Below are 55961 nucleotides of genomic sequence, written 5' to 3'. Positions count from 1 at the left end.
CCGAGCGTCGGGGCCCGGGCCGGTACGAGAGCCACCTCGACCAAGGCGCGGCCACCTTCCTGGGTAGACCCGACCCCGAGGGGCTGGCCGGCCTGTTCGCCCTCGAACCGGCCGACCTGGACCCGGACCTGCCCCCGGAGGTGGTCTCCACGGGCCTGCGGTACCTGGTGCTCCCCGTACGCGGCGACGCGCTGGCCCGCGCCCGCGTCGTCGAGGCTCTCGACGCGCCCCTGGCCCGTATCGGCGCCGAGTTCGCCTACCTGCTGGACGCCGCGGCCATGGAGGGCAGGCACTGGAGCAACGACGGGCTCCTGGAGGACGTCGCCACCGGGAGCGGAGCGGGCTGCGCCGCCGCCTATCTGCGTAGCCACGGCCGGATCGGCGCCGGGGAGCGGAGCCCGCTGCGTCAGGGCCGCTTCACCGGGCGCCCCAGCACGATGACCGTCAGCGCGGACGGCCACGGCCGGGACATCCGCCCGGTACGCGTCGGAGGCGGTGTCGCGCTCGTCGGGGAGGGACATCTGCGCGAGCTCCCGGCGTCCTGAGGCCCCGCGGCGGCTTAGAGCTCACCGCGCGATCGGGGGCACCCGGACCTACGCTGATGGTGTTGCCCGGGTCCCTCGGACGGCAGGAGACCATGCCGTGAAGCCAACCCACCTCCGGCTACGCCGGGCCTGCGTGGCTGCCGCCGCGACAGGAGCGCTCATCGCCCCGGCGGCCGCGGGCTCCGCGGCGGGGGCGTCCGCTCCCGAACGATCCACCTCCGGCTACGCGGCCGCGGCCGCGGCCCCCACCCCTCCCCCGTCCTCGGACACCGATACCGGCTTCACGCCGCTCACACCCGCGGTCGCGGCGCAACTCGACGCCGCCGTGCGTCGGGTCATGCGCGAGGCACGGGTACCGGGTGTGACGGTCGGCCTCTGGGCCCCCGGCAAGGGAAGCTACCTGCGGTCCTTCGGCGTGGCGGACAAGGCGACCGGCGCGCCGATGACTCCCGACCTCCACGTGCGCATCGGCAGTGAGACCAAGACGTTCACCGTCACCGCTCTCCTCCAGCTCGTCGACCAGGGCGAGGCGGGCCTGGACGACCCCATCGGCAGGTACGTCGCAGGGGTTCCCAACGGTGACCGGATCACCCTGCGGCAACTGGCGGGCATGCGCAGCGGGCTCTTCAACTACAGCCTGGACGAAGGCTTCGTCAAGAAGTTCGAGGCCGATCCGGAACAGTCCTTCACCCCGCAGCAGTTGCTCGACGTCTCCTTCGCGCACCCCGTGCAGTTCGAGCCGGGCGCGGAGTTCGACTACAGCAACACCAATCTGATCCTGCTCGGCCTGGTCGTGGAGAAGATCACCGGCAGGCCGCTCCACGAGGTGATCACCAAGGACGTCCTGGGACCGGCCGGGCTGCGCAGCACGGTGTTCCCCACGAGTCCGGCCCTGCCGACGCCCTACGCGCACGGCTACACCGACCAGACGGCCTCGGGCGAGGTCGAGGACGCGACCGGCTGGAACCCGTCCTGGGCCTGGGCCGCCGGAGAGATGGCCTCCGACGTCCAGGACCTGCGCAGCTGGGCCCGCACCCTCGCCACCGGCACGTTGTTGAAGCCCGCGACGCAGGCCGAACGCCTGAAGACCACCCCGATGAACATCCCGGGTGCGGGCTACGGACTCGGCATCTTCGACGTCCAGGGCTGGATCGGCCACAACGGCTCGATCCCGGGCTACGAGGTGCTGCCCGTCTACCTGCCGTCGGCACAGGCGACGATGGTCATCGTCCTGAACACCGACAGCCTGTACAAGGGGCAGGAGCCCAGCACGCTGTTCGGCGAGGCGGTGACCTCCATCGTCACCCCCGATCACGTGTATCCCGGACACAAACCGGTGGTGCCCAAGTCAGGTTGACGGCGAGGAGCAGCCGTGAGCGTGGTCATCGGTACGTGGAACCTGGAGAACCTGTGCCGCCCACTGCCCCCGGGCGGCCCACCCTCGAACCGCTGCGCCGCCAAGGACGAGGCCACCTACCAGGCGAAGCTGGAGACCTTGGCGGCCACCATCGACCACCTCGCACCGGATCTCCTCGGCGTCCAGGAGGTGGGCAGCCGTGAGGCGTTGGCCGATCTGGTCGACCGGCTCGACGGCGACTGGCACATCGCGCTCTCCACGCACCCCGACCGCCGCGGCATCCGGGTGGGGTTCCTCAGCCGCCGGCCGCTCACCGTGGTCGAGGACCGGACCGCCTTCCCGGACCACCTCCCGCCCGTCCGGGTCGAGGACGACGGAACCATGATCAGGAGGATGGGTCGTGGCGGCCTGGTCGTCCGTTGGAGTCCCGCGCCCGGCCACACCATGGGAGTGGCCGTCTGTCATCTCAAGTCGAAGCTGCTGACCTTCCCCGGCAACCGGCACAGTACGGACGACGAGCAACTGCGGGCCCGCTACGCCGCGTACGCCCTGTACCGCCGGGCCGCGGAGGCCGTCACCATGCGCTTCGTGGCCGACCAGCTGTTGCAGGGCGACGGCCGCAGGCACGAGGTGATCGTGATGGGTGACCTCAACGACGAGTTCAAGGCCGCCACGACACAGATCCTGTACGGGCCGCCCGGCTCGCAGATCGGTACCGGTGGCTTCCCGGACACCGACCTCGGCGATCCGCGCCGCCTGTGGAACCTCGCGCCACGCATCCTGGAACAGGGCGGTTTCTCCCGCGTCTTCGACGGCCAGAAGGAGCTCATCGACCACATCCTGGTGAGCCAGGCCCTGTTGCCCCGTCTGGAACGGGTCTTCACCGGCCCGGAGCGGCTGCCGACGGTGGACGGCGCGCACCCGGCCGCACCGCACGACAGCCCCTCCGACCACGCCCCGGTCCTGGCGGCGCTCGCCTACTGACCGGCTCCGCTTTCCTCGGCGGTTCCCGGTCGGCCCGCCCCTCGCGCGCGCCGACCGGAAAGGCCGGTACAGCAAGGGGAGGCTGATGGTCCTTCAGCACCGACCCACGACCTGAATCGGCCGGAATCGGCCGGGAGGAATTCCGGTCGGCCGACCGATTTCACGCCGGTGGACATTCCGGAAACAGCCGGTGAAACACAGCCGCCCGGCCGCCACCGGGCCCCGGATCGGCCGTGTTCAAAGGATGCCCGGGTCAACCGAGTCGTCCGACAGATGAGTTACTACCCAGAACACATGGAAGGTCGCTCAGAGTTCGGGTAGCTTTCTGTCACGTCGCCGCCACACCCGGGGCACAGGGCCCCATGGGACTAGCGGCACAAAGGACCCGACCCCTGTTGACGACAGCAACCGAAGTCTTCACAGTCCGGCCGTACACCCCGCATTGCCAGGTGATCAGCACCGAAGGCGATCATGCCGTCATAGGTATTTCCCCGGGGAACAGCTACTTCTCGGCCCAACGTGTCAATGACCTTGCCCACTGGGGCCTGCGCAATTTCGAGCAGGTCGATCTCATCTACACCGACATGCACGTGGCAGAGATGTACGAGGCTCTCGGCTACGGCGAGGACGAAGCACGACGCAAGGCGGTGAAGAACCTGCGCGGCGTTCGCGCCAAGGTCAACAACGCCGCCGCGGAGGCCGATCCCACCGGCGTCCGCCTGCGTGCCCGCCCGATGTCATCCCTCACCGACATTCCCGCCTACCGGGCGCTCCACCGTCACCTGACGAACCTGCTGGACACCGACCCGGAGTTCCGCAAGACCAGCAACTCACTGGTCGACGCGTTCCTCTCGTCCAAGGTCCTGAACGGGAAGGCCGCGACCACGCGGCAGCGTGACGTGTGCCTGGAGTACGTCTGCGCAGAAATGCCGCTCTTCCTCGACACGCCGGCCATTCTCGGCGTGCCGTCCTCCCTCAATTGCTACCACCAGCTCCTGCCCATGGCGGAACTGCTCTACTCACGCGGCTCGGGCCTGCGCGCTTCGCGCAACCAGGGTCACGCCATCATCACCCCCGCCGAAGGAGCTTCCGATGTCCACTGACACCCTGCTCGACTTCCCCTTCTCAGCGCGCGGCGACCAGCTCCCGCCCGAGATCGAGGAACTGCGCAGCGAGCCGGTGAAGCGGGTTCGCACGATAGCCGGCGACGAAGCCTGGCTCGTCTCCTCCTATCCGCTGGCCAAGCAGGTCCTCGAAGACCCCCGGTTCAGCCTGAAGGACACCTCGGCACCCGGTGTGCCTCGCCAGTACGCGCTGACGATCCCGCCCGAGGTCGTCAACAACATGGGCAACATCACCGGCGCGGGACTGCGCAAGGCCGTGCTCAAGGCGATCAACCCCAAGACCGACGGGCTCACCGACTGGATGCGCGCCCAGGCCACCGACCTGGTCGACAGCCTCCTGAGCCACGGGGCGCCGGTCGACCTGCGCGGCCAGTTCACCAACCCGTACGCCGAGAACCTGCACTGCCGCATCCTCGGCGTTCCCGAGTCCGACGCGCCGCGTCTCGCGGCCAGCCTCGACATCGCGTTCATGAACTCCGCCTGCCCGGTGACCGGCGCCAAGCTCAACTGGGACCGCGACATCGCCTACATGGTGGAGCGGCTCGACGACCCCACCACCACCGGCCTGATCGCCGAGCTCGCCGCGCTGCGCAACGACCCCGACTACGACCACCTGACGGACGAGATGCTCGCCACCGTGGGCGTCACGCTGTTCGGCGCGGGGGTCATCTCCACCATGGGCTTCCTGACCATGGCGATCGTCTCCCTCCTCCAGAACCCCGAGATGTGGGAGCGACTGCGCAAGGAGCCGGAGAAGATCCCGGCCGCGGTGGACGAACTCCTGCGCATCAACCTGTCGATCGCCGACGGCCTGCCCCGGCTCGCCCTGGAGGACGTCACCCTCGGCGACGTCGAGGTGAAGAAGGGCGAGCTCATGCTCGTCCTGGTCGAGGCGGCCAACACCGACCCCGATGTGTACCCCGACCCGCACGTCGCGGACATCGACCGGCCGAACGCCGGCACGCACCTCTCCTTCGGCGGCGGACAGCACTACTGCCCGGCCACCGCTCTCGGCAAGCGGCACACCGAGATCGCCATCGAGGTGCTCCTGGAGAAGATGCCCAACCTCGCCCTCGCCGTGCCGGTCGACCAGCTCGTATGGCGTACCCGCTTCATGAAGCGCATCCCGGAGCGCCTGCCCGTGCTCTGGTGAATCGAGTCGGCGCGCGGGACGACGCGCCTGCCCGATGACGGCCCCGGCCGGGGGAATTCGGCCGGGGCCGTCGCCCTGCCCTCCGACCCTGCCCTCGCAACGGCCCGCGCCCGGGACGGGGCCGCCCGCCCGCGCGCCGTAGCGGGACCTACGTGAGGAACTCCGCGGTGGTCGCCACGAATCGGTCGGCGTCGTCGAGCCAGGGGTAGTGACCCGCGCCCGGCTGTACGACGAGCGTGGCGTGGGGAAGCAGTCCGGCGAACTCGGCCACCGACCGTGGGGGGCTGTTCAGGTCGAACTCCCCCGCGAGCAGCAGCACAGGGTTTTGCCAGATGGCGAGCGCGGCGCGGGTGGCCTCCGGGTCGAAGGCGCCCTCGGCCGCGAAGAGGGCGACGGCTTCCTCGTTGTCCGGCCGGGCCGCTGCCTGGTGCCGCCGCGCCGCGGCGTCCCAACGTCCGTGGAAGAAGGGGCTGATGGCGTCCCGGTCGCTACCGGTGCCGATGCCCTCGGTGATCGCCTCCAGTGCGGTGTACGCCTCGGGGTACCAGGGCTCGCCCTTCCGTAGCCGTGCGAGCTCGCGTCGGCTCTCCCCGGTGATCTCCACGCCGACAGCCCGGGTGCCGGGGGTGATCAGGGCGAGCCTGCGGACCCGGTCGGGGTACCGGGCCACGTACCGCGCGGCGAGGTTCGCGCCGGCCGAGTGGGCGAGCAGGTCGATCCGGGCGAGGCCGAGGTGCTCGCGCAAGGCCTCGACGTCCTCGACGAGGCGGTCGCAGCGGTAGGAGGTGGTGTCCTCGGGGACCGCGGACCGGCCGGTGCCTCGCAGGTCCAAGGCGATCAGCCGGCGATGCACGGACAGACCGCCGAGGTCGCCGAGGTAGGCGGAGTCCGCCGGGCCTCCGGGGACGCAGACGAGTGGCTCGCCGCTTCCTTGGATGCGGTAGGCGAGCCGGGTTCCGTCAGGTGCGGTGAAAGTGGGCATGCCGCGGATCCTGCCAGTCATAACCTGGTTGTACAACCAGGTTATGAAGGCGGCGCGCCTCGGTGTATAACCGAGTTGTGGCAGATCGAGAGAGTGACCCAGGGACACCCGGAACCCTGACCGAGGAACAGGCCGTGCGGATGCTCGCCGGTATGAACGAGGTCATCCGCGCGGGCGAGGAGATGCGGCAGCTGCGCGCCGAGATGATCAAGTTGTTCGCCGGCTTCGGCTGGACGCAGGGCACGATCGCCCGGATCGCGGACATGAGCCAGCCGGCCGTCTCCAAGCAGGTGGCGAAGTACGCGGGCGAGGACTGCGCACCGCCGATGCGGCTCGCCCTCGACCAGTACGACACCCCCTGGCTCGAAGGGCGCCTGTGGGGGCTCGCGGAGGCGGTCGTCGAGGTCGTCGACACCTCACGCTGCGCCCGCCGCGTCGACGACCTCGCCCGGGGCCGGTGGCGCTTCACGCCCCGCACGGTGGACGAGCTGCGGCGCCTCCTCGAGGACGACCTGTCACGCCATCACGCGGAACTGCCCGCCGGCTTCCGGGCGGCGTACGACGAGATCAGCCGCGCTCTCGACGTCCCGCCCAAGGCGACGACCGGCACCCCGGCGCCGGCCACGGCCTCGGCCTCGGTCCGCCGCACCCTCGCCCACCAGCTGCAGCGCGACCGGCTCCGGGACGAGCACTGATCGGCCTGATCCTGGACCGATTCCGGCCCCTTCCGGGATCCGGCGCCGAAGGGCCGCCGTGAACTGCTGAAGTGGGTACCGCCAGCACGCCGATCCTGACAAGGGGAAGATCCTCATGCGCAGTCGAGTCCGCGGCACCCTCGCCACCAGCTTCGTCGGTACCACGGCGGCCCTCGTCGCCCTGCTCGTCCCCGGCACCGCCCACGCCGCCCCGGCGAAGCTCAGCCATGCCTCGGCCGTGAGCAAGCTGAACGCGACAGGCGGTATCGGCCTGTCCTCCAGCGGCGGCTGCAGCAACCGGAACAACAGCACGTGCACCTCGCTGGAGCAGGTCAACGCCGCCACCATCAGCGACGTCAGCGTCCTGCGCAACGCGAGCCACTGCGCGCTCACCATCACGGGCGGCACCGAGGTGGGGCACGCCTCGGGCACCTACAGCCACTGGAACGGCTACAAGATCGACTTCAGTCCGACCAGCTGTGTCAGTTCGTACGTCACCGGCAGCTTCACCCGCATCGCCGACCGCGGTGACGGCGCCGCCCGCTACCGGTCCGCCGCGGGCAACGTCTACGCCCGAGAGGGCAACCACTGGGACGTCACCTTCTGCGGCGGCAGCGCGGCCTGCACCGCCTCGGCCAGTTCCTGAGCGCCGTACGACCGCCGAACGGCAGGGCCGGGTCCGGCGCACACCCGCCGGGCCCGGCCGGGCCTCACCCTCGGACCTCCCCCAGCACCTCCCTGATCACGTGCCGGGCGTTGGTCGCCATCGTCGGATTCGTCGTGCGGTAGTAGGGCAGCGCGATCAGTGCCTGGGAGAGCATCCGCCCCCGGCCGCGGCGCCAGGTCACGTCGTCCACGTCGAGCTCCGCGCGGAAGACCGCCCGCGCATCGGCCGGCAACAGGTTCCACGCGGGGAAGAGATCGCAGGCCGGATCCCCCACCCCCATGCACCCGAAGTCGATGACCGCACTCAGCCGGCCCCCGGACACCAGCAGGTTGCCCGGCGTCAGATCGGCGTGCAGCCACACCGGGGGTCCCTCCGGTTCCGGGGCCCGCACCGCCTCCTCCCATACGGCGGCCACCCCATCGCAGTCGACGCCCTCCTCCGGGATCTGACGCAGTTGCTCGATCGCGGCCCGGGTCGGCGCGTCGAGCAGGGCGAGCGACCCGCCTCGGTAGGCCTTCGGTGCCCCCGACAGGGTCAGGCTCCTCAGCGCCGCCACGAAGCCGGCCAGGTCGCGGGCCAGTGCCACGGGCTGGCACAGGGCCCCTGCCTCGGGGTTCTCCCCCGCCAGCCACCGCAGGACCGACCACGACCAGGGGTATCCCTCGGCGGGCTCCCCGGCCCCGAGGACCTCCGGGACGGGCGTGGGCAGTCGGCGTGCCAGGCGCGGCAGCCACTCCCGCTCCATCGCCACGTCCTCGGCGCCGCCGGCCAGCATCGGCAGCCGCACGACCATGTCGTCACCCAGCCGGTACATCACATTGACCGTGCCGCCCGACGGCAGCCGCGTCACGCTCAGATCGGCCCACCGGGGGAACTGCCCGGCGATCAGCCGGCGTACGAGGTCCTCGTCGACGGGGTGCGCCCCGGCGTGCATCTGTGCAGTGGTCATGGACCACCATCCGATCTCCGACGGTCCACCAGGTCAAACCCTTTTCCCGACGCACCCGCGCGGCGCCGTTGCCCGATCGGGGTCGTGATCGTTTGGGTGGCTGACAGGACATGCGGGGCAGTCATCCACGGACGGGGCGAGTGGTCGGGGTGCGCATCACGAGAAGGACCCTTCTGCGGGCGGCTTCGACCGGCGCCCTCGCGCCGCTGCTCGGTCGCGCGCACCAGGCGTGGGCCGCGCCCGGTGGAGTCGCCCGGACCGACGCGGCCGAGGACCTGGTCAGGCTGCGCTTCACCCGGGCGACCAACGGCGCGGCCACCGCCACCGCCTCCGGGGACCGGGTCGTCGCCGAGGTGCAGGGCGTCCTCTGGTCACTGCCGCCGGACGGTTCCGCCGCGACGCCGCTGACCCCGCCCGACCTCGAACCCGGCCGTCCGGTGTTCTCCCCCGACGGCAGCCAGGTGGCGATGAGCGCCTACCGCGGCGGCGGCTTCCACATCTGGGTCATGAACGCGGACGGCTCCGGCCTGCGCCCGCTCACCGACGGCCCGTTCGACCACCGCGCACCCGCCTGGTCACCCGACGGCCGCAGCCTCGCCTTCTGTTCCGAGCGCGGCGGCGATCCGGTGGCCGGAAGTCCGTACCGGATCTGGGTCGTCACCGTCACCGGCGGCCGCCCGCGCCGGCTGACGGGACTGCCCGGGCAGGACGGTCCCGGCCAGGACGGCGCGTGGGAGGACTTCGACCCGGTCTGGTCGCCGGACGGCTCACGCGTGCTGTTCGTACGCGGTACGCCCGCCGGGGAAACCCTGACCGCCCGGACCATCGCCTCCGTGGCCGCGGACCCCGCCGCCACCGACCCGGTCCGGGTCGAGCACAGCGTCACCGACGGCAGGTTGCTGGCTCCCGCCCTTTCCCCGGCCGGACGCACCGCCTGGCTGTCCGCGGCTCCCGGCCCCCGCAAGGCCGAGAACCTCTCCCTCGTCGTCGACGGCCGGCCGGTCCCCCTCGACGGCGACCTCGCGCCCGCTCCCCCGCGCTGGATGGGCGACGACCGGCTGCTGATCACCCTCGACGGCCGGTTCCGGGTGATCCGCCCGCACGGGGGCGAGGGCGCGGGCGGCGCCGATGTCCGCGAGATCCCCCTCGACGCCACCCTCGAAGTGCCCCGCCCCCGCTATCGGGTCAAGGAGTACGTCCTGGAGGCCGACCGGAGTCTCCCCGTCCGGGGCATCCACCTGCCCGCCCTCTCCCCCGACGGCCGCAGCGTCGCCTTCGCCGCGCTGAACGCGCTGTGGGTCGTCCCCGTCACCGGCGGCGCACCCCGCAAGGTCCTCCAGGCCCCCGTCACGGCATACGTCCAGGGTCCGGTGTGGAGCCCGGACGGCCGTGCGCTGGTCTACACCGACGACCGCGACGGCCTGAACACCGTGCGCCGCCGGGAACTCGACACAGGCCGGGAGAGCGTCCTCGCCGCGGGCGGCCGCGTCTACGGGGTGCTGTCGCCGGACGGCACCCGGCTCGCCGCCCTCGACCTCGCCGGCCGACTCCTCGTCCGCGACCTCGCGACCGGGACCGAGACCCCCCTGGTCGCGGCCCTCGGCGGCGGCGGTCTGCCCGGCCCGCCCAGTTGGTCGCCCGACGGCCGCCACCTCGCCCTGTGCGACCGCAACCGGCTCAGCCGGCGCTTCCGCGAGGGCTACAACCTCATCCGGATCGTCGACACCGACACCGGGGCGGCCCACCTGCACGCGCTCGCCCCGCACACCTCGCTCGCGGACCGCTACGCGTCCGGCCCGGTCTGGTCGCCCGACGGCCGCTTCCTGGCCTGCGTCGCCGAGTCGGCCCTCTGGCTGCTTCCCGTAGCCCCCGACGGCGCCCCGACCGGGCCGGCCCGCCGCCTGACCGACGAGCCCGCCGACCATCCTTCGTGGTCCGGCGATTCCCGCACCCTGCTCCACCAGTCCGGTGCGCGGCTCCGCCTGCTCTCCCTCGACGGCGCGGGCGTACCGATCGGGGCGCCCCGGACCGTTCCCGTCTCCCTGAACTACCGGCGCCCCACCCCCGTGGGCACCGTCGTGCACGCGGGACTGCTGTGGGACGCCACCGGCTCCCCACCCCGCGCCGACGTCGACATCCTGATCGGCGGCGGCCGGATCACCGCCGTCGAACCGCACCGGTCGGGCCGCCGCGCCACCCGCACCGTGGACGCCTCCGACGGCACGGTCCTGCCGGGCCTGTGGGACTCCCACGTCCATCCGTACCCCTACACCTACGGGGCACGGCAGGGCGCGCTGCACCTCGCGTACGGGGTCACCACCGTGGTCTCGCTCGGCGGCTCCGCCTATGAACAGGCCCGGCTCCGCGAGGACATCCGGGCCGGACTGCTCGCCGCTCCCCGCATGCTGGCGGGCGGGGAGCTCCTCGACGGCTCGCGGGTCGCCTACAGCATGGGGCGCGCGCATCGCACGCCGGCGGGGTTCGCCCGCTCGCTGGCCCGGGCCGCGGCGCTGGACTGGGACTTCGTCAAGACGTACGTGCGGGCGCCGTACCCGTACATGGCCGAGGCGGCCCGGTTCGCGCACGAGCGGCTCGGGGTCCTGGCCGGCTCCCACCTGTGCGCCCCCGGTATCCGGTCCGGGCAGGACCTGACCACGCATCTGGTGGCGACCGAGCGTGCCGAGTACGGGCACGGCGCGACCCCGCGGGGGCACACGTACCAGGACACCCTGGAGGTCTACACGCACGGTGGTTTCGACCTGATCGCCACTCCCTTCACGGCCCTCCCGTCGATCGGCGCCGACCCGGCGCTCGCCGACGACGTCCGGGTGACGTCCCTGATGCCGCCGTGGGACGTGGCGGCCGTGCGGGCCGCGGCGGCCACGCCGCCGAGTGCGGAGCAGAGCCTCGCCCTGGAACGGGAGGTCGGTGTCTACCGGAGTGTCATCGCGGGCGGCGGGCGCGTGGCGCTCGGCACCGACGCGCCACTCACCCCGGTCGGCCTCCATCTCCATCTGGCCCTGCGGGCCCTGCACCGGTACGGCTTGTCGCCGGCGGAGGCGCTGACGACGGTGACGCTGACCCCGGCCCGGATGTTCGGCGTCGCGGACCGGCTCGGCACGGTCGAGCCCGGCCGGATCGCCGACCTCACCCTGATCGGGGGCCACCCCTTCACCGACTTCGACGACCTGGTCCGCGTCCGGGGAACCGTCCGCGGCGGGACGCTCCACGAACGGGGCGCCCTGGAACGGTCCTTCACCCCACCGGCCGCGGAGCATCAGGACTGGCGAACGGTCCTGGACCAGATGCTGCGCGACGGCTGCTGCACCCCGCCCCACCAGGCCGGGCACTGATCGACGGGACGGGTGGCCGTGACCGCACGCTCGCACCGGCCTGTCGATAATCCTTTGCCGAGGAGCCGATGGGCCGGCTAGATTCTCCGAGCCGGCCGATGCCGTTCGGGACCGGCACCGTCGACGAGGAGGTGTGGAGCACATGCGCAGGAGTGCCCGGCAGTTGAGTCCGCGTACCGCCCCTGGCCACTTCCTCACGACGGAGACACCTTGTCGTCTCGCATCACCCCACTGACCGACCCCGCGCACGGCCCGAACAGCCGGCGTCTTGCATGGCTGGCGTCCGACGCCGATTCCGTCCCTCTCGGAACCGCCTTTCTGCGCCTGTTCAACAGTCCCGCACAGGAGCACCTGGCCGAGCTGACCCTCCAGGTCCATCCGGCGGAGCGACGCCGGCACGTCGGCTCGCGGCTCCTCGACGCCGCCGTGGCCGCTGCCCGGGCCGATGCCCGGCGCTGCGTCATCGCGCAGGCCGAGGCCGGCTCTCCAGGCGACCGATTCCTGCCGACGCGCGGTTTCAGGAAGGTCCTCACCATGAGGTTCACGCGCTTGGCGCTTGCCGACGTGGACACCACCGCCCTCGCCCGTATCGTCGAGCATCCGCATGCCGGCTACCGGCTGATGTCGTGGGAGGGGACCGTGCCCGACGGCCTCGCCGAGACGTTCGCCGACTCGCGTCGCGCCATGGACGACATGCCCATGGACGACACCGACTACGGCACGGTGACCTGGGACGTGGACCGTGTCCGCGCCGCGGCGAAGGCGGTCGAACAGCGTGGCGACCACTTGCACACCGTCGTCGCCGTCGCCACCTGCGACGACTCGGTCGCCGGGTTCACCGAGCTGGTCGTCCCCGGCGACGGCACAGGTGATGGCCAGCACTACGGCACCGGCGTGTTGCCCGAGCACCGTGGGCACGGCCTCGCCCGATGGATGAAGGCCGAGTCGATCCGACACGCGCACGGGCGCCACCCAGGCCTCGGCGGCCTCGTGACCGACACCGCCGACAGCAACACGCACATGAGACAGGTCAACGACAGTCTCGGCTACACGCCCACGCACACGACACACCAGTACCAACTCGACCTCTAGCGGCGGACGGACGGGCCGGACCGAACATCACATCGTCCGGCCCGTCCGTCGGGCCGTGCTGTCGGTGGTGGTGACTACGCTCGCCGCTGGAGCGGGTGCGCGCCGGTCCGCGGGCCGCCGCGGGCGTCCTGCTGGACGCGGACGGGGCCCGCCGGGACGGTGCATGGGCCTACACGTACACGGACGGCGAGTTCGGGCCCCCGGGGATCAGGATCCTGATCCCGTGGCGGGCGGCCTCCGGCCGGTGGGGACGGCGCAGCTGGACTTCTCCCGCGACGAGCGGCTGCCCGAAGCACCCGTGTGGACGGCAGTGCCACGCGGCGACGGCGGGGTCACGGTGGTCCGGACGGCGAGCCTCGGGCTTTCGCCGGCCTGGAAGCTGCGCTGGCTGGTGGCGGACGCCGCGACCGAGGACGGTCCACGGTGCAAGGACCTGTACGACGCCGTGCTGCCGGCCGAGGCGGGCCGGGAGCGGATCCTCCCGGCGCCGCCGCGCCTGGCCGGCGTACGGGTGGACGAGCGGGCGTGGCAGCGCTTCCGCGCGACCCACCCCGGGATGCGTGGGTCGGCCGCCGCCTGCCCGCCCGGCTCCGCACCGCACTCGCCCCGTGCGCCGCGGCCTGAGCCCGCTCAGGCTTCGGCGGCGGCGGTCCGCAGGTCCTCGTCGAGCCGGACGAACGAGCGGTCCCGGTGACACGCGCAGGCCGGCAGACCCGCCCGGCCGACGTCCCCGCTCCAGGCTGCCTCGCCCCGCGGTCGGTGGGCGCGATGTCCACCACCGTCCCGGCCTCCGCGGGCAGTGCGGTGGTCCGGACCGTGCCGTGCACGGGGCTCCGGGCGTCGCCGTCGCGGCCCAGGGCCGTCCCCGGAACTCGCCTCGAAGGCCGCACCGGAGCGTCCGGCCGGCTGTGATCAGGGCTGGTCGTACCAGGCGAAGGCGGCGATCCGCCAACCGTCCTCGGTGCGGACGAACTGGATGGTCTTGGTCCCGGCCCCCTCGAAGGGCTTGCCGTCCAGGGTCCCGGACTTGCGGTACTCCCCGAAGCGCGAAGCGATGTCGCCCACGATCTCGGTCCGTTCGGAGGTCTCCCACTCGGAGAACTCGACGAGGCGCCCGCCGGCGGCGAGCAGCCGTCGGCGCGGCTCGATGAACTCGTCCACGGTGTAGACCGTGAACTGCGGGCCGGTCATGGTGATCACTCCGCCCGGCAGGACCAGCCGCCGGATCCGGTCCAGATCGGCGGTCTTGCCACCACGGTTGTCGAAGGCGCCGAAGAACTCGGCGGTCACCACGTCTATTTGGGCCTTGGACGACATGGCGCGACAGTAACACCGGGGCCCTCCACGGCGTGCCGCCGCAGACGTCGCTTTCGTAGGTCGCCTGCTCGGATCAGGCCGCGAGCGCTGTTGTGATCACCAGGGGCGGGGCGGCCCGCTCGGCCGACCACGCGCGGCCGGTGAAGAGGTCCGGGTCGGCCACGGTCCGGGCCTCGTCGACGGTGGGACGGTGCTGGACGACGTCCCGGAATCCCGCGCGTTCCAACAGCGGCGGGAGGGATCCGGCGGGCCACGCGTGGTTGCGTACGTCCTGCCAGGAGCCGTCGGTGCGCCGCAGCCGTACGGTCAGCTCGTCGCCCGGCGCGTACACCTCGCCCGGGTCGCCGATCCGCAGCGAGGCGTACTCCCTGCCGCCGCGGTCGGGATCGGTGGCCAGCAGGACGAACGGTGCGCCCGGCCGCAGAAGTCGGCGGATCTCGGTGAACACCCCGAGCACGGCCGCCTCGGTCGGCAGCGAGGCCAGTACGTGGTTGCACATCACCGCGTCCGCACAGGCGTCCGGCAGGTCGGTCACGCGGCCGTCCTCGACCAGGTGGTACTCGGCCACGGCGGTCGCCGAGCCGCGGGCCAGTGCCAACATCTCCGGGGAGGTGTCCACCCCCAGCACCCGCACGCCGAGCCGCCTGGCCGCCTCGTCGGCGACCTTGCCCGGACCGCATCCGTAGTCCACGAGGACCTCGCCGGCGCGGATGCGGCGGGCGAGGGCCCGGAAGACGAACGGATAGCCGAGCAGCCGGTCCGTGGCCGCGTCCACCGCCGCGAACGCCTGCGCGCCTTCCCGCCCGGACCAGGCGCCGCCGTCCTCGACGCCACCCTGCCCGCGTCCTTCCGACCTGTCGCTCACCACCCCACTATCGACCCACCGCGGTCGTACGGCGGTGGAACGACACGGGGCTCCTGCTCGTGTACGGCCGCCGGGCCGGCCGGGAGCGTCCGCGGGTGATGCCGGTGGGTGAACGCCGTGCTAGAGGTCGATCCAGTAGCGTCGCTTGGGCCCGATCAGGGTGTCGCGGACGTCCTCCAGCAGACCGCCGTTGGCCTCGATGGTGCGGGCCGACGCCTCGTTGTCCGGGTCGCAGGTCAGCAGGACCCGGTCCATGCCCAGGACGCGCGCCTCGTGCAGGACCGCCCCGAGGGCCCAGGTGGCAAGGCCCCGGCGACGTGCCGAGGGCCTGACGCTGTAGCCGATGTGGCCGCCCGCGTCGAGGAGGAAGCCGTTCAGGTAGTGCCGCAGGTCGATCGCGCCCAGGTACGTGTCGCCCTCGGCGATCCACCAGTACGTCGCGTGGACCCGGCCGTGGTCGAGCGGCAGGGTGCGGTCCGAGCAGCGGCGCAGTCGCTCCACCCAGGCCGCGAAGCCCTCCGGGGTGTCCACCTCGTCGTCGAAGCCGAGCCCACCGCTGTCCAGCTGGGCGTCGAGTCCCCCTTCCTGCTGCGCGGCGAGCCAGGAAGTGTGCAGGTGGGGGCTGGGGGTTATGAGCTCGGGCATACCTCGGACGATAACAGTCGACCGGAGGGGTCAGCCGTCTTCGGCGGGAGGGAGAACCGTGCCCGGGCGACCGTGGTGCGCCGGACGGAAGACGGACGGAAGCCGGGCGAAAGCCGGACGGAAGCCGGAGCCTAGGCGGAGCCGGTCGGGAGGGTGCGGGCGCGGGCGATGACCAGGGCGACGTCGTCGTGGTCGTCCGTGCGGCGCAGGGAGTCCAGGAGCCGGTCGCAGGTCTCCTCCAGGGGACGTCCGGTGTCGGCGAGCAGGGTCAGCAGGAGGTCGAGACGTTCGTCGATGGGCTGGTCGCGGGTCTCGACCAGACCGTCGGTGTAGAGGACGAGCTGGTCTCCGGGGTCCATGGCGATGGCCGTGGACTCGAAGGGGATGCCGCCCACGCCGAGGGGTGCGCCGGTGGGCAGGTCCAGGAGCCTGGGCCGGTGGCCGGCGCGGATGAGGACGGGGGGCAGGTGTCCGGCGAGGGCGACCCGGCACTCGGCGGCGTGCGGGTCGTAGACGACGTAGACGCACGTGGCGATGGTCTCCTCCAGTGCGGCGGTGGTGTGGTCCAGCTGGTGGAGCACCTGGGGCGGGTCGAGCGCGAGCTCGGCGAGGGTGCGGGTGGCCGTACGCAGCTGCCCCATGCTGGCGGCGGCGTTGATGCCGCTGCCCATGACGTCCCCGACCACGAGGACGGTGGTGTCCTCCGGTCCCGCGATGGCGTCGAACCAGTCGCCGCCGATCTCGCTGCTGGCCGCGGCCGGCCGGTAGCGGTAGGCCACCTCCAGGCCGGGGGTGGGCGGCGGGTGGTGGGGCAGGAGGTGGTGCTGGAGGGCGAGGGCGGTGTGGTGCGCGTTGCGGTACCAGCGGGCGTTGTCGATGCACACGGCGGCGCGGGCGGCCAGTTCACCGGCCAGCACGATGTCGTCGTCGTTGAACGGCAGCGGGTTGCGGGTGCGTTTGAGGTCGAGGGCGCCCAGCACCTCGCCGCGGGCGATGAGCGGCACGGCCAGGTAGGAGCGCAGCCCGGCGCGGCTCAGGAGGTCGGCGGCGGTGCTGTCGCGGGCTATGCGCGAGATGTCCTGGGCCTGTACGTGGGCGACGAGGACCGGGTGGCCGGTGGTCACGGACTGGGTGACCAGCCGGTCCGCGGCGTAGCGGGCGATGTCGCCGGGCGGGTCGGCGGCGCGGACGGCGTCGCTGGGGTAGGCGGCCGCGAGGGCCAGGGCGCGGAACACCGCGGGCTCGTGGGCGGAGGACCGCAGGGTCGGCCGACCTTCGAGGACGGAGTCGAGGATGTCGACGGCAGCGATGTCGGCGAGCTCGGGTACGACGACGTCGGCGAGCTCGCGGGCGGTCTGGTCGAGGTCGAGGGTGGTGCCGATGCGGACGGTGGCGTCCGCGATGAGGGCGAGACGGCGGCGGCTACGGGCGATCTCGATGGCCGCCCGGTGACTCTGGGTGACGTCCACCACCGAGGTGGCGAGGCCCAGGACCCGGCCGGTGGCGTCCTCCAGCCGGTAGTACGACACCGACCAGGCGTGTTCGGTGCGGTCTCCGCCGTGGGTACGGCCGGCGGTGAACTGTTCGAGCAGGGGCGTGCCGGTGGCCAGGACCTGGCGCATCGCCGATTCGGCGGCCTCCGCGTCGTCGAGGAAGGACAGGGCCTCGCGGACGCCCCGGCCGATGTGCTGTTCGGCGGGCAGTCCGTTGATCCGCTCCAGGGTCGGGTTCACGAGCACGTACCGCAGCTCGGTGTCCAGGACGGCGAGGCCGATCGGGGACTGGGCCACCAGGCGCGCGGACAGGGCCAGGTCGCGCTCCAGCTGGCGCAGCCGGGTCCGGTCGGTCGCGATGCCCAGCGCGTACATGTCGCCGTGCTCGTCGAGCAGCCGCATGTTGCGGAACTCCACCAGGCGCGTGGTGCCGTCCCTGCGGCGTACCGGGAAGGCGCCCGCCCAGTCGCCCGCGCCGCCCATGACACGGGCGAACAGCTCCGTGACCAGGCCCACGTGCTCCTTGGCGGCCAGCAGCCGGGCGGCGGGTTGCCCCAGCGCTTCCGCGGCCGTCCAGCCGAACAGCTGCTCGGCCTGTGGGCTCCACAGGGCGACCCGTCCTTCGGAGTCGAGGACGACCGCTGCGACGTTCAGGACGTCAAGCAGTCCGCTCGGTGGGGTGACCCCGGCAATGAGGGGTCTGAGCCCACCGGTCCCCGAACCGTCGATCGCTCCCATCGGCGACGCTCCTTCCGGCATCGTCGGCCCGACGCCGCCCGACGCCGCCCGCACCGGGGCGGGCCGAGGCGTACGGCTTCCTCTCATCGTGCCCCCGAACCCGCCCGGCAGCGTCCGGAAGGTCGCGCAGGGACCCCCACGAGCCCGCCACGTCCGCGAAACGCGTTCGCGCACACGGAACGGCGGACCGCGCAACCCCGACCTTCGGCGGGGTCCGGAGCAGCCGTCCGACCGGGGCGGCCGGACCCCCGGCCTTCCTACGGTCGCCCCATGGAATCGAACACCCGATACGGATGGACCCGACGGCTGCCGCTCGCCGCTGCGACGGCCGGGGCGGGCGCGGCGGCCGTCACCTGGGCGGCGCCCGGCGGCGCGCCGGGCACCGACACGTCGTGCGGGGCGCCTCGGCGACGGCCTACCGGTCGCTCGCCGGGAGCGTGGCACACGACTTACCGGCCTGGGCCGGGACGGCGCTGGAGGCGGCGAGCGAAGGCACCCTGCTGCTCCTGGGCCTGCTACTGCTCCTGGCGGGCCTGTCCGCCCTGCGGCGCCGTGACGTACCGGGCCTGGCCGGGGTGGCCCTGGCGGCCGCCGGAACCGTGGTCGCCTACGCGCTCAGCGAGGCGGTGAAACTCCTGGTCGACGAGGAACGGCCCTGCCGGGCCGTGGCAGGGGCTCTGGCGGTCGCACCGTGTCCCGCTCCGGGCGACTGGTCGTTCCCGAGCAATCACGCCACCCTCGCCGCCGCGCCGGCGGTCGGGGTGACCCTCGTACGCCCCCGGGGCGCGGCCCTGGCACTGCCGGTGGCGGCGGCCGCGGCCCTGCTGCGGGTCCTGGTGGGCGTGCACTATCCGCACGACGTCCTGGCGGGCGCGGCGGACGGCGGCGGTGGCGGTGCGGCGCAGTCGGCGGCGCGCGCTGCGGTGCTCCGGGGGCAGTACGCCGGCCGGGCGGGCCGGGCCGGTGGGGCGCGGCGGGGCCGCGCCGGGCCGGTGCGGGAGCTCGGCGCGAACGGCGAAGCCGTCGCCGTCGGGGCCCGCGGTGAAGGTGCCGCCGGCCAGCCGGACGCGTTCGTCCAGGCCGATGAGCCCGAGCCGGCGGGTCTCGCCGAGGGCGCCGGGAGCGTCCGGTCTCGGGGCGGAGGGCGCCTGGCGGACCGGCCCGTTGGTCACGGCGACCTCGGTCCGGCCTGCCGTATACGCCGCACACGCCGAGTCCACCGGCTCCGTCGCATCCACGGGCTCCGGCGCCTCCGACGCGTCCGGCGCGTCCGCCGTGTGCCGGACCATGACGGTGGCCCGGGAGCCGGGAGCGTGCTTGGCGATGTTCGTCAGCGCCTCCTGGACGACCCGGTACGCGGCCCGGTCGACGGCCCGCGGCGGCGCGCCGGCCGCCGGTGCGCCCTCCACCCGCAGCCGGACGTCGAGCCCCGCCCCGGCGGCCCGGTCCACCAAGGCCTCGATCGCGGCGAGCCCACTCCAGGATCCGCCCGCCGGCCCGGGTTCCGGCCCCAGCTCCGCATCCGAGGGTTCGCGCAGGACTCCGATCACCTCGCCGAGCCGGTCCACGGCCGCGCCCGCCCTGGACCGGATGTCCCGCGCGGCGGTGCGGTGCGCCTCGGGAAGGCCGGTGGCCAGTTGCAGCGCTCCCGCGGACAGGGCGATGAGGCTGAGTTCGTGGCCGAGGAGATCGTGCATGTCCTGCGCGATCCTGGTCCGTTCACGCAGTCGGGCCTGTTCGGCGAGCAGCCGCTGCTCCCGCTCCAGGCGCGCGGCCCGCTCCCACCCGGCGCGGACCAGTTCGCGGTACTGGCGCAGGAACCGGCCGGCGAACCAGGGCAGCATCGCCGCGCAGAGCAGCATCAGGACGAACCGGGTCGCCCACGCGAGCCACTCGGGCACCAGGACCACGGTGGGCACGGCTGCTACGAGCAGCACGGCCAAGGCGACCGCCGCGCTCCGGCCCGGCCCCGGTCCGCGGCCGGCGAGGTACGCGCAGAGCGCCGCCGGGATCCCCCACCACAGGTCGGTCACGCTCGCGCCGACGGCGACGACCGCCGCAATGAACAGCCCTGCGGACACGACCGGTTGCGGCATCGACGGCTTGATGATCACTGATCTCACGCACCCGACCCTACGGAAGTCCCCGGGTCGGCGGCACTGCCGGAAGTCCACCTCCGGCCCCTGCGGGAGCCCGGACTCGTCAGAGTGCGCCCATGAATCCCGGGTCGAACCCGTCGAACTGTCGCGCGGATTCCCGGCCGAAGCCCAGCAGTTCCGCCATCGGGACGGCGCGCCGGCTGGTCGCCGCCAAGTCGTGGCGGCCCTCGGCGGACCACAGCGGAGGGTAGAGCGTCAGCCCCCGGTCGCCGTGCAGTTCCGCGATCTCCTCCCGCCATCCGGTCCATCGCAGGTCGGCGTAGAACTGGTCGAGGGATCCCGACACCAGCCACGACAGCCACCCCGCGTAACCGGCGCCGAGCTCCTCCCAGCGCAGCGCGTCCGGGGCGAAGTAGACGATCTCGCCGGGTCCTCCGGGGCGGCCGTCGTCGGCGGGACGCGCGCCGTTGAGGGCGAACACCCCGCCGAGCACGTCGTACGCCACGACCAGCCCGGCATCCGGACACCAGCCGGAGTCGAAGGTCGGAGGGAAGCCGTTCGCCCGGGCGAGTCCCGGCAGTCCCCGGGATCCTTCGGCCGCGGGGCTGCCGAGGACCCGCAGCCAGCCGTCGTCCAGGAGCAGGCCGCCGCAGTGCAGTGTCACCGCGCCCAGGTAGGAGCGCGCCGTGACCTGCAGCTGCAGGAGCGAGGCCCGGGCGAGGGCGGGATCGACCGGCAGGACCACCGTCGGAAGGGCTGCCGCGCCGAGTTCCGCGCTCAGTTCGGGCCAGGCGGGACCGTCCACGTCGATCAGTTCGTTCAGCGTGCGCATCCGCGCATCGTCGCACCCGTCCCCCGGATCCCGGCGCGCAGGTCCGCAGGTGGGTCCGCCGACGCGACCGACGGGTCCGACCGGGCCGAGGACGTCGTCGGCGGCGGCTCGGCGGACGGATCGGCCGTGCCGGCGCCGGGGTCCCGACCGCGTACGCTCGGCGGATGGCGAAATACTTCGATGTTCACCCCGAGAATCCCCAGCGGCGCACGATCGACAGCGTGGTCGACATGATCCGCGGTGGGAAGCTCGTCGCGTACCCGACCGACTCCTGCTTCGCGCTCGGCTGCCAGCTGGGCAACCGCGACGGCATCAGCCGGATCCGGTCGATCCGGAACCTGGACGACCGTCACCACTTCACTCTGGTGTGTCAGAACTTCGCGCAGCTCGGCCGGTTCGTCCAGATCGACAATGACGTGTTCCGCGCCATCAAGGCGGCGACTCCCGGCAGTTACACCTTCATCCTCCCCGCGACCTCCGAGGTGCCGCGCCAGCTGCTGCACCCGAAGAAGAAGACGGTCGGAGTCCGGATTCCCGACCACGTCGTCACCCAGGCCCTGCTCGCCGAGCTGGGGGAGCCGCTGCTCTCCAGCACGCTGCTGCTGCCCGACGAGCCCGAGCCGATGACGCAGGGCTGGGAGATCAAGGAGCGGCTCGACCACGAGGTGGACGCCGTGCTGGACTCGGGTGACTGCGGTACCGAGCCGACCACCGTCATCGACTTCTCCGGCGGTGAGGTCGAGATCGTACGCCGGGGCGCGGGCGACACCTCCCGGTTCGAATAGGCACCCCTGGCCCCCGTTCACTGCGTCGACTCGGGCTTCACGTCCGCGTAGATGCCCAGGTACCGGTACGCGCCGGACTCGACCCGGTAGAGGTGACCGGTGCGGGCTCTGGTCAGGACATGGGTGTTGGAGTCGAAGGAGAGCGGCTTGGCCAGGCCTTCGTGGGCTGTCCGGAAGATCCGGCGGGTCACGCCCGCCCGGTCCCGCCCCTCCTCCCCCAGCCCGGTCAGGGCCGCGGCCAGCAGTCCCACGGCGTCATAGGCCTCGGTGGCCCAGCGGGCGGGTGCTTCCCCGTACGCGGCGCGGTGGGCGGCGACGAACTCGGCCGCCCCGGGGACGGCCTGCGGGTCGGTGAACAGGGAGCTGAACAGCCAGCCTTCGGCGGCCGGACCGGCGTCGTCGAGGAAGGCCGGTTCCATCGCGTGCTGGATGCCCATCCGCGGGCCCTGGAATCCGCCCTCGGTCAGGGCGCGGGCCATCCTGGCCGCGCGCTGCGGTGAGGTGCCAGCGTAGACGACGCCCTCGGCGCCGGCCTCGGTCAGCGCGCGTACGGCGCCTGCGAAGTCGGAGCCGCCCGCCGGGATCCGGTGGACGCTGAGCGTGCCCTCCGACGGCGGGTTCTGCTGCAGCGAGCGGACGAGCGGGAAGGCGGGCTCGCCGCCCTCGGCGTCCTCCACCAGGCCCGTGCGGCGGACGGGGCGGATCCGGGTGAAGTAGTCGATCACCGGGAGGGCGAGCTGGTCGCCGGCCGGGCGGGTGGCGACCATCGTGCGCCATTTCTCCCGGGAGGTGGCGGTCTCCGGGCTGTCGGCGGACACCAGCAGCAGCGCGAGTGCGGCCGCGTCACAGGCGACGGCCAGCTCGGGCACGGCCGCGTCCCAGGTGGGGCCGACGAGCGCGATCACCGCGGGGTCGGCGGCCAGCTCCTTGACGACCTGCGCGGCGCGCGTGGCGTCCCCGCCGTCATCGGCGATGCGCAGGGCCAGCCGGAACGCGGCGTCCGGCCGGCTGTTGTGCCGCTCCACGGCCAGTTTCATGCCGCGCTCGTGGGCCTGGCCGGTCTCTTTGCCGGGCCCGGTCAGGTCGGCCTGGAGGGCCAAGGTGTGCGTGGCTAGTTCGCGGGCGGGCGGCGTTGTCGTGCCGCGGGTCCTGCCTCGGGTGGTGAACCAGGCGACCGGTGCTCCGATGACGGCAAGGCCCGCGCCGACCCCGAGCAGCCGTCTGCGCGTGAGGCCCGGTACGGCCGCCTGTGGCGCGTCGATCCGGGTCGGTTCCGGGGCGGGCAGGTCCAACGCTCTGGTCGAACGCTCGGCGATGAGGCGGGGCAGCGGGGGCGGCAGCCAGTCCTCGCCGTCGGGGCCCGCCTCGCCGTCGCCGAGTACGAGGCGCAGCGCGTCCGGGGTCGGCCGGGCCGCCGGGTCCTTCGCCAGGCAGGCTCGCACGATGTCCAGCAACTCCGCCGGAAGGTCGGAGAGTTCGGGCTCGTCGTGGACCGTGCGGTAGACCACCGCGGCCGCGTGCCCGCCGCCGAAGGGGCCGTGCCCGGTGGCCGCGTACGCCAGGACGCAGCCGAGGGAGAAGACGTCGCTCGGGGCGCCGGCCGTCACCCCGTCCGTGCGGGCCTGCTCCGGTGCCAGGTACCCCGGGGTGCCGAGGACGGCGTCCGCGGCGGTCAGCGTGACCGCGCCTTCGGCGCGCGCGATCCCGAAGTCGATCAGTCGGGGCCCGTCCGGGGCGAGCAGGATGTTGCCCGGTTTGACGTCGCGGTGGACCAGCCCGGCGGCGTGCACCTGGGCCAAGGCCTCGGCGAGCCGCGCACCCAGGATCCGCACCGACCGGACGGGCAGCGGACCGTACCCTCCCACGGCCTCGGACAGGGCGGGGCCGGGGACGTAGGGGGTGGCCAGCCAGGGCTCGCGCGCGTGCGGGTCGGCGGCGACGACCGGGACCACCCAGCGCCCGGTCAGCTGCCCGGCGGCCTCCACCTCGCGCCGGAACCGGGCCCGGAAGTCCGGGTTCGCGGCGTGGTCGGCACGGATGACCTTGACGGCGACCAGCGTGCCGGTGGTGGAGCGGGCGAGGTACACGGTGCCCATGCCGCCCGAACCGAGCCGCCCCAACAGCCGGTTGCCGCCGATCGCGGCCGGATCGGCGGGGGTGAGGGGGCGCATGCGCGGCTATCCCGCCGCGAGTGGGAAGGCCGGGCCGACGTAGCGCATCAGGCCCCCTTCCACCTTGTGCGTGAAGTAGGTGTTGCCCTCGACCTGTCTTTTCTCGTTGAAGGTGTACTCCTTCGTCAGGCCTTGGAAGGTGCCCTGCGCGAGCGCGGTCAACAACGCGGCACGGGTCGGGCGTGGGCCGCGCGCCGCGGTGGCGACCAGCCGGTCGATGATCAGACGGGTGGCGTCGAAGGCCTCCGCGGTCCAGATGTCGGGGGCCGACCCGTACGCCGCCCGGTGGGCGCGGGTCACTTCGGCGACCTCGGGGGCCTCCGGTCCGGTGTACGGCGTGAAGAACTGCCAGCCTTCGGCGGCCGGTCCGGCCGCGGCGAGGAACTCGGGGCCTGCGATGGTGTAGTCGGCCGCCCGGGGGCCCTTGAAACCGGCGGCGGCCAGCAGCCCGGCGACCTTGGCCCCGCCGGCCGGGGTACCGGTGTAGAAGAAGCCGTCGACGCCGTGGGCGAGCAGGTCGGCGACCACCGGGGCCAGATCGGTGGTTCCGCGCGGGACGACGCGACCGTAGGAGGTGGCTTCGGGGGCGAAGATGGTGATGGTGCGGCTCACGAGCTGGGCCGCCTGCCAGGTGTCCGTGTCGCCGCCGCGGTCGCTGAGGATGCCCATCTTCCGGACGCCCTGCTTCCGGGCGAGTTGCAGGTTGACCACGGCGGCCTGGGCCGAGGAGATCGGGCAGCTCTGGAAGAAGCTGCGCCGGTCGGTGATGCTGAAGGTGGTCGCCAGGGCGGACACGGTCACGAGGGGGACGGAGGCCTCGCCGTAGAGTTCCAGGCACGGGATGACGGAGTCGTTGCCGGTGGGGCCGACCACGGCGAACAGGTCCCGGTCGGCGATGAGTCCGGTGGCGGCGGCCGCCGATCGGTCCGCCTTCCCGGCGTCGTCGGCGGTGACGACGGTGAGTGTGAAGGGCTTGTCCTTGCGGGAGTTGAAGGCGTCGACGGCCAGCCGCACCCCGCGTTCCTGGGCCTGTCCGGCGGCCTTCTGCGGACCGGAGAGGTCGGCGTGCACACCGATCACCCACCGTCGCGGCGCGTCCCCGGCGGAGTTCTTGGGCTTGTCCTGATCGCGCAGTGCCTGCCAGGCGGCGAGCCCGCCGCCGACCGCGAGCACGGCGCCGCCCGAGGCGAGGGCGAGGAACCGTCTACGGGAGGGCGCCGGAGCGGCCGTGCCGGGTGCGGGGGCGGCGTCCGGGTCGGCGACGGTTTCGTCGATGCCCGGCAGGGCGAGCAGTGCGGCGGCGCGCGCGGCGATGGTGGCGACGACCGGGTCGGGCAGCCAGTCGGTGCCCTCCCCCGGGGCGTCCTCGACCAGTGCCGCGTCCAGCTCGCTCGCGCTGGGGCGGATCTCGGGGTGTTTGGCGACGCAGGTGCGCAGCAGTGCGGTGAGTTCGGGGTCGGCGAGGACCTCGGGGCCGAAGTCGGGCTCGTCGTGGACCGTGCGGTAGAGCACCGCGTCCACGGTTCCGGTGCCGAAGGGCAGCCGTCCGGTGGCGGCGTACGCGAGGAGGCAGCCGAGCGAGAAGATGTCACCGGCCGGTTCGGCGGGGCGGCCCTCGGCCTGCTCGGGCGGGAGGAAGCCGGGGGTGCCCAGTACCGCGTCGGCGGAGGTCAGGGCGGTGTGTTCGCCGCCGCGGGCGATCCCGAAGTCGATGAGCCGGGGCCGGTCCATGCCGAGGAGGACGTTGCCGGGCTTCACGTCGCGGTGTACGAGGCCCTGCTCGTGCATCGCTCCGAGGGCCCTGGCCAGGGCCTTGCCGAGGATGCGTACGGCGCGCGGCGGGAGCGGGCCGTGGGCGGCCACGGCCTCGGCGAGGGAGGGTCCGGCGACGAAGGAGGTGGCGAGCCATGGTTCGGTGGCGTCCGGGTCGGCGCCGGTGATGCGGACGGCCCACGGGCTGTCCACCTCGGCGGCGATCTCCGCCTCGCGGCGGAAGCGGGCCCGGAAGTCGGCCTCTTCGGCGTATTCCGCGCGGATCACCTTGACCGCGGCGAGCGCGCCGTCGTCGGTCCGGCCGAGGTAGACGACGCCCATGCCGCCGGCGCCGAGGCGTCCGAGGAGCCGGTGGCCGCCGATCCGGGACGGGTCGGAGGGGTGGAGCGGCTCCATCAGCCCGCCGCCTTTCCGAGCTCCTGCTTGGCCTGGATCATCATCACGCTGGTGCCCTGGGCCACGAAGGCGGTCAGGTCGTCGTTGGTGACGCCCTTCGCGGCCTTGGCGGAGATGGCCATGGTGACGGGTCCGAACTGGGCCTGGGACCAGACGTAGGGGTAGGGGCCGCCGTCCTGGGCACTGACGTAGTCGCCGGATTCGGAGAAGGCGTCCTCGGTCCAGGCGTTCAACTGCTCGCCGAGGTAGAGGGCGCCGCCCCACAGCTTCTTGAGGTCCTCGCCCTCACGCAGCTTCTGCTCCGGGCACCGCAGCACCTCTTCCATGGCGCGGGCGGTCTCCCAGCCGGACTCCTCACGGTTGTGGTGGACGGTGACCGTGGCGCTGATCCGCACGCGGCCGCGGCCGTCCTCGGCCGGGATGTGGAAGTGGCGGGTGCTGGTGGCGAGCACGTCGTCCGGCAGGCCCTCGGTCTGCCAGACGCATGCCTCGTCGAGCACGGGCCAGCGGCCGGGATCGCTCTCGAACGGGGTGCTGCGCACGACCTGGGGCCCGAGGTCCTGTTCGCCGATGATGACGCGGCCGAGCAGACCGCGCGCCTCGGCGGCCGTCCTCGGCTGCTTGGACTCGTCGAGCGGGGGCATCGCGATGACGGTGGAAGCGCCGGGCCGGGCGGCCGGGGCACTCGCGCCGGTGCCGCCCGGGCTCGGACCGCCCGTGTCCGACGTGCCCGACGGCGCGGCCGACGTGCCCGAAGCACCGCTCGACGTGGCGGCCTTCGGCGTACCGTCGTCCGCGCACCCCGCGACGAGGAGCAAGCCCGCCACCGCACAGCCCCAGGTGCGCAGGCCGGCCTTCCCTCTGCTCTGTCCCACCAGTCCCCCCACGGCACGGATGGTACCCCGCCGTGGAGGCGCTTAACTGGCTTATGGGAAAGGCATGTTGGCACCGCTCATCCGGCTCGCTCCATCCGGCTCACTGCAGGCGGTCGAGGGTCCAGGCGGACTCGTGGCGGGTGAAGCCGATGTGCGGGTAGTAGTCGACCGCGGCCGGCGCGGCGAGCAGGACCAGCTTGGCCTCGGGCGCCTCTTCCCTCGTGACGCGGATGAGTTCGCGCCCCACGCCCTGCCCCTGGTAGGCGACGTCGACGGCGAGATCGCCCAGGTAGGTCGAGTACGCGCCGTCGGTGATCGAGCGGGCGATGCCGATGAGGTGGCCGTCCTCGGCGCGGGCGACGACAACGAGGTTGGCTCCGGCCAGCATGCGGGCGAAGCGCTCGACGTCGTGCACGGGACGGCGCTCGGCGAGGGTGGACGCACGGTAGACGCCGAGGACCTCCTCGACGTCCAGGTCGGCGCCGATGACACGCTCACACTTCCACATACCGGTGCAACTCCTCGTTCCGTTCTCCGAGTCGGCCACCCAGGCTCGGGCGGTCCGCGCGGACCCTACCCTCACGCGTAATAGTCATATCCGCCTGTTGATTATTACATGCCGGGGCGAGTGAAATACAAACCGGTCCACCGGTATGTAACACATCGCAACCGGGCATGCTCAAGGAGGCGTCCACACATGCAAAGGAGCCGCTCGTGCTCACTCAGGTTCTCAACTGGCTCCGACGACTCACCGGACGCTCCACCGGCACCCCCGAGGACGAGGCCGCGCCGCTCGGCGCCAAGGCCCCGATCTTCACCGCGAACTTCCAGTCGACCTCCCAGTGGGTGGCCGGCCGGTCCTGGGCCTATCCGAACGGCGGCCCCACCAACACCGGTGACAACAAACTCGACTACCTGGTGGCGGACCCCTCCTACAGTCGCACCGGCACCTTCCGCGCCACCCGCCGCCCGGACGGCAAGTGGAACGCCGGCCTGCTGACCACCGAGGGCAGCGAAGAGGGGTTCATGGTGCGGGCCGGTGACGTACTGGAGTCCCGGGTGCGGCTGCCCGCCGAGCTCGGGGCCTGGCCCGCGATCTGGACCTGGCGGGACGGCGGCAACGAGATCGACATCTTCGAGTACCACCCCGACAACCCCGACCTGCTCGAACTCTCCAACCACGTCAAGGGTGGCTCGCACTATTACCGGAACTCCGCCGTCGCCCGCGGGGCGTGGGTGGACCTCAAGGTCGAGTTCGGGACGCGCTCGGTGGTGTGGTGGGTCAACGGCACCCGGGTCTTCGCCGACCGGCGGGGCGTCGGGCGCAACTGGCGTGCGTACCTCATCGTCAACCTGTCCGTGTGCGCCGGCCGCTACCACCCGGCGCCCGAGGCGGGCGTCTCGCAGATGTCCTACGAGGTGGAGTACCTACGCGTCCACCGTCCCTAGTGCCGTGGCCGGAAAGGTTTGCCGGGTTGCGGCGTCCGGTGCGGTGCATCGCAAGGCGGAGGGCCACGGCTCGTACCGGACGTACTTGCGTGGTCCGACAACGCGGCGAGGTGCCGTGCCGGGCGTCGCGAACCGGTGAACCTTGCCGGTCACGGCACTAGGAGCCGCAGGCCTGGTGGCCCCACCGGCTGCCGTTCTTGGTGATCAGCTCGCCGGCCGCGTACGGCTTTCCGCAGGCGCAGCTGCCGGGGAACTTCGCCTTGATGGCCCGGGATGCGCCACCGCCGCCCGACGCGGTACCGGCGGACGTACGCTTCGCCGCCCCGCCCGACCTGCGGCGCGCGGGCGCGGCCGCCGCCGGAGCCGGTACCGGCATCTCCGGGCTGCCGAGAGCCGTACCGGCGGCCTCCTGACTGATCGCCGCGTCACTGGCGGCCTGGTCGGCGATGGCATTGAGGTGGTCGCCGTCCTCGCGGTGCGCGGGAACGTACTGGAAGGTCACGTCACGATCGGCCAGCAGTCGGTCGATCGCCTCGACGAGCTCACGGTTGGCGACCGGCTGACCGGAGGCGGTCTTCCACCCGTTGCGCTTCCAGCCCGGCAGCCACTGCGTCACGGCCTTCATGGCGTACTGGGAGTCCATCCGCACCTCGACGGGCGTGCCCGGGTCCACCGCCTCCAGCAGCCGCTGGAGGGCGGTCAGCTCCCCGATGTTGTTGGTGGCGCGCCCCAGCGGGCCGGCCTCCCAACGCTCGGGACGTCCCTGGGAGTCGGCGATGACCCAACCCCAGCCGGCAGGACCGGGATTACCTTTGGCCGCTCCGTCACAGGCGGCGATGATGCGATCAGACATCCCCCGATCATGCCTCATCCCGCGGGGCTTGCGGATCGCTCACCCCGGCAGCGCGTCCTTGGCCACCAGGTGGGAGCCCGCGTAGCAGAGTCGGTAGAGGTCGACCTGGTCCAGGAGGTTGCCGTTCGAGCGGTAGTACGCGCAGTCCGTGCCTGGGGGTGCGGGCAGCGCCCGGACGGCGTCCGGTACGTACCGGAACGGCCGCTCCGGAAGGAGCCGAGCCACCTCGCCCCGGTTCTGGCCGGGGCGGAGGGCGGCGTAGTCCACGGGGCGCAGCACGCAGGTGGTCAGCTGCTGGGCCAGGAGGACGCAGGAGACGAGGGCCACGAGCCCGAGCCCGACCGGTGCGGCGAGGGCGGCGGCGAACCGGCGGCGGGTGCTGCGCCGGGCGGCGGTGAGCCGGAGCGCCGATTCCGGGGCATCCTCGGCCTCCTGTCGGGGCTCCGCGGTGTCTCTCGGGGGCTTCGGGTTCACCTGGTCCGGGAGCGTGGCGAGGACCTCGAAGCCGCCGTCGCGCGGGGCGGCGTGCAGCGTCCCGCCGAGGAGCCGTACCCGTTCACGCAGGCCGGTCAGGCCGCGATGCCCGGCGGCTCGCCCCGCGCCGGGCGGCGGGACGGCCGGCGGTCCGGTCGCCGGCCTCGCGGTCGGCGCGGCGGAGTTGGTCACCCGTACCTCGGTCCGGTCCGCCTGTCGGGCGATGCTGACGCGGACCGCGCTGCCGGGTGCGTGCTTGATGGCGTTGGTCAGGGATTCCTGGACCACGCGGTACGCGCTGCGGTCGACGAGCGGAGGAAGGACCCGAGCCGCCCCTTCCCGCCGCAGGTGCACCATGACCCCGGACTCCCGTGTTCGGGCGACGAGTTCCTCCACCGCGGCCGCCCGGATCCACCACGAGCTGCCCGGCACGGCGGTGATCATGCTGACCACCTTCGGCGAGGACGAGTTCATCGACCGCGCCCTGCGTGGGGGCGCGAGCGGGTTCCTGCTCAAGGCGGACGACCCCAGGGAACTGCTGGCGGGTGTGCACGCGGTGGCCGCGGGCGGCGCGTACCTCTCTCCGAAGGTCGCCGCCCGGGTCGTCGCCGGACTGCGCGACGGGCGGTCGACGGGCGCCTTGGTGGCTCGGCACGCCCTGGCAGGGCTGACGGAGCGGGAGAACGACGTCCTGGCGCTGCTCGGCGTCGGGCTGTCGAATGCCGAGATCGCCGCTCGTCTGCGGCTGGTAGAGGGGACGGTGAAGGCCCACGTCAGCGCGATCCTGGGGAAGCTCGGCGTACGGAACCGGGTGGAGGCGGCGATCGCCGCGCACGAGGCGGGGCCGGCCGAAAAGGCCCGTCGGACCGGACCATGAGCCGGGTCGGCCGGTGGTGACCCGGCCGGGCGGTGAGCCGTGACGGGCGTGTGGATCAGGTGCCGGGGCCGTCGTCGGAGAGCAGCGCGCACTTCTCGAAGTTCATGCATCCGCAGTCCAGGCAGTCGGCCACGGCGTTCCGCAGGATCTGCGTCTGCTCGATGAACCGGTCCAGTTCCGGGAGCTTGCTCTCGGCGAGGGCGCGCCACTGCCGGGTGGCGCCGCGCTCGGCGTCGCCGTCGAGCAGGCCCCGGATCTCGGCCAGGGTGAAACCGGCCCGCTGGGCCATCTTGATCAGCGCGATCCGCCGTACGGTACCGGCCGGGTAGACCCGCCGACCCGCGGCCCGTTCGGCGGGCGGCAGCAGGCCGACGCTCTCGTAGTAGCGCAGGCCCGAAGCATTCATCCCCACCTGCCGAGCGAGCTCACCGATCCCGAGCTGTCGCACCCGTCACTCCCCCTTGACTTCAAGCGCGCTTGAACCATGAGTCTGACCTGGTGACTCGCGTACGGACAACTCGCCTCCTCCCCCAGGCCTATCGGCCGCTGTTCGCCCATGCCGACTTCCGGCGGTTGCTGCCCGCACTGGCGGCCTCCGACCTCGGCGACGGGATGAGCGTGGTCGCCGTGGCGTGGCTGGCCATCGAAATCGCTCCCCCGGGGCAGTCCGGGATGCTCCTGGGTGCCGCGCTCGCCGCGTACGCGCTCCCCGGGGCCGCCGGAGCCCTGCTCTTCGGACGGTGGCTGCGCCGGCTTCCCGCCGGGCGGCTGCTGGCGGCCGACAGCCGGATCCGCGCGGCGCTCCTCGGCTGTGTGCCGCTGGCCTGGGCCGCGGGGGTGCTGCACCCGGTGCTGTACGTGGCCCTGCTGGCGGGCTCGTCCGTCCTGCACGCCTGGGGGAACGCGGGCAGGTACTCCTTGCTCGCGCAGATACTTCCGCCCGACCAGCGGCTGGCCGCCAACGCGCTGGTCAGTTCCAGTGTCTCGGCCTCCATCGTGGTCGGCCCCGCCCTCGCCGGGTTCTTGGCAGCGGTGATCGGTCCGGCCTGGCTCATCGGCCTCGACGCGTTGTCCTTCGCCGTGCTCGCCGCCCAGGTCGGACGGCTGCGGGGCGCGGCGGCCGGGCGGGGCAAGGAGGACGGGGAGCCGGCGGCGGCCGCGCCGGTCGACGCCGACCGGTCGGCGGCAGGCCTGCGACTGCTGCGCAAGCAGCCCGAGCTACTCGGTGTGCTCGCCCTGACCTGGTTCTTCAACTTCCTCTACGGGCCGGCGGAGGTCGCGCTCCCGTTGCACGTCACCGACGACCTGCACGCCGGGGCGGGCCTGCTCGGGCTGTACTGGACGCTGTTCGGAGCGGGCGCGGTGCTGGGCGGCCTGGCCGCGGGCGCCCTGCGCCGGTTCCCGCTCTGGCCGGTGACCCTGGGGATCGTCGCCGGGTGGGGGCTGGCGCTCGTACCCTTCGGTCTCGGCGCGCCCGCGGTCGTCACCCTGGCCTGCTTCACCCTCGGCGGCCTGATCTACGGTCCGTTCACGGCGCTGTCCTACACCCTGTTCCAGGAGCGCACCCCGGCCGCCGCGCTGACCACGGTCCTCGCCGCCCGCAGCGCCGCCCTCCTGACCGCCGGACCGGTGGGTACCGCGCTCGGCGGCCCGCTGATCGCGCTCCTCGGCCCCCGGCAGGTGCTGGCGGCCTCCGGGCTCGCGACCGTCGCGCTCGCCGTGATCGGCGCCGCGATCCGCGTCCGGGGGCTGCGGCGCGTCAGAACCCGTCCGCCGCTGAGACGGCCGGCCTGATCCCGTCCGCAGGGGTCACCCGTTCGGGGAACCAGGGAAACGAAACAGGGCCGTGCGGCGTCGCCGCACGGCCCTGTTCTTCCCCGCGGCCCGTTCAGCGAACGGGCGGGGCGGGGAAACGGTTCTCCGGAGCCCGGCGGTCAGGCCGGGCCGTCGTCCGGGATCAGGCGGGGGTGATGTTCTCCGCCTGCGGGCCCTTCTGGCCCTGCGTGATGTCGAAGGTCACGGCCTGACCCTCCTGGAGCTCACGGTAGCCAGAGGCGTTGATCGCCGAGTAGTGGGCGAAGACGTCCGGGCCGCCGCCGTCCTGGGCGATGAAGCCGAAGCCCTTTTCCGAGTTGAACCACTTCACAGTTCCCGTAGCCATGTTCATGCCTTCCCGTTGACGTACGTCTTCCACACGGCGTGGAAGACGGAGGTGATCGCCCTGGTCCTACGGCACAACACAGCAAAACTGCCCACACCAGAAGGCACGGGCAAGGCACTTGGAACCACGACAGCTACCCGTGAAGGTACACGCCTGCACGCACTGTCACCAGGGGGAATGATCTCGCCTTCGGGGCGAGATTCAGCCCTTTCGCGCACACTCCGGGCGCGACCGCGGAGAAATGCGTCGAGCACCGCCCTCGGGATGCCGTACTGTGAGGTCTACCGACGCGGGGTGGAGCAGCTCGGTAGCTCGCTGGGCTCATAACCCAGAGGTCGCAGGTTCAAATCCTGTCCCCGCTACTGCACGGAAGGGCCCGGATCCTCATGGATCCGGGCCCTTCTGCTGCGCCGGGCCCATTTCCTCGCGTTCCGCGCGCCGCTCGGCGCGGCCGTCGGTGTCAGGGGACCCCGTAGGCCCGGGTCCGTTCACCCGGTGGAACGGTGGCGCCGCCGCTCCGCCCCGCCGTGGCCGCCACGACGATGAGTACCCCGCGCGCTTCCCCGACCCACCGCCCGTGTGACGGCACTCACACAACGATCTGTCGTCCGGTGTCGACCGGATGGGGTGCGGGGGGCGTATGCCCGGTGAGAGGGACACATGGATTCAGGAGCGATTTTTTGACCATCGAGGAGTTCGAGGAGTTCTACGCGCAAGCGGCAGGACGGCTCACAGGACAGCTCTACGTGATGCTCGGTGACCACCACGAGGCGCAGGACGTGGTGCAGGAGGCCTTCGTCAGGGGATGGGGCCGCCGGCGCCAGCTGGACCGGGACGGCAGGCCCGAGGCGTGGATCCGTACGGTCGCGTGGCGGCTCGCCGTCAGCCGCTGGCGCGGGCGTCGGCGCACCGCCGACGCATGGCAGCGGACCGCCCCGGCCGGCCACGTGGAGGGGCCCGGGCCGGAGGCGGTGGCACTCGTCGAGGCACTGCGGCAACTACCCCTGAAGCAGCGCCGGACCATGGCGCTGCACTACGTGTGCGATCTGACGGTCGAGCAGATCGCCGCCGAGACCTCGCTGTCCGCGAGCACGATCAAGACCCACCTGTCCCGGGGTCGGGTCACGCTCTCCCGCCATCTGCAGGACCCCCGCATTGAGGAGGCTCCCGATGCCTGACTCCCATGACCCGCTGCGGTCCCTGTTCCGGGAGGCGGCCTCCGCCGGGCAGGCCGCGAGCACGACCCCGCCCGTCGCCGTCATCGAACGGCGGGGCGAACGGCACCGCCGACACCGGATCATCGGCATCGCCGCCGCCTGTCTGCTGGTGCTCGCCGGATCCGGTGCCGCCGTGTCCGCGCTCCTTCCGGGGGAGCCGGTTCCGACCCTGCCCGCGACCACCCCCTCTCCCGTGGCCCCGTCCCCGACGTCCGCGCCGTCCCCGCCGTCCAACTCGACGACACCGACGTTCAACTCCGCGCCGCCGCCGCGCACCACCACATCGCCGCCGCCGAGCAACAGCATGATGCCGCCGAGCAACACGACGGCGCCGCAGGGCCATCGCACCGGGACCGTGAACCCGAGCACGTCCGCGACTTCCCCGCGGTAGGAGCCCCTCTCCTCCTCCCGCTCCACCTCCGTCCAGCTCCCCCTCCGCCCGCAGCACATCGCCCGTGGACACCGGCCCGCACCAGGGCCGGTGACTCCGCACGCCTTCAGACGGCCAGGAGATACCGATATGCCCGTTTCAACCCCCAGGCGACCGGTCGAGTTCCCCGACTCGCCCACCACCTGGCCGCCGGTGCACGAGACCGGCCGACGCCCCCGTCGCTCCCTCCCCCCGTTCCTGCGCCTCGGCCCGGGTGAGCGCGAGGTGATGTGGCTGTACCTGCTGACCCGTATCGGCATCTGGGCCACCGCCGGCGCCGTCAGCTGGCTGTTCCCCACCGACGGCGAGGCCCGTGAACCGGCCTCGCTGCTCGCGCCCTGGCAGCAGTGGGACTGGTGGTTCTACCTCCACATAGCCCAGGACGGGTACTTCCCCGGCCAGGCCGGACCCTGGACGGCCGGCTGGGACAACCGCGAGGCCTTTCTCCCCGGCCTCCCCCTCGTCCTGCGCGCCGTCCACACCGTGGTCCCCGACTGGGCCGTGGCCGGAGCGCTGATCTCGTTCGTCTCGGGAGGCGTCGCCGTCCTGGCTCTCGCCCGGATCGCCCGTCATCACCTGGCCGACCTCGAAACGGGCCGCCGTGCGGTGGCCTTCCTGCTGCTCTCGCCGTGCGCCGTGTTCCTCGCCGCCGGCTACACCGAAGCGCTGTTCCTGGCGCTGGCCCTGCCCGCGTGGCTGGCGTCGCAGCGCCAGAACTGGCCGGCCGCCGCGATACTGGCCTGCCTCGCCAGCTCGGTCCGCGTCACAGGGCTGTTCCTCGCGGCCGCCCTCGCCCTCCACTTCGTCCTCACCGCCCGTGGTCGCACCGCCTGGCGTTCGGCCCCGTGGCTCGTGCTGCCCGCCCTCGCCCCGGCGCTCTACAGCTGGTACCTGCAGACCCGGACCGGGGACTGGATGGCCTGGAAGCACTCCCAGGAACGCGGCTGGTACCGGGACTTCCACACACCGTGGGACGCCTGGGCGAACACCTGGGACGCCGCCTTCCAGCACACCCACCCCACCGGTTACGCGCTGATGTGGCAGGCGGAGCTGCTGGCCATGGTGGTCGGCGTCGTTCTGCTGGCCCTGCTGATCCGAGGCCGCCGCTGGCCCGAGGCCCTGTACATCGGCCTCACGCTGTGGGCCCTGGGCACCTCGTACTGGTACACGTCCATCCCCCGCTCCACCCTCCTGTGGTGGCCGCTGTGGATCGGCCTGGCCTCCTGGAGCCTGAAGCGCCCCCGGATACAGACCGCCTACCTCTACGTCGTGGCCCCCCTGTCCACCGCGGTCGCCATCACCTATCTCACCGGCCGCTGGGCCGGCTGAGGGTTGTCCCGCAGGTGATCTCGCTCTGCAAAGGGCGCCGTGGGCCGTGGGGTCTGCCGCTGGAGGACCCGGGTGCTGTTGGTCGTCGCTGACCGGCGCACGAACCTGACGATGCGCCGACTCGCCCCGCTGCTCGGCATCTCGAAGTCGGCGGCCGACCGCATCATCGACCGGCTCGAACTACCGGTTCCCACCGACCAACAGGTCGTCATGAACGCGGATACCCGCCTGGTCGTCGTGGTCGGTGAGCCTGCCCGGCCATCGCAACGACTGCCGGGCGCGGGAGGAGTCCGGCGCGAAGGCCGCAGTGGGCGAGACCCTCACGAGGGCCGACGGCGGCCGTCCGGGCACCGGCCTCCTCATGCCCCACCGCCGCACCCGGGCGGAGAGCTGCCGGGCTGGAAGCGCGCCGACACGCCACGCTCGGCACCGCCCGACCGCACAACCTCGCTCCCATGGGACAGCTCCCGCCGCATGGGGGACCTGAGAGGTCCCCGGGAGACGGCTCACCCCTCGCAATCCCGGAGGCGAATCAGGCGAATCAGGCGAGGCAGAACTCGTTGCCCTCGATGTCCTGCATGGTGATGCACGACTCGTTGACGGCATCGGCGCGCTGCGTCAGCACGTGCTTCCCGCCGAGCTCCATCAGCCGTGCGCATTCGGCTTCAAGTGTTGCCAGGCGCTCGTCACCTACGAGGCCGGTGCCGACCCGCACATCGAGATGCACGCGGTTCTTGGCGACCTTGCCTTCGGGAACTCGCTGGAAGAGCACGCGCGGGCCCACACCCGAGGGATCGGTGCACGCGAAGTAGACCTCATCCTCAGGCGGAAGCGAGTGGTGGTACTCCTCCCACGTGGTGAAGCCCTCCGGGACTGTCGGCACCACGTACCCCAGCACCTCGCACCAGAAGGCGGCGAGGCGCGCGGGTTCCGCGCAGTCGAAGGTCACTTGGAACTGCTTGATCGTTGACATCGACGCACGATAACAGGGGTCCCGCTCACCTCCCTGGGCGGGCGGAACCACACGTTGCCGGGAGGACGGCCCCCTGCCGTCCCCTGCTGTGTCGTGCGGTCACAGGGGTGCACCGAGGTCGGCGCCTCTCCCGAAGGGCCACACCGTGTACGCGCTCTTCGACCACTTCTGCGATCTGAGCGATCAGGCCGGCCTGCCGTGGTCGCTGCTGCGGCGGCCCCGTCGGCCCAGGTGCTGGTGTCCAATGATCACTCGGCCTGGAGCGGGCTGCATGACGCCGGTCATCGCCTGCCGCCCCGGCGCCGAGCAGCCTCAGTACGGGGCGGAGGACGAGCACGTCGTTCCATGACCGCGGCCGGATGATCAGGGCGGCCGCGACGGCCGTACCGAGGAAGGCCCGGCCGCGCCTGTCGTCGCGGGTCGCGACGGACCGGGAGGGCCGCGTCGTCGCGCCGACTGGCCCAACCCGCGCGGCGGGCGTTCCATCGAAAGGTGGGCCTTGTCCCGAGGGGCTCTTCGCGGCAGGAGATCGCCATGATCGGAGTCACGACCGCGCACCCGGGCCGGGCCCGGACGGCGCTCCTGTGCGCCACCGCCCTGCTCGGTACGGTCCTGCCGGCCGGTGGCGCGTGGGCGGCGACCGGGGCGGGCTCCGCGGCCGCCTCGTGCGTGGCGTCCCCCGAGCCGTCCGGCGGCGAAGCGAAGCAGATCCTGGACATCGCCAAGGCGGCGCAGAAGGAACTCGACCTGAACGCTGTCGTGCTGCGGGTCACGCGCGACGGGCGGGAGATCGTCACCGGGGCTCTCGGCGAGTCGATGACGGGGGTCCCGGCTACTGCGGACATGCACTTCCGGGCCGGCTCGGTGGCCATCGTCTACATGGGCATCGCCATGCTGCAACTCGTCGAGGAAGGCAAGGCCGAGCTCGACGACCCGATCTCGCGCTGGCTCCCCGACGCCCCGCACGCCGACAAGATCACCTTGCGGATGCTCGGTGCCTCCACCTCGGGCCTGCGCGATTACGTGCCGGACCCGAAGTTCCTCGCCGCCCTGTACGCCGACCCGTTCCGCCAGTGGACCCCCGACGAGCTCGTGGGCATCTCCGCCGCCCACCCGCTGCTGTACGAGCCCGGGACCAGCTGGAGCTACTCCCACGCCAACTTCGTGCTCCTCGGGCAGGCCCTGGAGAAGATCTCCGGCATGCCGCTGGCCAAGGTGATGGAGCGGCAGATCACAGGGCCCGCCGGGCTGGACAACACCCTCAACAGCTTCACGCCCCAGATCGAGGAGCCCGTCCTGCACTCGTTCGACGCGGAGCGCGGCAAGTACGAGGAGTCCACCTACTGGAATCCGTCCTGGACCACGGCCCCCGGCGCCGTCCTGAACACCCACATCTGCGACCTGGCCCGTTCGGCCGAGGTGGTGGGTACGGGGGAACTCCTCTCGCCGCAGAGCTTCAAGGTCCAGCTCGACCCGGGCACGGTGGGTCTGGGCGGCAACACCCCCGGCTGCGCGCCCAAGGACTGCTTCCGCCAGCTCCCGGCCCGACACTTCGGCTACGGGGTGATCGTCCAGAACGGCTGGATCCAGTCGAACCCGTCCTTCGCTGGATACGCGGCCATCCAGGCCTACCTCCCGAGCGAGCACCTGGCCATCGCGGTGTCCACGACGGTGGGCCCGAAGGGCCCCGAGACCAACACGGCGCAGACCATCGCCGCCCGCATCGCCGCGGTCCTCGCGCCCGAGAACTCCCTGACGGGATGATCACCCGTCCCCGGCCCCGTCCCCCGTCCTACTCGTCCTCACACCGGCGCAGCTGTTCCGACAGGTTCGCAACGGATGCCTCCGCGCAGGACAGGACGATCACGAGCCTGCTGAGATCGACGCCGTCGAGAGGCCTGGTGTGGGACCATCGCCGCCCTGCCCTCAACAGGGTCCTGAAGAGCAACTGTTGTCCGGCGGTATCGCCCGGCAGTATCTCGTCCGCGGCCTCGATGATGAGGACGTAGTGCTCTGCGGGCAGCCAGTGCAGATCGCGCAGACAGTCGAAGAGGGCGTTCCAGTTCCACCCGAAGTAGTCCGGCAGCCTGAGCCCGTCGTAGAACTGCAGGAAGACCGCGTCCGCGTCCCCCATCTCACGGCCGTCGAGGCGCACCACGTACGTCGTGCCGGTCCTGGGCAGCAACAGGTCCACAGGCATGGCGCCTTGCTCCGCGACAACATGCGTCCAGGGCGCGATCTGCACACCCTCACCTCCCCCACCGCCGGCGCGGTCCGAGCCGCAGCCCAGATCGTCTCATTCGGATCGTGGGCGTCCGAGCCCGCCAGGTACGGTCCCGGGCAGTGCGGGCCCGACCGGGTCCGCACAAGTGGGCCCGAGTCCGAAAATGGAGGCGACCGACGACGCAGGGGCCGAGCTCTGGTACTCCTATCCCCTGGTCGGCGACGACCTGGAGGCCGAGGTACGGCTCGCCCGCCCGGTCGGTGGGGACGAGGGTCTCCGTGCACGTCCACGGGATCGCGACGGCCGAACCGGAGCTCCGGGCGGACACCTTGCTGACCGCCTTCGCGCAGGGATGAGCCCGAAGCGGGGCGCCGAGGGGTAGGACCCCCGCGTGACATCGGACCGGTGGCCCGCCGCGATCGCAGTCGTGCGGCATGATCTGGATCATGACGCATCCCTCCCTGCCGACCACCGAGTCGGCCGTCGTCGCAATACGGGCCGTCGCGGCCGAGTACCGGCTGACCGTGGCCGTCACCGACGACATCGGCGCCGACCGGACGTCGCGGCGGACCTCCGCGGCCCCCTTCGCCGTCGTCGACCCCGACGGGTCCCTGCCGCACGAGGCCTTCGTCGAGCTCGGCGGCAGCCCCGCCGTCAGCGTGCAGATCTTCCCCGAGGACGACGCGAAGATCACCGTCGACGGGGTGGAGTTCCACGACGTCCCCCGGGACTCCGTCCCGGCGTTCCTGCGGTCCCTCTACGGCGGACTGGCCTTTGTGAAGGGCCGGTTCTTCCCGCCCGGCTACTGGCTCCACGTCCCCCTGCCGGGCGATGTGACGTACCGGGAGAGCGTCGGGGGCCCCTCGCTCACGCCCTGGCTCTCCGGCCGCGTCCGCGCCTGAGGCGCCACCGCCGCACCGCGACGACCGCACCGGAGCGGGGCCGTTCCCCGCAGGCAGCACGCCTGCGGGGAACGGGCCCCCGACCGGTCACCGGGCGCGCATACTCGGAGCATGGCCGACACCACCACCGTCGAGGTCGACACCGAAGTGCGCGACCGCCTCGCCGCGCTCGCCGCTGACCGCGGACTGAGCCTGCGCGCGTACCTCGCCGAACTCGCCACAGCCCAGGAGAACGAGGCCGCGCTCGCCCGGGCCGCGCGCGCCTTCGAGAGGGCGTTGGAGCGGCCCGGCTTCCGCGAGGGCTTCGCCCGTGACTTCGGCCGCCTGGCGTCCCGCGACTGATCCGGCGGGCGGCCCGTGCGGCCGCCGACGGGCCGGGTTCGTGAAACGTACCTATGCTCGGAGAAGGGGCTGCCCCGAGCGCTGGAGGACGGCTGTCATGACCGAGGCGAGCGACGCGGCCCAGGTGGACCGCACCCTGAAGGCCCGGCACCGCGCGATGTGGGCGTTGGGCGACTACCAGTCGGTGGCCTCCCACGTCATTCCGCAGCTGGGGGCCGTGCTGGTGAAGGAGTGCGGCGTCCAGCGCGGCGACCGGGTGCTCGACGTCGCCGCGGGTTCGGGCAATGCCGCCATTCCGGCCGCCCTGGCCGGGGCCGATGTGGTGGCGTCCGACCTCACTCCCGAGCTGCTGGAGATCGGCCGGCACCTGGCCGCCGTACGCGGGGCCACGTTGGAGTGGCGGGAGGCGGACGCCGAGCACCTGCCTTTCGCCGACGGCGAGTTCGATGTCGTGATGTCCTGCGTCGGCGTCATGTTCGCCCCGCACCACCGGCCCGCCGCCGAGGAGATGCTGCGCGTCTGCCGCGCCGGCGGTACCGTCGGGCTGATCAACTGGACCCCGCAGGGTTTCGTGGGCCGAATGTTCGCCACGATGAAGCCGTACGCGCCCCCGCCGCCGCCGGGAGCCCAGCCGCCCCCGCTGTGGGGGGACGAGGAACACGTGCACGAGTTGCTCGGCGACGCGGTCACCGACGTGGTCTCGAGCCGCCGGACGGTGCGCGTGGACCGCTTCACGGGGCCCACGGACTTCCGGGAGTTCTTCAAGGCCTGCTACGGGCCGACCGTCGCCGTCTACCGTGCCGTCGCCGATGATCCGGACCGGGTCGCCGAGCTGGACGCGGCCCTCGACGCCCTCGCCGCCGAGCACACGGTGGACGGTGTCATGGAGTGGGAGTACCTGCTGCTGACGGCCCACCGCCGGAGCTGACCGCGGGCGAACGACACCCCGCGCCGCCCACCTCGCGCGCCGCCCACATCACGCCGACATCATCGAGCCCCACCGGTCAGTCGAGCACCGGGTGCACCTCCGGGTGGGCGTCCCACCACTCCTTGTGGAAGGGGTTGTTGTCCACGTTGGCCAGGTAGGCGCGGGCCGCGGCCCGGTAGAGCAGTTCCGCCTGCCCCGCCGAGAGCGCGGCCCGGCTCCAGGCGAGGCGGATGCGGCCGATGATGGGGGTGCCGACGAGCGGGCGCATCACCGTACCCTCGCCCGACGGGGCCGTCGGCTGGCTCAGCGCCACGGCGCGACCGGCGGCGATCAGGTCGTGCTGCATCTTGCGGTCGGTGATGCGGTAGCGCAGTGAGGGGCTGAATCCGGCCTTCGCGCAGGCGGTGACGAGCGCCTCGGGGCCACCGTCGTCGTCCTCCACGAGTGTCATCCACGACTCCCCGGCCAGGTCGGCCAGTTCGATGCGGTCCTTGCCCGCGAGCGGGTGCCGGGCGGACAGCCGGATGCAGAACGGCTCCTTGGGGATCAGTGTCCTGGCCAGGGTTCCTTCCGGCAGCGGCACCTCGTGGCCGTTGACCTCCCCGTACACGATGGCGTCGTAGCGTCCGGCGCCGAGCAGTCGCGCCAGCACGGTGACCGAATCCTCCAGGTCCACGGCTATCTCCCGGCCTGACATGGACAGGTCGGTCTGGGCGAGCAGGCCGTCGAGCAGGACGAGCATGATGCAGCCCAACCTCAGCGGGCCGCCGGTCGACATGGCGCGTGCCTGCGCTCCCAGGGCGTCCATCTCGCTGAGTACGCGACGCGCCTTGGCCAGCACGAACTGCCCCAGGGCGGTGGGTTCCACCCCACTGCGGCCCCGTACGAAGAGCTCGCCCCCGGTGACCCGTTCGATGCGGCGCAGCTGGGCGGAGAGTGCGGGTTGGGACACTCCGAGCCGCCGCGCCGCGCCCCCCAGGCTGCCCGCCTCCGCGATCCGGCAGACGGCTTGCAGATGCCTCAACTCCAGCTGCATCCGGGCAGCGTACGAGTCGGGCCGTCGCGGCACCATAACGCGGGCCTTATGCCTCACGAGATGTCCCAATCTCGTCATGTTCACGCTCATACTCGGCCGCGAACGACACTCATCCCCGACCCCCCACGATCGGAGTGGACGTTGCATCCCAGCAGATGGACGGCGGCCGTGGCAGCGATGGCGCTGACCGCGAGCCTCGCCGGCGCTCTGGCCGGGACGGCATCGGCGGCGCAGCAGGCGCAGCCCACCCCGTCCCAGAAGGACACACCCGCGGCACGTGCGGTCGCGGCCGCCGACCAGGCCGTCGACAGCGGCCTGGACTCCCTGGTCAACTCCTCCCAGGAACAGTACGAACGACGACTCGTCACCCCTTGGGTGAAGGACCTCTACTCCGTCTCGTACGAGCGCAACTACCGCGGCCTGCCGGTCGTCGGCGGCGACGCGGTCGTGCTCGCGGACGGTACCGGCAAGGTACGCGCCCTCCAGTCCGCCTCCTCCGTGCGCATCGACGTCTCCACCCAAGCGTCGGTCTCCGCGAAGGACGCCGAGTCCACCTCGCGGGCGAAGCTGGTCTCGGTCGACAAGGTCGAGAGCAGCCGGCTCGTGGTCCGCCTCAAGGACGACAAGCCGGTGCTGGCGTGGGAGACCGTGCTGAGCGGCCGTACCAGGACCGCGCCCAGCAGGCTGCACGTCTTCGTGAACGCGCGGACCGGCGCCTTCGTCGACAGCTACGACGAGGTGGTCGCGGGTACCGGTAACAGCAAGTGGAACGGGCCGGGCCCGGTCACCATCGACACCACCGCCTCGGGCTCCACGTACACGCTGCGCGACCCGGTCCGGACCGGCCTGAGCTGCGCCGACTACAGCACCGGCACGGTCTTCTCGAAGTCCTCCGACTCCTGGGGCACCGGCAACCCCACGAGCAAGGAGACCGGCTGCGTCGACCTGATGTTCGCGGCGCAGAAGCAGTGGGACATGCTCTCCCAGTGGCTGGGCCGCAACGGCGTCAGCGGCAACGGCCGCAGCTTCCCCGCCAAGGTGGGCCTGAGCGATCTCAACGCCTACTGGGACGGCAGTTCGGTCACCATCGGGCGCAACAGCGCCAACGAGTGGATCGCCGGCATCGACGTGGTGGCCCACGAGTACGGGCACGCCATCGACTCCAACACCCCGGGCGGCACCAGCGGCCAGGAGTCCGGGCTCGGTGAGGCCACCGGCGACATCTTCGGCGCGCTGACCGAGGCCTTCGCCAACGAGCCGGCCCCCTACGACACCCCGGACTACACGGTCGGCGAGGTCATCAACCTCCAGGGCCGGGGTCCGATCCGGAACATGTACAACCCGCCGGCGGTCAACAACGACCCGGCCTGCTACAGTTCCGCGATACCCGGCACCGAGGTGCACGCGGCAGCCGGCCCGCTGAACCACTGGTTCTACCTGCTGGCCGAGGGCACCAGCCCCGGCGGCGGCAAGCCGAACAGCAGCACCTGCAACGGCACCTCGCTCACCGGTGTCGGAGTGCAGAACGCCGGCAAGATCTTCTACGGCGGCATGCTGCTCAAGACCAGCAGCATGTCGTACAAGAAGTACCGTACGGCGACGCTGAGTTCGGCCAAGTCGCTGGACGCCACCTGTGACCTCTTCAACAAGACCAAGGCCGCCTGGGACGGCATCAGCGTACCCGCCCAGAGCGCCGATCCGACCTGTACCCCGAGCGGCCAGAACAACGACTTCTCGATGTCGCTGAGCCCGTCCTCGGGCACCGTCCAGCAGGGCGGTTCCGTCACCACCACGGTCGGCACCACGATCACCACGGGCAACGCCCAGTCGGTGACGCTGACCGCCTCCGGCCTGCCGGCCGGGGTGAGCGCCACCTTCAACCCGGCCTCCGTGCAGTCCGGCCAGTCCTCGACGCTGACCCTGACCGCCACCGCCAACGCGGCCCCCGGTGCCTCCACGGTCGTCGTCAAGGGCCAGGGCGCGAGCCTTTCCCACACCGTCGACTACGCGCTCAACGTGGGTGGGACCCAACCCGGCAACGACCCGCCGGACATCAACGTCGCCGACGTGCAGGCGCACCTGACCCAGTTCAACACCATCGCGAGCCAGAACGGCGGCCACCGCCGGGCGGGCAGCGCCGGCTACACCCAGTCGCTGGCGTACGTGAAGGGCAAGCTGCAGGCGGCCGGTTACACCGTCACCGAGCAGAGCTGCACCTCCTGCACCTACCCGTCGAACAACCTGATCGCCGACTGGCCGGGCGGCCCCGCCGACCAGACGGTCATGTTCGGCGCCCACCTCGACAGCGTCTCGGCCGGCCCCGGCATCAACGACAACGGCTCGGGCTCCGCGACGCTGCTGGAGAACGCCCTGGTCCTCGCCCAGAAGAACCCGACGATGACCAAGCACGTGCGCTTCGCCTGGTGGACCGACGAGGAGCAGGGCCTCAACGGCTCCGAGTTCTACGTCAACCAGCTGAGCAGCGCCCAGCGCAGCGCCATCAAGGGCTACTACAACTTCGACATGGTCGGCTCCACCAACGGTGGCTACTTCATCAACAACGTCAACTCCACCACCGCCGCCCCGCTGAAGGCGTACTGGACCTCGCTGAACCTGGCGCCCGAGGAGAACACCGAGGGCCAGGGCCGCAGCGACGACTACTCCTTCCAGCAGGCCGGCATCCCCACCTCCGGCTACGCGGCCGGTGCCAGCGCCCGCAAGACCTCGGCGCAGGCCACGAAGTGGGGCGGCACGGCCAACGCCGCCTACGACTCCTGCTACCACAGCTCCTGCGACACCACGAACAACATCAACGCCACGGTGCTGAACCGCAGTGCCGACGGTGTCGCCTACGCCGTCTGGAAGCAGGCGGTCGGCGGTGAGACCCCCGCGCAGGACTTCTCCGTCTCCGTCAGCCCGTCCGCGGGCAGCGCGGCCCCCGGCGGTTCCACCTCCGCCACGGTCAACACCGCCACCGTGAGCGGCGCCGCCCAGACCGTCGCGCTCGCCGTCTCCGGCGCGCCCGCCGGTGTCACCGCGACGCTCAGCCCGACGTCCGTCCAGTCCGGCAGCTCCTCGGCGCTGTCGGTCCAGGTCGGCGCGAGCACGGCGCCCGGCACCTACACCCTGACGGTCACCGGCTCGGGCACCGTCAGCCACACCAGCACCTACTCGCTCACCGTCACCGGTGGCGGCAGCTGCACCCCGCGCCAGCTCGTGGCCAACGGCGGCTTCGAGAACGGCTCCAGCCCGTGGAGCGCGACCACCGGCGTCATCACCAACCAGTCCGGTCAGGCCCCGCACGGCGGCAGCTACAAGGCGTGGCTGGCCGGGTACGGGTCCACCCACACGGACAGCGCCTCCCAGACGCTGACCATCCCGTCGGGCTGCTCCACGTACCGGCTCGGCTTCTTCCTCCACATCGACACGGACGAGGACGAGAGCGTCGTCTACGACCGGTTCACCGTCTCGGTGGCCGGCCAGACCCTGGAGACCCTCTCCAACCTGAACGCGAACTCCGGCTATGCGGAGAAGTCCTACAACCTCTCGCAGTTCGCCGGCCAGACCGTCACCCTGAAGTTCACCGGCACGGAGGACCAGTCCCTGCAGACCTCCTTCGTCGTGGACGACGTCACCCTCCAGGTGAGCTGACGCCCGCCTGAGCACCGACCGCTTCGAGCCCGGCCCGGTCCCCGCACCACGGGGGCCGGGCCGGGCCCGTCGCCTCCCCTACCGTGCGTGCGCGGACCGTGCGGCACCGAGCGCGGCGACGGACCGGCCCGCCACCGGGAGCGCTCCGGCACAGGTGGTGACACGGGACCGTCCGTCTCCCCCGTCAGTGCTTGCCGCGGCCCTGCTCGGGGGCGATCATGGCGATCAGCCCGTAGTCCAGCTCCGCACCGTCGACGAGCAGGGCCTCGACCGTGCGCGTGCTCGGGTCGATGTCGGCCTCCACGCCCTGCCCTCGGTAGCGGGGGTAGCCGGAGGCGCCTGTCTCGCCGGTCGCCTCGACCGTGGCCACCCGCAGGGCCCGGTCGGCCGCGGACTCGCCGCGCAGGTTCTCGATGTGCTCGGGCACCAGCAGGATCTCGAAGCGCTGCGGCTCTGTGCTCATGGATCGAAGCTACCGGATGAGGTGCCCCGGAGCGGGCGTGCACACGCCCCGCCTCGTAGGCTCTGCGGGACCCCCACCGGATGAAGAGGAACGACATGAGTGGCGACACCCCGAGCAGGATCCTCCTCGTGGCGAGGGAGACCACCCTCAAGGGCCTGCTGGAGCGCCTCCTCGTGTCCCGGGGATTCGCCGTGGTCGACGGCGGCACCGGCGTGGACACCGTCTCCCTGCTGGGCAGTGCCGGACCGATCGATCTGGTGATCTGCGAGCGCACCGGGCCGGGTCTGGACGAGGTGGCGCTGTTCGAGGAGATCCGCCGGCACCCCGATCACGGCAGGGTGCCGATCCTCGCGCTGCCGCCCGCCGATCCCGAGTGCACGGTGCACGCGCTGGAGGCCGGTGTGAGCGACTGTCTCGCCAAGCCGTTCCATCCCACGGAGTTCATGGCCCGCGTCGAGCGGCTGGCCCGGCCGGCCACGGCCTGATTCCGCTCTTCGGGCTCCGGCCGGTCGTCCGGATCCGGCCGGTCCGGGCCGGGGAGCGCGATTGGCCGGAGATCGCCCTGGTCCGGCCCGCTCAGTGTTCCTACGATTCGGTCACCCGGTCTTCACCGACCGGGACTTGTCAGGGGCATGCCCAGATTCCCCTTCCTGGGCCTACCCCGTTCCACCCTGCACACCGGTCTGTGACGACCCGGCCCCGCTCTGGCCGGCCGCACCCCCCACCCTCCGGCACGCGGGCACCCCCGCCTGCGCGCCGCCCGGTACCGAAGCAGTGGAATGGAGAACCATGTCCGGCGGATTCCTCGTGAGCGGCGCGATCGGCGCCCTGCTCACCGCCACCCTCCCCACCCACGCCACCCCCTCCACCATCGTGGACCCGCCGCCCGACCGGATCGTGATCGAAGTCGCCACGGTCAACGGATCCGGGTGTCCCAAGGACACCGCGGAGGTCGCCGTGTCCCAGGACAACACCGCCTTCACCGTCACCTACAGCCAGTACCTCGCCCAGGTCGGCGGCGGCGCCCCGCCCACGGCCGCGCGCAAGAACTGCCAGCTCAGCCTGATCGTGCACGTGCCCAGCGGCTTCACCTACGCGATCGCCAGCGCCGACTACCGGGGCTACGCCTCGCTGGCGTCGGGCGCCAAGGCCACCGAGAAGGCCTCGTACTACTTCCAGGGCTCACCGGACACGGCCGCGCGCACCCACAACTTCAGCGGCCCGCAGGAGGACAACTGGCAGGCCACGGATGTGACCGACTGGGCCCAACTGGTCTGGGCGCCGTGCGGGGTGCAGCGGAACTTCAACATCAACACCGAGCTGCGCGTGACCAGAGGCACCTCGTCCCCCTCGTCGACCAGCTACATGACGATGGACTCCACCGACGGCAGCATCAACACCATCTATCACCTGGCCTGGAAGGAGTGCCCCGGCAAGTGATCCACCCCGCTCCCGGCCGCCTCCCGCTGCGCGTGCTCGCGCAGCGGGGGGCGGTAGCCCCGGTCGCGGACCAGGCGGGCGGTGAGCTCGGTGAAGGCCCGGGCCGCGGCGCTCTCGTACGCGCTCTCCCGGCGCAGCAGGGTCACCGTCCGGGACGGGAGGGCCGGGTCCAGCGGTACGGGGCGCAGGTACGGGTGGTCGTCCGTGACGGCGTCGGGCAGGACGGTGGCCAGCGTGGTGCGCCGGACGATCTCGGTGAGCGCCTGGACGGAGTTCGCCTCGACCGCGATGTGCGGCCGGACCCCGTGGGCGGCGAGATAGGCGTCGACGTGCTCGCGGGTGGCGAAGTCCCCGCTGAGCAGTGCCAGTCGGCGGGCCGCGAGGTCTCCCACGGGTAGCGGGCCGGGGTCTGCGCCGGCGGCGGTGACCAGCCCCAGGGTCTCGGTGAAGAGCGCGGTCGCCGCGATCCCGGGCAGGTGCGGCCCCGCGAAGGCGAGACCGAGCTCGTGCTCGTCGGCGAGCAGCCCGGCCTCGATCCGGTCCTGGGGCATCTCCCGGACCTCCAGGGTGATGCCGGGGTGGGCGGTGTGGAGCGCGGCGACGAGCGGGCCGACGAGGTACGCGGTGAAGGTCGGGGTCAGCGCGAGACGCAGGTGACCGCGGGAGAGGTCGGCCAGGTCCAGGACGGCGCGCTCGGCCGCGGCCAGGTCCCGTAGGGCGCCGCGCGCGTAGTGGACGTACGTCGCCCCCGCGTCGGTGAGCCGCACGGCGCGCCCGGTCCGGTCCAACAGCTGCACGCCGACGGTGCGTTCGAGCTGCTTCACCTGCTGGGACAGGGTGGGCTGGGAGATCCGCAGTTCTTCGGCGGCGCGAGTGAAGCTGCCGTGTTCGGCCACGGCGATCAGATAGCGCAGGTGACGCAGTTCCAGAGCCATGAGCTCGACTATAGATGGCATCGATGGCAGATATGGATAGTGCGTCTTGGACACAATAGATGCAGGTCATGCATGGTGGAACACGTCAAGCCCCGCAGGGGGCGCATCCCACTCGGGGAGTGACCATGCAACGAACCACACATGCCGTGCCTGCCCCGCTCGCTCTCGCGGAGGGCGTGGCCCGTTTCCGGCGCGAGGTGTTTCCGGCCAAGACGGACCTCTTCGCCCATCTGGCCACCGTGCACCGGCCGACGACCCTGTTCATCGGCTGTTCGGACGCCCGCGTGGTGCCGGAACTGATCACCCAGAGTGAGCCGGGCGAGCTGTTCGTCGTCCGTACCGCCGGAAATCTCGTCCCCGCCCACACATCCGGACCGGACGGGGTGGCGGCGAGCATCGAATACGCCGTCGCCGTCCTGGGCGTCACCGGCATCGTCGTGTGCGGGCACTCCGCCTGCGGGGCGATGACCGCCCTGGCCGAGGGCGCCGACCTGAGCGGCACCGCCTCCGTCGCGGGCTGGCTGCGCCACGCGGACGCCTCGGTGGCCCGCACCGCACAGCAGTCCGGTCCCGACCGGCTGTCCGCCTTGATCCGCGAGAACGTCCGCGCCCAGCTCGCCCATCTGGCCACCCACCCCTCGGTCGCCCACGCGCTGACGGCCGGGACGCTCACGCTGCACGGCTGGGTCTACGACATCCGCTCCGGCGCAGTCACGGACGTCGGCCCCGCTGCGGCCGGCTGACCCGCCCCCAGCGCCGCCCCCCTCGCCCTGCCCCTCACCCTGCCCCTCATCCTCATCTCCCCCTCTCCGAAGGACACCTTGATGTTGCACGCCCAGTTCGACCCCACCGCCCGCCAGGCCCTGGCCGTCACCGCCGTCGACGCCAAGACCCGCAAGGACCTGTCCTGGCAGCAGCTGGCCGACGCGGCCGGCCTGTCGGTCGCGTTCGTCACCGCCGCCCTGCTGGGCCAGCACGCCCTGCCCGAGGCCGCCGCGAAGGCGGTCGCCGACCTGCTGGATCTCGACGAGGACGCGGTACGGCTCCTGCAGACCGTCCCGACCCGCGGGTCGATCCCCGGCGGCATCCCGACCGATCCGACGATCTACCGCTTCCACGAGATGCTGCAGGTCTACGGGACCACCTTGAAGGCCCTGGTCCACGAGCAGTTCGGGGACGGCATCATCAGCGCGATCAACTTCAAGCTGGACGTCCGGAAGGTCGCGGACCCCGAGGGCGGTGAGCGCGCGGTCATCACCCTGGACGGTAAGTACCTTCCGACCCGACCCTTCTGACGCCTTCAGGCACTTAAGGCGCTTCAGGCACGCTCGCCGAGCTGCCAGAAGAGCCGGTTGTCCAGGCACTCGGCCAGGTAGGGGACGCCCGCGGTGCCACCCGACCCGTGCGCCCCGCCGAGCATGCGGGTGGCCAGGCTCCGATGCGTGGATTTCCAGCGCTGGTGCCGCTCCTCCAGCCCGCCGAGCGCGCCGCGGAAGCGGTTCCACTCGGCCTCGCCGAAACAAGCCGAGCGACGCAGGTCCAGATAGGCGCGGACCACCGTGTCGTGCCCCTCGCCCTCCGCCTCGGCCCGTACCGAGGGGACCTGGGTGAAGGCCCCCGACGTCAGGCGCGCGGCGGTCGGGAGGCCGCACAGGATCTCGAAGCGCTTGTACTGCTCGGACTGGATGGCACTGGCGCCCTGGGTGAACCGCCGGAAGGCGGAGAAGTGTCCGGGTCGCATGGTGGCCACCAACCGGAACAGTGCAGAGGCCCGGTCGAAGAGACCGGTGGCACGGTCCACGTGGTCGGCCGCAGCCACCGGCCGGCCGGCGCGCAGTGCCCCGATCGCCTCCCGTACGTCCGCCGCGATCGCCGTGAAGATCATTTCATGGGCCTGCAGCGCTCTGATGAAGAAGTACTCGTCGTGCAGCACGTACACAGGCTGGACGGTCACGTCGAACCAGTGGCCGCTCCCGGTGGCCGTGGGTCGGGGAAGGAGCTCGGCGACCTCGGCCCAGCGGGACGACGGCACGTGGGCCGCTCGGGACGTCAGGTCCTCGGCATCCGGTACGCGGGGGTCGTCCGCCACGAATCGCAGCGCGTGGTGCAGCCGCTTGCGCAGGGTGACCGGGTCCGGCGGATCCCGGTCCACCGCTTCCCTGGATCCGTGCGGCTCCCGCAGCTCCCGCGGTTCCCACGCCTGGTCCTCCGCCTGGAGCTCGAAGCGTATGACGTCGGATATGAGCAGCGTGGCCATGTGGTTGGGGTCCGGCGCGTCGTGCGTCTCGCCCAGGAGGAGCTCCAGCAGCGGCAGGGACAGGTAGGTCCGGTTCCAGTAGCGCCCCTGGTGCTTGTCGAGCACGCACTCGAGGAACGCCTGGAGGTGAGGCCGGCGGTCCGGCGTGCGGGGGGTGTGGATCTCACCGAGCCGATGCAGCAGGGTCTGCGGCAGGAAATGCTTCCCGGTCCGCCGTACCTCTCGTGTGACGGTGCGGGCAAGGTGTATTCCGTCCTGGTCACCGTCGGCTCCGTCCACGTGCCCGACGGCCGTCCAGCGGTCCGTCCCTGCGGGTTCCGGATTCATCGACACTCGCCTCCTGGACCTGGTGGGCCTCACGCCGTCCGGGTGAAGCGGGAGATTCCAGTGGGCATGATCGGAACACCGCCCGTCATGTCTCGAACATTCGTGTCTTGACAAGGGCGACAGGGCCCGCGACACACGCAGAGCCTCCGGCCCGGTCGGGCAGGAGGCTCTGTGCCATGCGGTTCGGTGCCCACCCAGGCGGCCGGGTGGGCCGCCGCGCGCCGGTGGATGAGGCGGATCCGTGGAACCGTGGATCCGGTGGAACAAGCCGGGGCCCCGTGGGCACTCGCGCAGGCGTCGGAGGCCCCGGCTCGCACAAGGGGACTGCGTCAGCTGTTGGCCGAGACGTTGCCCGACAGGACCGGGATGTTGTCCAGGATGTGCGAGAGCGGCTCGTCGCCCTTGGCCTGGGTGGAGTTCTCGGTGCACTGCTGGTTCTGCGGGTTCGACAGGACGTTGACGTCCTGGACGCCGACGTTGGCGAGGACCGCGAGCAGCGACTGGGCGTTGACCTTGACGGGCAGGCCGATGCAGGGCTTGTTCAGGGTGCCCTGGACGACGCCGAGCTGCGGGCTCAGGTCACCGCGGGTCTCCTGGTTGCCGTAGATCTGCTGGGCGTTGTTGCCGTTGACGGTGTTGATCCCGTTGTCGTTGCCGATGGCCATGGCCGGGGCGGCGAGGGCCGCGCCCGCGCCGACGATCGACGCGGTGACGGCGGCGGTGGCCATGAACTTCTTGATCATCAGTGGTCCTTATGTCGCACGAGTGCAAAGTGACAAGCACCTTGATCAACGGCCGTGCGGACCACAGGTTGCGACGCTTCACCCGAACGGCCCCGTGGGCCGCGCCGGAGGCGACGAGCGGGGGCGGACGACGCATGAGGTGCTACCGGGTCTCGCGCCCCCGGACAGCCACGCTCAGCTCGACGACGTAGTGCTCCTCCACCCATCCGTCCGGGAACCGGTCCATGAGGAGGGCGCGTTCGTCCTCCAGGAACGCGTCCGTGCCGGGCTCGCCGATGAGGAACAGGGAGTGGGTGGACAGCTTGGCCATATGTGTGTCGACCGGGACGCGACGCGACCACGCCAGCCGACGGTCGGTGAAGCGCAGGCCTTCCTGGGAGAGGGCGCGCTCGTTGATGTACCAGCCCGGGCCGAACCGCTCCTCGATCCGGTTCTGCTGATCGGAGATCCAGTCGACCCCGGTGTCCGGATCGTTCTGCCACACCGCCAGGGCCCCGCCGGGCCGCAGCACGCGCAGGGCCTCGGGGACGGCGTGCGCCGGGTCCGTCCAGTGCCAGGACTGCGCGTACGTCATCAGGTCCAGGCAGCCGGAGGCCAGGGGCAGCCGGTTGCCGTCCGCGCGGATCAGCGGGGTGCCGGGGTTGCGGCGCCGGAACTCCTGCGCCATGCCCTCGCCCGGCTCCACCCCGACCACCAGGGCCCCGCGGGCCTCCAACAGGGCTGTGGCGATTCCCGTTCCCGCCCCGACGTCGGCGACGCGCGCCCCCGCCAGCGGGAAGCCGGCCATGTCCGCCAGCGTGTCGAAGAGCGCGGGCGGGTACGCGGGGCGATGGGCCGCGTAGCGTGCGGCCGCGGAGCTGAAGGAACGAGCACGGGATTCGTTCGTCATGGCGTCCATGATGCCGGTGTCCCGGAGCGACGCGGAGAGGCAGTCCCCCATGATCGCCGCGCGGTATGTCACGTCGCTGGTAGGGGCGTTGGAGCGGTACGCCGAGCAGCCCGCGCTCGGCGTCGGCCCGGGCGTCCTCGGATTCCAGCAGGTGCTCGACGGGGCCCGCCGGTTGGCCGGGGTGCTCGCCGGGGCGGGAATCGGGCGTGGCTCGGGACTGGCCTGCGTCACGGGCACGAACCGGCCGGAGGTGCTGCTGGTACGGATCGCCGCGCACCTGCTGGGCGCGCGACTGACCCAGGTGCTCGCCGGGCCCGCCCTGTACGGGCTGGACTTCGTGCTGCGGGACTGCCGGCCGGACCTGGTCGTACACGATGTGCCTGTGCCCGGGACCGGGGCGCCCCGGCTCCAGCTGGCCGAGCTGCTCCGCCGGGCCGCCGAGCACGAGCCGGGCATCGTGCCGGTGCGGGCCCGGGAGGACGACGTGGCGCGGGTGACGTACACGGGCGGGACCACGGGGCGGCCCAAGGGGGTGGCCTCGACCTTCGGGGCGATGGCGGCCCGGAACACCGGACGCGCGGCTGTCCGGGCGGGGTCGGTGTACCTGTCGGTGACCTCGCTGGCGCAGCGGTCCGGTGGGCGGTGCCTGGAGCAGTGGCGGTCCGGGGGCCGGGTCGAGATCCTCGAACCGTTCACACCTGCAGGGTTCGCGGCGGCCTGTCGGCGTCTGGGGCCGGTGGCCACCTACCTGACGACCTCGATGGTGTACCGGCTGCTGGACGACCCGGCGACCGCCCACGGTGTGCCCGGGCTGGAGGCGGTCTCCTACGGCGATTCGCCCGTCCACCCCGAGCGGCTGCGCGAGGCGGTGACCCGCTGGGGCGGTCGGTGGCGCCAGGGCTACGGCACGAACGAAGCGGCGGTGATCTGCCGACTCACCCCCGCCGACCACGACGCGGCGGTGGGCGGACGGCCCGAACTGCTGGCGTCGGTGGGACGTCCCGTCGCGGGGGTGGAGGTGGTGGTACGCGACGAACGGGGTGCCACGGTGGCGGCCGGCCGCACGGGCGAGGTGTGGACGCGGTCGGCGGCGATGATGACGGGGTACTGGGGCCGGCCCGAACCGACGGCGGGGGTACTGCGGGACGGCTGGCTCCGGACGGGGGACCTCGGGCACTTCGGGATCGACGGCTACCTGTTCCTGGACGACCGGCTCGACGACGTGGTGATGGTCCACGGGGACAATGTGTACTGCGTGCCCGTCGAGGCCGCGCTCGCCCGGCACCCCGCCGTCGCCCGGGCCGTGGTGGTGGGGCGGCACAGCGACCTCACCGGGGAGGAGGTGTGCGCCTTCCTGGTACCGGCGGCGGGGTACGAGCCCGACGACGGGATCGCCGCCGCGGCCTGTGACCTGGTGGAGAAGGACCTGGCGCCGGCGCACCGGCCGACCGCCGTGTTCTGGGAACGGGTGGTCCCGCTGACCGCGCGCGGCAAGCCGGACAAGCGCCGGCTGCGCGAACGGGCGGCGGGGGCGGCGGCGGATCGGCGGGCGTAGCAGCCGTGCGGCGTAGGGGTTGTGCGGCGTAGGGGATGTGCGGATGGTCGCCGTGGGGCGGTCGGTCAGGGACGGTCGGTCAGGGGCGGGCGGCGGCATAGGTCCAGAACTGCCGCATCACCTCGGGCGAGGCGGGCCCGGCCAACTCCCGCTGGGTGAGCAGCAGGGTGATCGTCCCGGTGGCGGGGACGATGTGGGCGGCGGTACCGGTGCCGCCGATCCAGCCGTAGCGGCCCGGTACGTTCCACGGGGCGAGGCGCGCCACGTCGACCGAGCCGCCGAAGCCCCAGCCCTGTCCCTCGAGGAAGAGGCTGCCCGCCGCGCGCTGCGGCGCGGTGAGGTGATCGGTGGTCATCTGCCGTACCGAGTCCGCCGAGAGCAGTCGCCGGCCGCCCCCGTACGAGCCTCCCGCGAGCAGCATCCGGTTGAAGGCGTACAGGTCGTCGACGGTGGAGACCAGGCCGCCCGCGCCGGACGGGAAGGCGGGCAGGGTGCTCCACTCGCCGTCCGGTGTGTCCACGAGCTCCGGCCCGCCGCCGTCGGGGGCGGGCCGGTAGTAGCTGGTGAACCGGTGGAGTTGCCCCCGCGGTACGGCGAACGCGGTGTCCCGCATGCCGAGCGGCTCGAAGACGCGCTCGGCGAGAACGTCCTGGAAGGGCTGTCCGGTGGCCCGGGCGATCAGTACCCCGAGGATGTCGGAGCAAGTGTTGTAGAGCCATGCCTCGCCGGGCTGGTGAAGGAGCGGGATCCGCCCCAGGGCCGCCATCCACGCGTCCGGCGCCGCCACCTCCTGCGGCCTGGGCGGTCCCTGCTTCAGCGCGCCGAAGAGCGGGGCCACGGCAGGCAGCGAGAAGTCGGCGGGGAAGCCGTACCCGGCGCGGAAGGTGAGGAGGTCCGCGACGGTGATCGGACGGTCTGCGGGCACCACGTCGTCGAGCGGCGCGGCCGGGGTACGGACGACGGTCGGCGCCCCGAGCTCCGGGAGCCAGCGGGCCACGGGCACGTCGAGGGCCAGCAGTCCGTCCTCGACCAGCATCATGGTGGCCGCGGCGGTCACGGGCTTGGTGACCGAGGCGATGCGGAAGAGGGAGTCCCGGGCCATGGGCGCGGTACCGGCCGTGTCGACGGAGCCGACGGCCGCGACCTCGACGTCTTCGCGGTGTGCCACCAAGGCCACCGCGCCGGGCAGGGATCCGTCACCGACGTGGGTCTCCAGGAGACTGCGCAGGTCGCTCATCGTCCACCTTCTCGTACGTGCGAATGCTCGTAGGGAAGACTGCGGCCGGGCGCGGAACTCATCGGTCCGACACGACGGGTGCGCCACGACCGCGCCGGGCTGGGCGGGCCGGCGGTGGGGCCGCTAGTGCCGTGACCGGAAAGGTTTGCCGGGTTGCGGCGTCCGGTGCGGTGCATCGCAAGGCGGAGGGCCACGACTCGTACCGGACGTACTTGCGTGGTCCGACAACGCGGCGAGGTGCCGTGCCCGGCGTCGCGACCCGGTGAACCTTGCCGGTCACGGCACTAGGTTCTGTCTCTTTGGTCATCGCCGTGCCCAGATGAGGATGGCGGCGAGGTGGAGTGCGGCCTGGTAGGAGATGGCGAGTTTGTCGCATCGG

The 55961-nt window shown here is 72.3% G+C and carries 51 protein-coding genes, 1 tRNA gene and 3 pseudogenes (1 of these 55 running past the window's edge); 30 read left to right on the top strand and 25 right to left on the bottom strand.

The features are described from left to right. The 5 genes from BCL76_RS33715 to BCL76_RS33695 form a co-directional block, all read left to right on the top strand. Positions 1-545: the 3' portion of a PhzF family phenazine biosynthesis protein gene (locus BCL76_RS33715; protein WP_109783174.1), read on the top strand. Its footprint begins 328 nt before the window's first position; 545 of the gene's 873 nt are visible here — the last part of the coding sequence; the start codon falls outside the window, past its left edge; it ends in the stop codon at positions 543-545. Positions 546-642: 97 nt separating this feature from the next. Beyond that, the gene (locus BCL76_RS33710; protein ID WP_109783173.1) at positions 643-1902 is read left to right on the top strand and encodes a serine hydrolase domain-containing protein; all 1260 of its coding nucleotides are present in this window, start codon (positions 643-645) and stop codon (positions 1900-1902) included. A 21-nt stretch (positions 1903-1923) separates the two neighbouring features. Beyond that, positions 1924-2886 carry an endonuclease/exonuclease/phosphatase family protein gene (locus tag BCL76_RS33705; RefSeq protein WP_109783251.1) on the top strand — a complete coding sequence of 321 codons (963 nt, stop codon included), beginning with the start codon at positions 1924-1926 and terminating at the stop codon, positions 2884-2886. Positions 2887-3248: 362 nt separating this feature from the next. Then, positions 3249-3989, top strand: a complete 741-nt coding sequence (locus BCL76_RS33700; RefSeq protein WP_078913439.1) for a tRNA-dependent cyclodipeptide synthase — start codon at positions 3249-3251, stop codon at positions 3987-3989. After that, a complete protein-coding gene (locus BCL76_RS33695; RefSeq protein ID WP_109783172.1) occupies positions 3979-5163 on the top strand; it encodes a cytochrome P450 in 1185 nt (394 codons plus the stop codon). Before BCL76_RS33700 ends, BCL76_RS33695 begins: the two co-directional genes overlap by 11 nt. Positions 5164-5311: 148 nt before the next feature. Here BCL76_RS33695 and BCL76_RS33690 read toward each other — a convergent pair whose 3' ends face one another. After that, the gene (locus BCL76_RS33690) at positions 5312-6145 is read right to left on the bottom strand and encodes an alpha/beta fold hydrolase (protein WP_109783171.1); all 834 of its coding nucleotides are present in this window, start codon (positions 6143-6145) and stop codon (positions 5312-5314) included. A gap of 77 nt (positions 6146-6222) precedes the next feature. Between BCL76_RS33690 and BCL76_RS33685 the strand changes: the two genes are divergently transcribed. Together BCL76_RS33685 and BCL76_RS33680 are read left to right on the top strand one after the other, a co-directional pair. Continuing rightward, positions 6223-6840, top strand: a complete 618-nt coding sequence (locus BCL76_RS33685; RefSeq protein WP_109783170.1) for a hypothetical protein — start codon at positions 6223-6225, stop codon at positions 6838-6840. 115 nt (positions 6841-6955) lie between these two features. Further along, positions 6956-7486 carry a hypothetical protein gene (locus BCL76_RS33680; protein WP_109783169.1) on the top strand — a complete coding sequence of 177 codons (531 nt, stop codon included), beginning with the start codon at positions 6956-6958 and terminating at the stop codon, positions 7484-7486. A 64-nt stretch (positions 7487-7550) separates the two neighbouring features. On the opposite strand, the gene BCL76_RS33675 is transcribed toward BCL76_RS33680, so the two are convergent. Next, on the bottom strand, positions 7551-8456 hold the full coding sequence (locus tag BCL76_RS33675; protein ID WP_375137996.1) for an aminoglycoside phosphotransferase family protein: 906 nt from the start codon (positions 8454-8456) through the stop codon (positions 7551-7553). A 149-nt stretch (positions 8457-8605) separates the two neighbouring features. Between BCL76_RS33675 and BCL76_RS33670 the strand changes: the two genes are divergently transcribed. The 3 genes from BCL76_RS33670 to BCL76_RS33660 all read left to right on the top strand — a co-directional run bounded on the left by BCL76_RS33670 (position 8606) and on the right by BCL76_RS33660 (position 13595). Then, a complete protein-coding gene (locus BCL76_RS33670; protein ID WP_375137995.1) occupies positions 8606-11809 on the top strand; it encodes an amidohydrolase family protein in 3204 nt (1067 codons plus the stop codon). A gap of 210 nt (positions 11810-12019) precedes the next feature. After that, positions 12020-12901 (top strand): GNAT family N-acetyltransferase, encoded by an 882-nt coding sequence (locus BCL76_RS33665; RefSeq protein WP_109783166.1) that lies wholly within the window; start codon positions 12020-12022, stop codon positions 12899-12901. A gap of 223 nt (positions 12902-13124) precedes the next feature. Then, the gene (locus BCL76_RS33660) at positions 13125-13595 is read left to right on the top strand and encodes a hypothetical protein (protein ID WP_109783165.1); all 471 of its coding nucleotides are present in this window, start codon (positions 13125-13127) and stop codon (positions 13593-13595) included. A gap of 218 nt (positions 13596-13813) precedes the next feature. On the opposite strand, the gene BCL76_RS33655 is transcribed toward BCL76_RS33660, so the two are convergent. The 4 genes from BCL76_RS33655 to BCL76_RS33640 form a co-directional block, all read right to left on the bottom strand. After that, the gene (locus BCL76_RS33655; RefSeq protein ID WP_109783164.1) at positions 13814-14218 is read right to left on the bottom strand and encodes a nuclear transport factor 2 family protein; all 405 of its coding nucleotides are present in this window, start codon (positions 14216-14218) and stop codon (positions 13814-13816) included. Positions 14219-14291: 73 nt separating this feature from the next. Further along, positions 14292-15083, bottom strand: a complete 792-nt coding sequence (locus tag BCL76_RS33650) for a class I SAM-dependent methyltransferase (RefSeq protein ID WP_181382849.1) — start codon at positions 15081-15083, stop codon at positions 14292-14294. Positions 15084-15203: 120 nt separating this feature from the next. Next, on the bottom strand, positions 15204-15728 hold the full coding sequence (locus BCL76_RS33645) for a GNAT family N-acetyltransferase (RefSeq protein ID WP_109783162.1): 525 nt from the start codon (positions 15726-15728) through the stop codon (positions 15204-15206). Between the two features lie 131 nt (positions 15729-15859). Next, entirely contained in the window at positions 15860-17959 is a 2100-nt protein-coding gene (locus tag BCL76_RS33640; RefSeq protein ID WP_109783161.1) for a SpoIIE family protein phosphatase, read from the bottom strand. Between the two features lie 270 nt (positions 17960-18229). On the opposite strand from BCL76_RS33640, the pseudogene BCL76_RS40160 reads away from it, so the two are divergent. Beyond that, positions 18230-18846 (top strand): annotated as a pseudogene (locus tag BCL76_RS40160) (phosphatase PAP2 family protein); the annotation flags it as partial. A gap of 651 nt (positions 18847-19497) precedes the next feature. Here the strand turns inward: BCL76_RS40160 and BCL76_RS40155 are convergent. Together BCL76_RS40155 and BCL76_RS33630 are read right to left on the bottom strand one after the other, a co-directional pair. Beyond that, positions 19498-19803: pseudogene (locus BCL76_RS40155) on the bottom strand (histidine kinase); the annotation flags it as partial. 358 nt (positions 19804-20161) lie between these two features. Beyond that, positions 20162-20890, bottom strand: coding sequence for a DUF2625 domain-containing protein (locus BCL76_RS33630; protein ID WP_109783159.1), 729 nt, complete (start codon positions 20888-20890; stop codon positions 20162-20164). A 164-nt stretch (positions 20891-21054) separates the two neighbouring features. On the opposite strand from BCL76_RS33630, the gene BCL76_RS33625 reads away from it, so the two are divergent. Beyond that, positions 21055-21675, top strand: coding sequence for an L-threonylcarbamoyladenylate synthase (locus BCL76_RS33625; protein WP_109783158.1), 621 nt, complete (start codon positions 21055-21057; stop codon positions 21673-21675). A 17-nt stretch (positions 21676-21692) separates the two neighbouring features. On the opposite strand, the gene BCL76_RS33620 is transcribed toward BCL76_RS33625, so the two are convergent. The 4 genes from BCL76_RS33620 to BCL76_RS33605 all read right to left on the bottom strand — a co-directional run bounded on the left by BCL76_RS33620 (position 21693) and on the right by BCL76_RS33605 (position 27398). After that, on the bottom strand, positions 21693-23846 hold the full coding sequence (locus tag BCL76_RS33620; protein WP_109783157.1) for a bifunctional serine/threonine-protein kinase/ABC transporter substrate-binding protein: 2154 nt from the start codon (positions 23844-23846) through the stop codon (positions 21693-21695). Between the two features lie 6 nt (positions 23847-23852). Then, on the bottom strand, positions 23853-26015 hold the full coding sequence (locus tag BCL76_RS33615) for a bifunctional serine/threonine-protein kinase/ABC transporter substrate-binding protein (protein ID WP_109783156.1): 2163 nt from the start codon (positions 26013-26015) through the stop codon (positions 23853-23855). Next, on the bottom strand, positions 26015-26902 hold the full coding sequence (locus BCL76_RS33610; protein WP_146228480.1) for a hypothetical protein: 888 nt from the start codon (positions 26900-26902) through the stop codon (positions 26015-26017). Before BCL76_RS33610 ends, BCL76_RS33615 begins: the two co-directional genes overlap by 1 nt. Positions 26903-26990: 88 nt before the next feature. Next, positions 26991-27398, bottom strand: a complete 408-nt coding sequence (locus tag BCL76_RS33605) for a GNAT family N-acetyltransferase (protein WP_109783154.1) — start codon at positions 27396-27398, stop codon at positions 26991-26993. A 302-nt stretch (positions 27399-27700) separates the two neighbouring features. Here BCL76_RS33605 and BCL76_RS33600 point away from each other — a divergent pair, with 302 nt between their 5' ends. After that, positions 27701-28339: a family 16 glycosylhydrolase gene (locus BCL76_RS33600; protein WP_258310067.1), complete on the top strand. Its 639-nt coding sequence runs from the start codon at positions 27701-27703 to the stop codon at positions 28337-28339. A 157-nt stretch (positions 28340-28496) separates the two neighbouring features. Here the strand turns inward: BCL76_RS33600 and BCL76_RS33595 are convergent, their stop codons facing one another. Beyond that, the gene (locus tag BCL76_RS33595) at positions 28497-29192 is read right to left on the bottom strand and encodes a ribonuclease H family protein (RefSeq protein ID WP_109783152.1); all 696 of its coding nucleotides are present in this window, start codon (positions 29190-29192) and stop codon (positions 28497-28499) included. Between the two features lie 39 nt (positions 29193-29231). Then, entirely contained in the window at positions 29232-30023 is a 792-nt protein-coding gene (locus BCL76_RS33590) for an ATP-binding protein (protein ID WP_375137994.1), read from the bottom strand. Between BCL76_RS33590 and BCL76_RS33585 the strand changes: the two genes are divergently transcribed. Continuing rightward, positions 29926-30543, top strand: coding sequence for a LuxR C-terminal-related transcriptional regulator (locus BCL76_RS33585; protein ID WP_375137993.1), 618 nt, complete (start codon positions 29926-29928; stop codon positions 30541-30543). The genes BCL76_RS33590 and BCL76_RS33585 overlap by 98 nt on opposite strands. Before the next feature lie 55 nt (positions 30544-30598). Here BCL76_RS33585 and BCL76_RS33580 read toward each other — a convergent pair whose 3' ends face one another. Next, the gene (locus tag BCL76_RS33580) at positions 30599-30991 is read right to left on the bottom strand and encodes a MerR family transcriptional regulator (RefSeq protein ID WP_109783149.1); all 393 of its coding nucleotides are present in this window, start codon (positions 30989-30991) and stop codon (positions 30599-30601) included. A gap of 50 nt (positions 30992-31041) precedes the next feature. Between BCL76_RS33580 and BCL76_RS33575 the strand changes: the two genes are divergently transcribed. Next, complete coding sequence (locus BCL76_RS33575) at positions 31042-32337, top strand: MFS transporter (RefSeq protein ID WP_109783148.1); 1296 nt, start codon at positions 31042-31044, stop codon at positions 32335-32337. Positions 32338-32500: 163 nt separating this feature from the next. Here the strand turns inward: BCL76_RS33575 and BCL76_RS33570 are convergent, their stop codons facing one another. Then, positions 32501-32704 (bottom strand): cold-shock protein, encoded by a 204-nt coding sequence (locus BCL76_RS33570; protein WP_030384970.1) that lies wholly within the window; start codon positions 32702-32704, stop codon positions 32501-32503. Between the two features lie 288 nt (positions 32705-32992). On the opposite strand from BCL76_RS33570, the gene BCL76_RS33565 reads away from it, so the two are divergent. The 5 genes and pseudogenes from BCL76_RS33565 to BCL76_RS33545 all read left to right on the top strand — a co-directional run. Beyond that, positions 32993-33066 (top strand) — tRNA-Met (locus BCL76_RS33565). Positions 33067-33384: 318 nt separating this feature from the next. After that, a complete protein-coding gene (locus BCL76_RS33560) occupies positions 33385-33882 on the top strand; it encodes a SigE family RNA polymerase sigma factor (protein ID WP_258310057.1) in 498 nt (165 codons plus the stop codon). Further along, positions 33875-34312 carry a hypothetical protein gene (locus BCL76_RS33555; RefSeq protein ID WP_109783147.1) on the top strand — a complete coding sequence of 146 codons (438 nt, stop codon included), beginning with the start codon at positions 33875-33877 and terminating at the stop codon, positions 34310-34312. The genes BCL76_RS33560 and BCL76_RS33555 overlap by 8 nt, the downstream gene beginning before the upstream one ends. Before the next feature lie 129 nt (positions 34313-34441). Beyond that, positions 34442-35680, top strand: a complete 1239-nt coding sequence (locus BCL76_RS33550; RefSeq protein WP_109783146.1) for a mannosyltransferase family protein — start codon at positions 34442-34444, stop codon at positions 35678-35680. After that, positions 35668-36071, top strand: a pseudogene (locus BCL76_RS33545) (helix-turn-helix domain-containing protein); the annotation flags it as partial. The gene BCL76_RS33550 and the pseudogene BCL76_RS33545, both read left to right, overlap by 13 nt. Before the next feature lie 150 nt (positions 36072-36221). On the opposite strand, the gene BCL76_RS33540 reads toward BCL76_RS33545, so the two are convergent. Next, complete coding sequence (locus BCL76_RS33540) at positions 36222-36653, bottom strand: VOC family protein (RefSeq protein ID WP_109783145.1); 432 nt, start codon at positions 36651-36653, stop codon at positions 36222-36224. Positions 36654-37187: 534 nt separating this feature from the next. On the opposite strand from BCL76_RS33540, the gene BCL76_RS33530 reads away from it, so the two are divergent. Beyond that, entirely contained in the window at positions 37188-38417 is a 1230-nt protein-coding gene (locus BCL76_RS33530; RefSeq protein ID WP_109783143.1) for a serine hydrolase domain-containing protein, read from the top strand. Positions 38418-38445: 28 nt separating this feature from the next. On the opposite strand, the gene BCL76_RS33525 is transcribed toward BCL76_RS33530, so the two are convergent. Then, positions 38446-38853 (bottom strand): barstar family protein, encoded by a 408-nt coding sequence (locus tag BCL76_RS33525; RefSeq protein WP_109783249.1) that lies wholly within the window; start codon positions 38851-38853, stop codon positions 38446-38448. 470 nt (positions 38854-39323) lie between these two features. Here BCL76_RS33525 and BCL76_RS33520 point away from each other — a divergent pair, with 470 nt between their 5' ends. The 3 genes from BCL76_RS33520 to BCL76_RS33510 all read left to right on the top strand — a co-directional run bounded on the left by BCL76_RS33520 (position 39324) and on the right by BCL76_RS33510 (position 41049). Next, positions 39324-39779 (top strand): hypothetical protein, encoded by a 456-nt coding sequence (locus BCL76_RS33520; RefSeq protein WP_109783248.1) that lies wholly within the window; start codon positions 39324-39326, stop codon positions 39777-39779. 111 nt (positions 39780-39890) lie between these two features. Further along, positions 39891-40121, top strand: coding sequence for an antitoxin MazE7 (locus tag BCL76_RS33515; RefSeq protein WP_109783142.1), 231 nt, complete (start codon positions 39891-39893; stop codon positions 40119-40121). 97 nt (positions 40122-40218) lie between these two features. Continuing rightward, positions 40219-41049 (top strand): class I SAM-dependent methyltransferase, encoded by an 831-nt coding sequence (locus BCL76_RS33510; protein WP_109783141.1) that lies wholly within the window; start codon positions 40219-40221, stop codon positions 41047-41049. Between the two features lie 76 nt (positions 41050-41125). On the opposite strand, the gene BCL76_RS33505 is transcribed toward BCL76_RS33510, so the two are convergent. Beyond that, complete coding sequence (locus BCL76_RS33505) at positions 41126-42085, bottom strand: LysR family transcriptional regulator (protein ID WP_109783247.1); 960 nt, start codon at positions 42083-42085, stop codon at positions 41126-41128. 177 nt (positions 42086-42262) lie between these two features. Here BCL76_RS33505 and BCL76_RS33500 point away from each other — a divergent pair, with 177 nt between their 5' ends. Continuing rightward, positions 42263-45736 carry a M28 family peptidase gene (locus BCL76_RS33500; RefSeq protein ID WP_109783140.1) on the top strand — a complete coding sequence of 1158 codons (3474 nt, stop codon included), beginning with the start codon at positions 42263-42265 and terminating at the stop codon, positions 45734-45736. 184 nt (positions 45737-45920) lie between these two features. On the opposite strand, the gene BCL76_RS33495 is transcribed toward BCL76_RS33500, so the two are convergent. Further along, positions 45921-46199 carry a hypothetical protein gene (locus BCL76_RS33495; RefSeq protein WP_109783139.1) on the bottom strand — a complete coding sequence of 93 codons (279 nt, stop codon included), beginning with the start codon at positions 46197-46199 and terminating at the stop codon, positions 45921-45923. Between the two features lie 95 nt (positions 46200-46294). Here BCL76_RS33495 and BCL76_RS33490 point away from each other — a divergent pair, with 95 nt between their 5' ends. Both BCL76_RS33490 and BCL76_RS33485 read left to right on the top strand, forming a co-directional pair. Next, the gene (locus BCL76_RS33490; protein WP_181382848.1) at positions 46295-46684 is read left to right on the top strand and encodes a response regulator; all 390 of its coding nucleotides are present in this window, start codon (positions 46295-46297) and stop codon (positions 46682-46684) included. Positions 46685-46988: 304 nt separating this feature from the next. Then, a complete protein-coding gene (locus BCL76_RS33485) occupies positions 46989-47639 on the top strand; it encodes a DUF4360 domain-containing protein (protein ID WP_109783137.1) in 651 nt (216 codons plus the stop codon). Here BCL76_RS33485 and cynR read toward each other — a convergent pair. Then, the gene (gene cynR / locus BCL76_RS33480; RefSeq protein WP_181382847.1) at positions 47606-48574 is read right to left on the bottom strand and encodes a transcriptional regulator CynR; all 969 of its coding nucleotides are present in this window, start codon (positions 48572-48574) and stop codon (positions 47606-47608) included. The genes BCL76_RS33485 and cynR overlap by 34 nt on opposite strands. Positions 48575-48699: 125 nt before the next feature. Between cynR and BCL76_RS33475 the strand changes: the two genes are divergently transcribed. Then, positions 48700-49317 (top strand): carbonic anhydrase, encoded by a 618-nt coding sequence (locus tag BCL76_RS33475; RefSeq protein WP_109783136.1) that lies wholly within the window; start codon positions 48700-48702, stop codon positions 49315-49317. An 81-nt stretch (positions 49318-49398) separates the two neighbouring features. After that, positions 49399-49869 (top strand): cyanase, encoded by a 471-nt coding sequence (gene cynS / locus BCL76_RS33470; protein ID WP_109783135.1) that lies wholly within the window; start codon positions 49399-49401, stop codon positions 49867-49869. A gap of 23 nt (positions 49870-49892) precedes the next feature. Here cynS and BCL76_RS33465 read toward each other — a convergent pair whose 3' ends face one another. From BCL76_RS33465 to BCL76_RS33455, 3 genes are all read right to left on the bottom strand, one after another. Continuing rightward, entirely contained in the window at positions 49893-51158 is a 1266-nt protein-coding gene (locus BCL76_RS33465) for a tryptophan 2,3-dioxygenase family protein (protein WP_109783134.1), read from the bottom strand. 329 nt (positions 51159-51487) lie between these two features. Next, the gene (locus tag BCL76_RS33460) at positions 51488-51901 is read right to left on the bottom strand and encodes a rodlin (RefSeq protein WP_109783133.1); all 414 of its coding nucleotides are present in this window, start codon (positions 51899-51901) and stop codon (positions 51488-51490) included. Between the two features lie 142 nt (positions 51902-52043). Beyond that, entirely contained in the window at positions 52044-52790 is a 747-nt protein-coding gene (locus tag BCL76_RS33455; protein WP_109783245.1) for a class I SAM-dependent methyltransferase, read from the bottom strand. Between BCL76_RS33455 and BCL76_RS33450 the strand changes: the two genes are divergently transcribed. After that, positions 52789-54345, top strand: coding sequence for an AMP-binding protein (locus tag BCL76_RS33450; protein WP_109783132.1), 1557 nt, complete (start codon positions 52789-52791; stop codon positions 54343-54345). The two genes, BCL76_RS33455 and BCL76_RS33450, sit on opposite strands and share 2 nt — an antisense overlap. A 79-nt stretch (positions 54346-54424) precedes the next feature. Here BCL76_RS33450 and BCL76_RS33445 read toward each other — a convergent pair whose 3' ends face one another. Further along, positions 54425-55582 carry a serine hydrolase domain-containing protein gene (locus BCL76_RS33445; protein ID WP_109783131.1) on the bottom strand — a complete coding sequence of 386 codons (1158 nt, stop codon included), beginning with the start codon at positions 55580-55582 and terminating at the stop codon, positions 54425-54427. Positions 55583-55961 lie beyond the last annotated feature (379 nt).

This window comes from Streptomyces sp. CG 926, from assembly GCF_003148825.1.
Taxonomy (GTDB): Bacteria; Actinomycetota; Actinomycetes; order Streptomycetales; family Streptomycetaceae; genus Streptomyces.
The sequence above is the reverse complement of the archived record's forward strand: the minus strand, read 5'-3'. Positions and strand labels throughout refer to the sequence as shown.

What these genes read in the sequence shown, in the direction of transcription:
- BCL76_RS33700 (WP_078913439.1), top strand. Translation starts at nt 3,249, where the DNA reads ATGGGACTAGCGGCACAAAGGACCCGACCCCTGTTGACGACAGCAACC.
- BCL76_RS33695 (WP_109783172.1), top strand. Translation starts at nt 3,979, where the DNA reads ATGTCCACTGACACCCTGCTCGACTTCCCCTTCTCAGCGCGCGGCGAC.
- BCL76_RS33690 (WP_109783171.1), bottom strand. Translation starts at nt 6,145, where the DNA reads ATGCCCACTTTCACCGCACCTGACGGAACCCGGCTCGCCTACCGCATC.
- BCL76_RS33680 (WP_109783169.1), top strand. Translation starts at nt 6,956, where the DNA reads ATGCGCAGTCGAGTCCGCGGCACCCTCGCCACCAGCTTCGTCGGTACC.
- BCL76_RS33675 (WP_375137996.1), bottom strand. Translation starts at nt 8,456, where the DNA reads ATGACCACTGCACAGATGCACGCCGGGGCGCACCCCGTCGACGAGGAC.
- BCL76_RS33655 (WP_109783164.1), bottom strand. Translation starts at nt 14,218, where the DNA reads ATGTCGTCCAAGGCCCAAATAGACGTGGTGACCGCCGAGTTCTTCGGC.
- BCL76_RS33645 (WP_109783162.1), bottom strand. Translation starts at nt 15,728, where the DNA reads ATGCCCGAGCTCATAACCCCCAGCCCCCACCTGCACACTTCCTGGCTC.
- BCL76_RS33640 (WP_109783161.1), bottom strand. Translation starts at nt 17,959, where the DNA reads ATGGGAGCGATCGACGGTTCGGGGACCGGTGGGCTCAGACCCCTCATT.
- BCL76_RS33630 (WP_109783159.1), bottom strand. Translation starts at nt 20,890, where the DNA reads ATGCGCACGCTGAACGAACTGATCGACGTGGACGGTCCCGCCTGGCCC.
- BCL76_RS33625 (WP_109783158.1), top strand. Translation starts at nt 21,055, where the DNA reads ATGGCGAAATACTTCGATGTTCACCCCGAGAATCCCCAGCGGCGCACG.
- BCL76_RS33620 (WP_109783157.1), bottom strand. Translation starts at nt 23,846, where the DNA reads ATGCGCCCCCTCACCCCCGCCGATCCGGCCGCGATCGGCGGCAACCGG.
- BCL76_RS33615 (WP_109783156.1), bottom strand. Translation starts at nt 26,015, where the DNA reads ATGGAGCCGCTCCACCCCTCCGACCCGTCCCGGATCGGCGGCCACCGG.
- BCL76_RS33605 (WP_109783154.1), bottom strand. Translation starts at nt 27,398, where the DNA reads ATGTGGAAGTGTGAGCGTGTCATCGGCGCCGACCTGGACGTCGAGGAG.
- BCL76_RS33595 (WP_109783152.1), bottom strand. Translation starts at nt 29,192, where the DNA reads ATGTCTGATCGCATCATCGCCGCCTGTGACGGAGCGGCCAAAGGTAAT.
- BCL76_RS33585 (WP_375137993.1), top strand. Translation starts at nt 29,926, where the DNA reads ATGGCGTTGGTCAGGGATTCCTGGACCACGCGGTACGCGCTGCGGTCG.
- BCL76_RS33590 (WP_375137994.1), bottom strand. Translation starts at nt 30,023, where the DNA reads ATGGTGCACCTGCGGCGGGAAGGGGCGGCTCGGGTCCTTCCTCCGCTC.
- BCL76_RS33570 (WP_030384970.1), bottom strand. Translation starts at nt 32,704, where the DNA reads ATGGCTACGGGAACTGTGAAGTGGTTCAACTCGGAAAAGGGCTTCGGC.
- BCL76_RS33555 (WP_109783147.1), top strand. Translation starts at nt 33,875, where the DNA reads ATGCCTGACTCCCATGACCCGCTGCGGTCCCTGTTCCGGGAGGCGGCC.
- BCL76_RS33550 (WP_109783146.1), top strand. Translation starts at nt 34,442, where the DNA reads ATGCCCGTTTCAACCCCCAGGCGACCGGTCGAGTTCCCCGACTCGCCC.
- BCL76_RS33540 (WP_109783145.1), bottom strand. Translation starts at nt 36,653, where the DNA reads ATGTCAACGATCAAGCAGTTCCAAGTGACCTTCGACTGCGCGGAACCC.
- BCL76_RS33530 (WP_109783143.1), top strand. Translation starts at nt 37,188, where the DNA reads ATGATCGGAGTCACGACCGCGCACCCGGGCCGGGCCCGGACGGCGCTC.
- BCL76_RS33525 (WP_109783249.1), bottom strand. Translation starts at nt 38,853, where the DNA reads ATGCCTGTGGACCTGTTGCTGCCCAGGACCGGCACGACGTACGTGGTG.
- BCL76_RS33520 (WP_109783248.1), top strand. Translation starts at nt 39,324, where the DNA reads ATGACGCATCCCTCCCTGCCGACCACCGAGTCGGCCGTCGTCGCAATA.
- BCL76_RS33515 (WP_109783142.1), top strand. Translation starts at nt 39,891, where the DNA reads ATGGCCGACACCACCACCGTCGAGGTCGACACCGAAGTGCGCGACCGC.
- BCL76_RS33510 (WP_109783141.1), top strand. Translation starts at nt 40,219, where the DNA reads ATGACCGAGGCGAGCGACGCGGCCCAGGTGGACCGCACCCTGAAGGCC.
- BCL76_RS33505 (WP_109783247.1), bottom strand. Translation starts at nt 42,085, where the DNA reads ATGCAGCTGGAGTTGAGGCATCTGCAAGCCGTCTGCCGGATCGCGGAG.
- BCL76_RS33500 (WP_109783140.1), top strand. Translation starts at nt 42,263, where the DNA reads ATGGCGCTGACCGCGAGCCTCGCCGGCGCTCTGGCCGGGACGGCATCG.
- BCL76_RS33495 (WP_109783139.1), bottom strand. Translation starts at nt 46,199, where the DNA reads ATGAGCACAGAGCCGCAGCGCTTCGAGATCCTGCTGGTGCCCGAGCAC.
- BCL76_RS33490 (WP_181382848.1), top strand. Translation starts at nt 46,295, where the DNA reads ATGAGTGGCGACACCCCGAGCAGGATCCTCCTCGTGGCGAGGGAGACC.
- BCL76_RS33485 (WP_109783137.1), top strand. Translation starts at nt 46,989, where the DNA reads ATGTCCGGCGGATTCCTCGTGAGCGGCGCGATCGGCGCCCTGCTCACC.
- cynR (WP_181382847.1), bottom strand. Translation starts at nt 48,574, where the DNA reads ATGGCTCTGGAACTGCGTCACCTGCGCTATCTGATCGCCGTGGCCGAA.
- BCL76_RS33475 (WP_109783136.1), top strand. Translation starts at nt 48,700, where the DNA reads ATGCAACGAACCACACATGCCGTGCCTGCCCCGCTCGCTCTCGCGGAG.
- cynS (WP_109783135.1), top strand. Translation starts at nt 49,399, where the DNA reads ATGTTGCACGCCCAGTTCGACCCCACCGCCCGCCAGGCCCTGGCCGTC.
- BCL76_RS33465 (WP_109783134.1), bottom strand. Translation starts at nt 51,158, where the DNA reads ATGAATCCGGAACCCGCAGGGACGGACCGCTGGACGGCCGTCGGGCAC.
- BCL76_RS33460 (WP_109783133.1), bottom strand. Translation starts at nt 51,901, where the DNA reads ATGATCAAGAAGTTCATGGCCACCGCCGCCGTCACCGCGTCGATCGTC.
- BCL76_RS33450 (WP_109783132.1), top strand. Translation starts at nt 52,789, where the DNA reads ATGGCGTCCATGATGCCGGTGTCCCGGAGCGACGCGGAGAGGCAGTCC.
- BCL76_RS33455 (WP_109783245.1), bottom strand. Translation starts at nt 52,790, where the DNA reads ATGACGAACGAATCCCGTGCTCGTTCCTTCAGCTCCGCGGCCGCACGC.
- BCL76_RS33445 (WP_109783131.1), bottom strand. Translation starts at nt 55,582, where the DNA reads ATGAGCGACCTGCGCAGTCTCCTGGAGACCCACGTCGGTGACGGATCC.